Raw genomic sequence first — 43,918 nt, 5'->3', positions numbered from 1 at the left:
GCTCCTGCATCACCTCCACTTCCATGAAGCTCGGTGCAGAAAGCCACAGCCCGGAGCCGTCAGCGTCAACAAGCCCGAACTCGCTGCAATCGGTGGACCGATTCTCTACGAGCAACAAACTCCTAGCGCAGCTGCTGACGCCACTGCCAGTGCTGACGCCACTGCCGCTGCAGTTCCCGCATGAGGCGGCCTGGGTGCTTCCCTGCGAGGGCCCGCTCAGCTGGGAGCTGCTTCAAGAGGTGGAATTGCCCCGGGACGGCAGCGACGGCCAACCGCTCGGCGGTTTTTCGGCCGCCGCCATGGACCCTGACGGCCGCACCCTCTGGCTGTTGAGTGACGCCGAAGCTTCCTTTCTGGTGCCGGTGCATGGCGTGGCGCGGCTGGGCGTGAGCACCGACAAGCCACCGGTGCTGGGGCGCCGCCTGCTGCTCACCGATGCCGATGGCCAGCCGTTTGTCCACCCCCTTGACGGCGAAGGGCTGGTGATCAAGGGTGAGGCGCTTTGGATTGTGAGCGAAGGGCGCCGCACGGCGGAGCAGCCGCCCCGCTTGCTGCGCTTTGACCGCTTCACTGGGCGCCTGCAGCAGGCGTTGGATTTGCCGGAGGCCTGGCAGGCGGCGCCGCAGCGGGGCCTGGGCTCCAACCAAGGGCCGGAATCCTTGACCTTGCTGCCAGGCCCGGCAGCAGCAGGGGGCCGCCCTGCTTCCCCCCCTTCGCTGCTTCTGGCGGCCGAGCGTCCGTTACTGCAGGACGCGGAGGGATCGCTGCGACTCCTGCGCTTCGGCCCAGTGGCCCACAGCCTGCCCGGCCGCGCCCCATCGGCCCCCGCAGCCGGTTTCACCCCGGCGGGCCGGTTGGCGGTGACGCTGGAGGGGCCCAACTGGGGGCTCACCGATCTGCTGGCACCGCCGCGCTCTGGCCTCCTGTTTGGACTGGAGCGGGGCTACGCCGCGCCGAATCAGTGGTGGGCGAGGCTGCTGGCGTTCTCCCTGCCGCCGCCGCCGCCCGCTGACGACACTGCACCACCGCTCACGCCAGTGCGGCAGTGGGATCTACTGGCGGCCGGACTTAGCCCCGACAATTGGGAGGCGCTCGCCGTGGGCCCGTCTCTTGCTGATGGCCGTCCCACCCTGCTGCTGGCAAGCGACGACAACTTCAATCCCCTTCAAGCCAACCGACTCGCCCGGATCGCTCCATTGTGCTTGCCGCGTCAGTGACGAGCGCTCGCAATGCCGGCCGTGCTGGATGTTGTGGCTTAGCTCTGGTCGGCGCCGGAGCCAAGCCGCTCAAGGCTGGGCATCAATGCCACCGCCGCCACCAGCCCTAACGCCACGATCAGCAGCGCCGGGATGAGTGCGGTCGACACCCGCTCGTCGCCGGCGTATTGATACACCCGCACCGCCAGGGTGTCGAAATCAAAGGGCCGCAAGGAGAAGGTGAGCGGCAGCTCCTTGACTGTGTCGACAAACACCAGCAAGGCCCCCACCAGGATTGGACCCTTCAGAAGTGGCAGGTGCACGCGTTTCAGCACCTGAGACCAACTGCAGCCCAGGCCGGTGGCGGCCTCATCCACGCTGGGTGGGATCCGCTCGAGAGCCGCATCCAGGCCGCCTTTGGACACCGCCAGAAAACGATCGCTGTAGCCCCAGAGCAACAGCAGCAGGGGGCTGAGCCCGAGCGGACCGCCGATCAGCATCAAGGCCAGGGCCAACACCGTGCCGGGGATCGCATAGCCCATGCCGGCCACGAAGGTGAGCTGGCGCAGGAAGGGCTGGGGAAGCCAGCGGCGAGCGATGGCCAGCAGCACCGCCGCCACCACGGTGACCACCGCCGCGGCCAGCGCCAGCCCGAGGCTGCGCAACGTGAGCGCCACCAGTTCTTCGAGCGAATCGCTCTGCAGGTGATCGAGGCTCATCACCAGCCAGGTGAGTGGAATCGCCAGACTGACCACCGGGGGCACCACGGTGAGCAGCTGGGCCGTGTAGCAACGCCAGCCACTCAGCTGCCATTGCAGCGAGCTGGTGCCCTCATGGCCCATGTTCCAGCGGCGGCTGCGATGGCGTAACCAGCGCTCGGCCCCCACCAGCAGGCTCACCATCACCAGGGCAATCAAGGCCAGACCCACGGCTCCCTGCAGATCCCCTTCTCCCTGCCAGCGCTGCAGAATCCCGCGCGACAGGGTGGGCACGCCGAGCATTTCGACCGCGCCCAGTTCATTGACCACCTCCATGCCGCTGAGGGCGACACCAGCCCCGATCGAGGGCAGGGCCAGTGGCAGGGCCACCCGCCGAAAACTGCCCCAGGGGCCGACGCCCAGGCTGCGGCAGGCCTCCAGCTGGCGGTGGCCGCTCATCGAGAAGCTCTCGGTGGAGAGCAGAAACACGTAGGTGTACGTGGTGAGGCTGAGCAGCAGCACGGCCCAGCCGATGCCGTGAAAGCGGTAGCCCCAGCGGCTGCCGAGGTCAACGAGCACGGCGGCCAGCACAAAAGCAGGTGCCGCCAGAGGCAGCACCTGCGCTAGACGCAACCAACGCCGCCCGGGGAAATGGCAACAGGCCGTGAGCCAACCGTTTGCCGTTCCCACGACGGCGCCGATCAGGCCGACACCGACAACGAGCACCACAGTGTTGACCACTTGCTCAAGGCCCTCAGCCCCCAGCTGGAGGGTGCTGGAGCCGGGGGCCAGTAGGGCATAGCCCACCAGCATCAGCACCGGCAGCAAGGCCAGGGCTGAGACCACCACGACCGCTCCTGTCAAGGACGCACGCCGCATCGGCGGCGGCCCCTTGAAAGCTGGAGCGCGTTCGGCTGTTGCCAGTGCCGCCATTCGGTGTCCTACTTCCAGCCGTTGGTTTCCATCATCTTGGTGGCAGCCTTGGTACGAGAGCCGATCTGCTCAACCGAGACGCCATCCGCCCTGAACGTACCGAAGCCCTTGAGGTAGGGGTTGTTGCCCACACCCCTGAGCGGGTATTCGTTGTTGGCTTCGGCATAGCCGCGGCCGCCGGTGGGGGAAGCGAGGAATTCGATCAACTTGATCGCTGCCTGGGGATTCTTGGCATAGCGCGTGACGCCGGCACCGCTGATGTTGACGTGGGAGGGATTCACGTAGACGATCTTCACCTGCTCGGCCAGACGCTTGTCTTCTGCGCCGCCAGCGCCTGAAAGCATGCGGGCCACGTAGTAGGAGTTGACCACGCCAACCCCGCATTCACCCCGGGCAACGGCACGGGCCAGGGGGGTGTCGGAGGTGAAGAACGGCTGTTTGACGTTGGCCACCATGCCGCGCACCCAGGCGCGGGTGGTGGCATCGCCACGCAGGATCATCTGGCTGGCCACCAGTGACTGGTTGTAGGGGCTCTTGCGCTCCCGCAGGCAGAGCTTGCCTTTCAAGGCCGGGTTGGCCAGATCGGCGTAGGTGCGAATCGTGGCGGGATTCACCAGTTTCGGGTTGACCACCACAGCGCGCACGCGGCGGGTGAGGCCGAACCAGCGACCCTTGGAATCGCGCAGGTTGGCGGGCACATCGCGCTCCAGCGCGGCGGAGCGGCTGGGCTGGAACAGGCCCTGGTCGGTGGCGATGTCAAGGCGGGCGGCATCCACCAGCACGAGCACATCGGCCGGGCTGTTGCGGCCTTCGGATTTGAGCCGCTCAATGACGGCATCGTCCTTGGACTCCAGCACCTTCACCCTGATGCCCGTGCGGGCGGTGAACTGGCGGTACAGCTCTTTGTCCGTGTTGTAGTGGCGGCCAGAGTAGACACCGATCTCAACGGGTGCCTGCTGAGCCAGCCCGGCTCCGACTGCGGTGCTGATCGAAACAACCATCAGGCCGGCAGAGGCCACCCTCAAGGTGGTGGAAGTGATCCGTTTCATCCAGGAAATTGAGCGCCCTATGGCGCGAATGCAACATGTGGAGCGTAGGAATCGAGGGTGAACAGGACGCGACGAAAGGCTGCGCCTTGATGTAGCAAATGTGACCAGAACATTCTCTGATCAGCCAGTCCTGTGGCTGGTTCAAAAAGCCAGCAACCAGAACAGATCAGGCCGAATTGATGGAATTTGCTGATCGAAACCTGAGCGATTGGCGGCGTTGATCAGAACATGTTGATCGGTGGTTTGCCAGGCTGTTGTTCAGTTGGCTGGCTGGATTGCCTGAGCCTTGAGGCCATAAAAAAAACTAACCAGCGATCAAGCGCTGAGCGGACACTCAAGTGTTGAGCGAACGATCAGTTCATCACTGATCACGTGAATGGAACAACAGGAGCACTGCTGTTCCGTGCGGCGCGGATGGTGTCAGCGAATGGGCCGGGCGGCGGTCAGCGGCTGGGTCTGACCCGGATGGGAACCAGGGCGGGCTGCATCAGGCCGCCGCCGGAATTGTCGTCGTCGGAGTCGGTGGTGAGCCAGAAGGCCAGGCCGAACAGCGCCACGACGCCGGTGAAGAGCAGTAGTTCGACCATGACACCCAACCGGTATCCCACAACGTTAGCCAGATCCGGAGGGCGAACTGTGTCGATGACTGCGATTGGGCCGCTGCTCAGGCAGCGCCGACACCGATACCGGCCAGCAGCCCGATCGGACCCAGCGCCAGCAAGGCTCCAACCACGGTGAGGAGCACAGCGAGTCGCACCGTCCAGGCGGTGCCAAGCCGGCGCAGCAGGAGGAAGGTGACGCCCACGGTGAGGCCCGAGGCCAGCAGGGCTCCTGCCCACCAGCTGCTGGCACCGCTGGCCTCATGGCCGTGCAGCATCGCGTGGATCGCCACCGCCGTGGCCACCAGCGTGCCGGCCGCGGGGATGGAGGGGGGATGGCCAGAACGACGGCTCATCAGGATCAGCAGACCCAGGCCAGAAACCGCCAATGCCGCCAGCAGCTCGGCCACGGGCAGGCCGCCACCGCTGACGCCGAAGAGGGCACCGATCACCGCACCGCCCAGGGCGAACAGCAGCAACTGGGCGCTCACGAACGACGCCGCCGCACCTACACCCACCAGCAGGAAGAGGTGGTCCAGGCCGGTGAGGGGATGGTTGAAGCCGCTGGCCAGGCCGGCGCCGGCCAGCTGGTGGGCGGTGGCGGGCAGCGCGCCCAGCAGGCTGAGACCAAGACCGGCGCAGCCGGCCAGGGCCAGATCACGGCCTGAGGATGATTTGAGCAATGGAAAGGGCATGGTGAACTCCGGTCCGCGCCGGGGATTGAAGGGGGAAGAGCAGGGGCGAGCGTTCTGGCTGAGGGACTGCCATCTGACAGGGCCCATCACAGCTGCGGGACAGCGCCGGACTGACAACCACGCATTCGAACGAGGCGTGATGCTGGCACCGGACTTTCCTCGTTGCCTCACCGGGGTGCACACCGGCAAACCACTGCTGGGCCAGTATGAAGGCAGCCCAGCCGCCTGAGGGTTCAACGGCAACTTTTGGATGCAGGGCCTTTCGATCCAGTGAAGGCCGGTTCGTGGCCTTTGGCGGGCTCCAGCGCGGGCCTGATCAGGAAAAGCCCTTGCCTGTGGCGCCGCTGGCCACGCAGGCGCGCAGCTGACGGCGCAGTTTGTCGTGATCGAGCTCCTTGCCGATCAGCACCAGCTGATTCTTGCGGGGCCCTTTCCAGTCGGTGTCGTCGATCGAGAAGCGCTTGCCGGCGAGGTGGAACACATGGCGCCGCTCGCTTTCGCTGAACCAGAGGATCCCCTTGGCCCGGAACACCCCGGCCGGCATCTGGTTGTCGAGGAAGTTCTGGAACTTGCGCAGTGAAAAGGGCCCTTCGGCGGCGAAGGAGAGCGAGGTGAAGCCTTCGATCGCCAGGTGGTCGGCGGCATGGACGGCATCGCCGTGAGCGTGATGATCGTGGCCATGGTTGTGATCGTGGCCGTGATCGTGTTCAGCGGCGTGGTCGTGCACGCACTGGCCGTGGTCGCAGGCGGTGTGATCGGCAGCGGTGTCTTCGGCGGCGCCGTTGCTGTGGGCATGCCCGTGATCGTGGCTGTGCGCCTTGGCCTCACCGGCCTGCTTCGCCACCACCCTGTCGGATTCGAACAACCCCACGCTCAGCAGCAGCGGCAGCGGCACCTGCCCGCTCACCGAGCGCAGGATGCGGGCATCTTTCTTCAGGTCGCGCAGGCGTGACTCCACCTCCACCAGCCGCTCTTCCGCCACCAGATCGGTTTTATTGAGCAGCAGGATGTCGCCATAGATCACCTGGGCGCGCCCCACTTCGCTCGCCATGGTGGAGTCGTCGAAGTTCTCCGCATCGATCAAGGTGATGATCGAATCGAGCCGGGTGGTGTCGCGCAGCTCGCTGCCGAGGAAGGTCATCGCCACCGGCAGCGGATCGGCCAGGCCGGTGGTTTCCACCACCAGGTAGTCGACCGGATCGGGGCGATCGAGGATGCGCTCCACCGCCTCCAGCAGCTCGCCGTTGATCGAGCAGCAGATGCAGCCGTTGCTGAGCTCCACCATGTCGTCGCCGGTGGCGATGATCAGATCGTTGTCAATGCCGATCTCACCGAACTCATTGACCAGGACGGCGGTCTTGATGCCGTCCTGATTGCTGAGGATGTGGTTGAGCAGGGTGGTTTTGCCGGCGCCGAGAAAGCCGGTGAGGATCGTCACCGGCAGGCTGGTGATGCCTGCCTCCGGCGCGGCGGGGATGGGCACCGTCGCAGGGCCGTCGGCGCGGAGATCGGTGGCGGTGCTGGTCATGGCGATGGCGGCCGGGGCGGAGCTGATGCGCCCAGTTTGACGCCTGAGCGCTGCGAAGCGGCTGGCGCTGCCGCCCAGCAAGCAGCCGGTGCGTTGCCATCACGGGCAGCCGTGGCAGGGTGAGGGGGAGCCCCCTGCGGGTCGCCTGTGCGGGCGGCCACTCTCCAGGCGCAGCTCTGTTCGGAGGCCCGGCGACGATGAAGTTCAAGGACTACTACGCCGCCCTGGAGCTGGAGCGCGACGCCGACGGCGACGCGATCAAGAAGGCCTACCGGCGGCTGGCCCGCCGCACCCACCCGGACGTGGCCAAGGAGCCCGGTGCCGAGGAGCGCTTCAAGGAGATCAGCGAGGCCTACCAGACCCTGTCTGATCCTGAGAAGCGCCAGGCCTACGACGACCTGGGCCGCCACCGCAGCGGCGAGGAGTTCAGCCCACCGCCGGACTGGGAGAGCCGCTTCTGGCGAGAGGGCAACCGGCAAGCAGGCCAGCCGGCAGGCCAGGAGGTGGATCTGGCCGATCTTTTCGAGCAGATGGGTTTCGGTGGCTCTGGTGGCGCGGGTGGTTTTAGCGGCGGCGGCTTCGGCCCACAGGCGGGCGGCTTCCAGGTACGCGGCCAGGACCTGGAGGTGACCGCCGAGCTGACGCTGGAGCAGGCAGCCAAGGGAAGCGAGGTGGCGTTCACCCTCAGCGTTCCCAGCCGCCGCGCCGATGGCGGCATGGCGCGGGAGCCCCGCTCCGGCACGATCCGGGTACCACGCGGTGTTGCCGATGGCGAGCGCCTGCGGGTGCCCGGCCGTGGCGGCCCCGGCCACGGCGGCGGCCCGGCGGGTGATCTGTTCCTGGAGATCCGGCTCAAGCCCCACCCCCGCTTTCGCCCCGTGGGCCACGACCTTTACCTGGAGCTGCCGATCGCCCCCTGGGAGGCGGCCCTCGGCGCCGAGATCGATCTGCCTACGCTCACTGGCACGGCGCGGGTGACCGTGCGGCCGGGCATGCGCAACGGCCAGAAGCTGCGGCTGGCGGGAAAGGGCCTGCCGCGGCGCAAGGAGGGCGCCGGCGATCTTTACGGTGTGATCCAGATCGTGATGCCGGAGCAGATCGGTGATCGCGAACGGGAGCTCTACCGCGAGCTGGCCGAAGCCTCCGCCTTCAACCCCCGTCCATCGTTCGAAGGAGCCGCCATCCATGGCTGACGATCCGCTGATTCCCGCCGCCGACGACAGCCCGCTGGCGCTCGAGGACTTGCTGGCGGCCTCTGGCCTGGCCCATGAAGAGGTGAGCGAACTGATCCAGTTCGGCGTGTTCCAGCTCACCGGCAGTGGCAGCTCCTGGTGCTTCCACGCCCGCACGCTCATGCTGGCCCGCCGCGCCGCCCGCCTGCGCGACGACTTCGGCCTCAACGTGCCCGGCATGGCCCTGGCCCTCACTTACCTCGAACGCATCGAGGCCCTGGAAGCGCGGCTGCGGGAGCTGGAGTGCCAGTTGCCGCGGTGAGGGGGGACGTGAGGGGTGGACGTTGTTCGCACGAAAACCCTGCCACCAACGGCCCAGCAGGCCCACACTGGCCTGAGCCATTGCCGCGTTGAGCTTTCGCCCCGATGCCCGTTCGAGCCGATCTTGTCGATGCGATGGTGCCGCTGCTGCCGGAAGACGGACGCAGGCTGAGCAATGACGAGCTCAAGGCGGCGCTGCTTCAGGAAGCTGATGAACCCTTCACCGCCGAGGAGTTCGATGCCGCCAAGGATCATCTGGTGGCCATGGGGGCTGCGGTGAAGGTGAAGGGGCCCGGCGGTGGACTGCGCCTGGCCGGGGTGGAACCACCGCCCAAAGCTGCTCCGGCATCAAGCAACGGCCGCAGCCGCCGCAACGGCAATGGCAATGGTGCAGTGGCCACCGGCGCCCAGCCCTCGATCGCCCCCGGCACCACCGCCGCCTCGGTGCTCACCGGTGAGCTGCGCAACCAGATCGATGCCATCTGGAATGCCTTCTGGAGCGGCGGCATCGCCAACCCGCTGGAGGTGCTGGAGCAGCTCACCTACCTGCTGTTCTTCCGGCGGCTCGATGAGCTCGAAACCCTGGAGGAGCGCAAGTCCCAGCGCACCGGCCAACCGATGACGCGGCGTCTGTTCCCAGAGGGCGCTGATGTCCACAAGCGCCCCTACGAGCAGCTGCGCTGGAGCCGCTTCAAGCATCTGGCCGCCGCTGAGATGTTTGCGCTGGTGGGCGAAAGCCTGTTCCCGTTCCTGCGCGAACTGGGCGGTGATGGCTCGGCCTATGCCGGCCACATGAAGGATGCACGCTTCACGATTCCCACCCCGGCGCTGCTGGCCAAGGTGGTGGATCTGCTCGACGCGGTGCCGATGGCCGACCGCGACACCAAGGGCGACATCTACGAATACATGCTCGGCAAGTTGGCCACCGCCGGCACCAACGGCCAGTTCCGCACGCCGCGGCACATCATCGAGCTGATGGTGGCGATGACCGAGCCGGTGCCCACCGATGTGATGGCCGATCCGGCCTGCGGCACCTGCGGCTTCCCGGTGGCGGTGGGCGAATACCTCAGGGAGCACAACCCGGATCTCTTCAGTGATTCGCAGCTGCGGGAGCACTTCAACCATGGCCTGTTCCATGGCTTTGATTTCGACAACACGATGCTGCGCATCGGTGCGATGAACATGCTGCTGCACGGGGTGGAGAACCCCGATGTGCGTTACCGCGATTCCCTCTCGGAAGACACCGCCGACGAAGAAAACCGCTACTCGTTGATCCTGGCCAATCCGCCCTTTGCTGGGTCATTGGACATCGAAAGCACCAGCGCCCGATTGCAGCGGGTGGTGAAGACCAAGAAAACCGAGCTGCTGTTCATGGCGCTGTTTCTGCAGCTGCTCAAGCCGGGTGGCCGGGCGGCAGTGATCGTGCCCGATGGGGTGTTGTTTGGCTCCAGCAAGGCCCACAAAGAACTGCGCCGCACCCTGGTGGACGACCACTTTCTGGAGGGTGTGGTGTCGTTGCCGAGTGGGGTGTTCCGCCCCTATGCGGGCGTGAGCACGGCGATCCTGCTGTTCACCAAAACCGGCCGGGGCGGCACCGATCAGGTGTGGTTCTACGACATGACCGCCGACGGCTGGAGCCTCGACGACAAGCGCAATCCACTGCTGACGCTGGAGAAACTCGGGCCCGCTCCGAAAGACCCCCTGGCCGAAGGCGAGCACGGGAAAAACAATCTGCCCGACTGTCTGAACCGCTGGCGCCAACGCAAGGATTCAGAGCGTCAGCGCGAACGCACCGCGCAGAGCTTCTGCGTGCCCAAAGCGGAGATCGCCGCGCAGGGCTACGACCTCAGCATCAACCGCTACAAGGAGCTGGTGCACGAAGAGGTGGAGCACCATCCGCCGCTGGAGATTCTGGCGGAACTGCGGGCGATCGAGCAGGAGATCCTGCAGGGGATTGAGGAGCTGGAGGGGATGCTGCGATGACCCTGGCCGAACTCGAACGCCTGATCGCAGGCGGCGAATCGGAGCAACTGGAGTTCAAGCGCTCCACCGGCCAGCTGCGCAGCGGTTGCGACACCCTCTGTGCCTTTCTCAACGGCCAGGGCGGCACGGTGCTTTTCGGCGTGAAGGATGACGGCCGCATCGTGGGCCAACAGTGCAGCGATGCCAGCCGGCGTGAGCTGGCAGAAGCGCTGCGGAGGATCGAACCTGCCGCCCAGGCCACGATCGAGGAGGTGGCCCTCCCGCCTCACCCCGAGCATCGGGTGATCGCCGTACGGGTGCCGCCAGGCCAGGGGCTGCGGCCGTTCTTCCATGACGGGAGGGCCTATCAGCGCATCACCAGCAGCACGGGCCGCATGCCCCAGCCGGTGCTGGAGGGCCTGCTGCTGGAGCGGGGCCACCCGATCCAGCGCTGGGAAACCCAGAAGGCCGCGGGCATCACGGCGGCAGATCTGGATCAGGAGGAGATCCTGCGAACGCTGCGTGTGGGCGTGCAGGCGGGCCGGCTCCCGGAAGCGGCACTGGCCGATCAGGCCGGAGCCCTGGAGCGGCTGCAGCTGCTGCGCGATGGGGAGCTCACCCTGGCGGCCCAGGTGCTGTTCGGGGCTGGCAAGGCGGTGCTGCCCCAGTGCCAGCTACGGCTGGCCCGATTTCGTGGCACCGACAAGCGGGAGTTCCTCGACCAGCGCCAGCTCAACGGCCATGCCTTTCTGCTGCTGGAGGAGGCGATTCTGTTCTGCCAGCGCCACCTGAGCACCTCAGCGCGGATTCCCCGCGATCGGCTGGAGCGGGAGGAGCAGCTGGCGATCCCGTTGCCGGCCCTGCGGGAGGCGCTGGTGAATGCTCTCTGCCATCGCGACTACAGCCAGCAGGGCGCGGCGATCAGCCTGGCGATCTTCGACAACCGGCTGGAGCTGTGGAACGAAGGCGGCCTGCCCTTCGGCCTGGAACCTGAGGCCCTGAAGGGCGAACACGCCTCCCGCCCGCGCAACCTGCTGATTGCCGATGTGTTTTACCGCCGGGGCCTGATCGAGCGCTGGGGGCGTGGCACCCAGGTGATCGTGGAGGAATGCCAGCGGGCAGGCTGCCCGGAACCGAACTACAGCCTCAAGGGCGGCTGCTTTGTGGTGACCTTCCCGGTGGGGGCAGAGTCAGAGCCAGAGTCGCGGCCAGAGTCAGAGCCAGAGTCGCGGCCAGAGTCAGACCTGGCTCGTGGAGTTCTGCAGGTTCTCCAGAACGGACCCCTGGGCAAGGCGGAAATCGCGAATGCCCTGGGTCATCGCTCCATCTCGGCCAGCCTCAATCGCACCATTCGGCAGCTGCTGGCCGATGAAACGATTGCGTTCACCCTTCCGGAGAAACCGAACAGCCGACTACAGAAATATCAGCTGAGATCAACGCCGCCTGGCAGAGGAGGATCATGAGAGAGACCAACAACCCAGTGCCTTGGGGCTCCCGCGGAGCTGGAGAGGATGCTGCGATGAGGTGTTGCCACCACGGCTCAGCGGGCCAGGCCCAGAAACACCAGCAACGAACGGTTGAGGCGCAGCAGGTCGTCATCGGCCAGCTGTCCGATGCGGTGACCGAGGCGGCTGCGCTGCACGGTCGTGACCTTGTCCACCATCAAGTGGCTGGCGGCTCGGAGGGCGTTCTCCTCTGTGGGCTCCACTGGGATGCGAAACACGGGCAGATCAGCGGGGTCGGTCGTGATGAGACACACCGTCACCGACTCGCGTTCAGCGAAGGCGTCGTCCTGAACGATCAGCACAGGGCGGGGCTTGCCGGCGTAGCCGGATCCCCCGGCCATGGTCCAGATCTCACCCCGCTTCATTGGGTGTATTCGTCATCAGGCCATTCGTACACCGAATCAATGAAGGCCTGGATTTCGGCCTCCTCAGGGCTGGCATTGGCCAACAGACTCTGCCGCCGCGCCTCGGCGGCGAACTCCGGTGAATGCACATCCGGCACCCAGATCTGGATCGGCCGCATCCCCTGGGCCCGCAGACGCTCGCGGTGCTCCCGCACCTTGCGGCGGTTGGCGGCGCGGCGGGCGGCCTGGGGATCGGCACCCGGGGTGACTTCCGCTTCCATGGCGGCTTCGGCTGTGGTTACATGTAATGGTAACTCGCCCTGTCAGGGCCGCTCAGGCCCCGCCCAGGGCTACGAACTCAGCCTCAACCGCACCAAGGAGCTGGTGCACGAAGAGGTAGAGCACCATCCGCCGCTGGAGATCCCGGCGGAACTACGAGCCATCGAGCGGGCAATCCTGCAGGGGATCGAGGTGCTGGAGGGGATGCTGCGATGAATCCAGTACTTCAACTGGGCGAGATAGCAAGCGTCGTAATGGGACAAGCCCCTCCAGGGAAAGATTGCAATAAAGAAGGCAGGGGGGAACCCTTCGTCAAGGCCGGAGAGTTCTCAATGGCTCGTCCTGTGATTCGAGAGTGGACAACAAACCCACTCAAGAAAGCCCAAGATGGCGATGTGCTGGTCTGCGTCGTTGGAGCCACCGCTGGCAAAGTAAATCTGGGGATTGATTGCGCCATTGGTCGGTCTGTTGCAGCCGTTAGGCCTTTACTACAAAGACTAGACACTAACTACCTTTATCACTTCTTATGCACAAAGACACTCCTCCTCCGTCATGGATCTCAGGGGCTCGCTCAAGGAGTAATCACTCGCGAGATGCTGTTAGGCCTTGATATCCCCCTCCCTTCACTGGAGGAGCAGCGGCGCATCGCGGCGATTCTGGATAAAGGGGAAGCAATCAAAGTCTTGCTTTCCAAGCGTGAAAGATCTTTGCTTGCCGTCGAGGCGTCGCTTTTTTCCGATCTTCACCAAGGGGGCAACGGGGATTTAGTCGGACGGGCATACTCATTGAACGATGTCTTCTGGTTTCAGGAAGGGCCTGGAGTCGCAACTGGCAATTCACAAGCTCAGGCGTGAAGCTTCTAAATGTGGGAAACATCACGATTGATGGCAGGATTGATCTCCGTAGATCCGAACGCCATGTTTCTGAGGATGAAGCTTTTGGGAGATATAGCCATTTCTTGGTAGAGGAGGGAGATCTCTTGATGCCATCCTCGGGCATACCCATTGAAGGCGATGGCCTGCTTCGGACGCGCTCAGCATTTGCAACAAGCTCGGATTTGCCTCTTTGCATGAACACCAGCACCATAAGGTTTAAGTCAAAGATGGAAGAAGCGAGCCTGCTGTTCCTTCAAGGATGGCTGCAAAGTCGTGAATTTCGCGTCCAGATCACAAAGCTTGTAACTGGCTCAGCCCAGAAGAACTTTGGCCCTTCTCATTTGAAGCAACTATCCATCACACTTCCGCATCCTGACCTCCAAGGCGATTTCGAAAAGAGGCTAATGAGGATCCGAAAGCTTCGACACTCTTTAAATCCCTCAGAAAGCAACTTTGTGGATCTTATGTCCTCGCTTGGAAATCTCGCTTTCAACAGTGGTGCCGCAGCATGAAGGCAACAGAGGCTAAGCTTCTCGAGATTCTGCGGAATGTCTCCCAGTTCATCATCCCGATCTACCAGCGCACCTATTCCTGGACGGAGAAGGAATGCCAGCAGCTCTGGGCTGATCTCCTCCGCACGGGTTCCACGGACGCCATTGGCGTGCACTTCATCGGCTCGGTGGTGCACATCGATGAGGGCCTCGGCAACCTGGCCGTGCAGGCCCCCAAGCTGGTGATCGATGGCCAGCAGCGGCTCACCACCATCACCTTGCTGCTCACCGCCCTGGCCGAGGTGCTGGAAGCTCTGCCGGAAGACCAGCAGGAGCCGATCGAAGGCTTCGCGCCGGCGATGATCCGCGAGTACTACCTGATCAATCGGCTGCAGAAAGGCGACAAGCGCTTCAAGCTGCTTCTCTCCGATGCCGACCGCGTCACCCTGATGGCGTTGGTGGATCCCACTGCCGCTGCGCCGCCGCCCGAACCCTCGATCCGCATCCAGGCCAATCACCAATTCTTCCTGGAGCAGCTGCGCCTGCCCAGCACCGATCTAGCCATGCTGTGCCGTGGCATCAGCAAGTTGCTGGTTGTGGATGTGGCCCTCGCCCGCGATCAGGACAATCCCCAGCTGATCTTCGAGAGCATGAACTCCACCGGCCGGGAGCTCTCCCAGGCCGATCTGATCCGCAACTTCGTGCTGATGGGCCAGCCTCCCGATCTGCAGGAGCAGCTTTACACCCTGCACTGGCGGCCGATGGAGCTGCTCTTTGGCCAGGAGGCCTACAGCGGCAACGAATTCAGCGCCTTCATGCGCGATTTCCTCACCCTGCAAACCGGGGAAGTGCCCCTGCTCAATCAGGTGTACGACACCTTCAAGGCCTACGCCCGCCGGCCGGAGATCGAGCAGGCCGGCACCGAATCGCTGCTGAAGGACGTGCACGCCGTAGCGAAGCGGTACTGCCGCGTCGTGCTCGGCAAGGAGCCTGACCCCGACCGTCACCAGGCGTTTTTCAACCTGCGGGAGCTCAAGGTCAGCGTGGTGAACCCCCTCCTGCTGGAGCTCTACGCCGACCATGAAGCCAGCTTGCTCAGCCATGGCGAGTTCCTTGAAGCCCTGCAGCTCTTGGAGTCGTATGTGTTCCGGCGGGCCGTCTGCGCGATTCCCTCCAACTCCCAGCAGAAGACCTTCGCCACCTTCAGCCGTTCCCTGCGCAAGGAGAACGGCCACTACCTGCCCAGCTTCAAGGCCCACCTGCTCAGTCTTCCCTCCTACCGCCGGTTTCCCAGCGACGCGGAATTCCGCCGCGAGATCCAGGAGCGCAACCTCTATAAGTTCAACAAGAGCTGCAGCTACTGGCTCAGGCGGCTGGAGAACCACCAGCGCAAGGAGCCGATCGCGGTGGCCAACTACACGATCGAGCACATCCTTCCCCAGAACCCTGAACTGTCCGTTCCCTGGCGCCAGGCCCTGGGCGAGAACTGGAAGGCCCTCCAGGAGGAATGGCTGCATCGCCTCGGCAACCTCACCCTCACCGGCTACAACGCTGAGCTGAGCGATCGCCCCTTTCTTGAGAAGCGGAACCACGAAGGCGGTTTTGCTGGCAGCCCCTTGAAGCTGAACCAGGGACTGGGCCAACTTGAGTCCTGGGGTGTGGAAGAGATTCAGGCGCGGGGGGCACATCTGGCCGAGCGGGCGCTGGCCGTGTGGGCGGCGCCGGAGCTCTCGGAGGCGCAGCTGGCCGAGTACCAGACCGCACGGACCGCATCTCCTGTGTCTTACTCGCTGGCCGACTACCCCCACCTGGCCAATCCCCAGGTCCGCGCCCTGTTCAATGCCCTTGATCTGGGGATCCGGGCTCTGGATCCAAACATCTACCAGGAGGTACTCAAGTACTACATCGCCTACAAGTGCGAGACCAACGTGGTGGACATCATTCCCCAGGCCAAACAGCTCAAGCTTGTCTTGAACATGCCCTTCGCAGAGCTCGATGATCCGATGAACGTGGCCCTGGATGTGGCCAACATCGGCACCTGGGGCAACGGCGACGTGCAGATCATCGTGGCCAGCCATGCCGAGGTGCCCTATGCCATCGGCCTGATTCGCCAGTCGCTGGAGCGGCAGCTGGATGACGCCACCGGATCGCCATGACCGAAAGGCTGCCGTGGAGGCCATCGCCACTAACATGCACAGATAACCTGTACGACTTCTGTGGCCATCGAGACCACCTACACCGCTGCCCGCGACCAGCTCAAGGCCCTGATGGACAAGGTGGTAGACGATCGCGAGGTGGTGCTGGTCCGGCGCCGTCAGGGCGGTGATGTGGCCATGGTGGCGGCCGAGGAGCTTGAGGGGCTTCTCGAAACCGCCCATCTGCTGCGCTCCCCCCGCAATGCCGCCCGCCTGCTCAAGGCCCTGGAGCGCGCCAACAGCGACAACCTTCCGCCGCTGCGCCTCGCGGATCTCGAGGCACAGCTGGAGGCATGAGCCCCCAGCGGGAGGCGGTGTGCCATCCGGAGTTTCTGGAGGACCTGCAGCATTGGATCGAAACCGACCGCCGCACGGCCCGCCGCCTGCTGGAGTTGATGAAAGCTGTGCTGCGCGATCCCTTCAGCGGCATCGGCAAGCCGGAACCCCTCAAATACCTGGGCGCGGGCATCTGGTCGCGTCGGATCACCCAGGAGCACCGCTGTGTCTATCTCGTCAAAGCTGACCGGGTGGAATTCCTCCAGGGTCGGTATCACTATTAGCCCATGCGTTCCCAGTACGCCCTGATCGCCGAGCAATGGCCGGAGCTGCATGAAGAAGCGGCCCGGGTGGAGCGCTATGCCCTCGCGGATCCCCGCACCGCCTGCTTTTACGCCCGCCGCACCGTGGAGCTGCTGGTGGAGTGGGTGTACGCCAATGACAGCCAGCTGCAGCGGCCTTGGGGGGAGCCGTCCCTCTCCCAGCTGATCCACACCGTCGACTTCGGCGAACTTGTGGGCCCCCAGCTGCTGAGCCGCTTCAAGTTGCTCAAGAACCTGGGCAACGATGCCGTGCACCGCAGCGAGGCCATCCGCAGCGGCAGTGCGGTGCTGGCTGCCACCGAGCTGTTTAAGGTGCTGCGCTGGCTGGCCCTCACCTATGGCCGCAACCCCGCTGATGCGCGCGGCCACCGTTTCGACAAGGCCCTGCTGCCCGCCGCCGAGCCGGCAGCACAGCAGCAGCGCCAGAGCCGCGAACAGCTGGAACGTCTCGCCCATCAGCTGGCCGAACGCGACCAGCAGTTGCGGGCCGCCCGCGAGGAAAGCGCCGCGTCGCAGGAAGCCGTGGAACTGCTGCGGCTGGAGATCACGGCCCTGCGCAAGGCGAACCAGGCCGCTGCTCAACCCGAAGCGGATCTCACCGAGTTCGCCACGCGCCGCCTCTACATCGACCACTACCTCGAAGAAGTGGGCTGGCGGCTTGGTGAAGGCCGCTCCGATGAGGTGCCTGTCACCGGCATGCCGAACGCAACCGGCGACGGCTTCGTGGATGTTGTGCTCTGGGGCGATGACGGCAAACCCCTGGCCCTGGTGGAAGCCAAACGCAGCAGCAAGGATCCGATGCTGGGCCAACAGCAAGCGAGGCTCTATGCCGACTGCCTGGAACGTCAATACGGCCAGCGGCCGCTGATCTTTCTCTCCAATGGCTTTCGCCATCGCCTCTGGGACGACAGCCGCTACCCACCCCGAGAGGTGCAGGGCTTCTACCGCAAAAGCGAACTCGAAACCCTGATCCGTCGCCGCAGTCAGCGTCAGAGCCTGGCAGCGGCGGCGGTGAATCCCCAGGTGGTGGAGCGCTACTACCAGCAACGGGCCATTCGCGCGATCAACGAATCGCTGGAACGCGGGCGGCGCAAGGTGCTGCTGGTGATGGCCACCGGCACCGGCAAAACCCGCACCGTGATCGCCCTGGCCGATCTGCTGATCCGCTGCAACTGGGTGAAACGGGTGCTGTTTCTGGCCGATCGCAATGCCCTGGTGCTGCAGGCCGAACGCGCCTTCCGTCGTTTTCAGCCGGATTGTGCACCGGTGAATCTGGTCTCCAACCGTGGCGGCGAAGGGCGTGTGTTCCTCTCCACTTACCCCACGATGATGAACCTCATCGATGAGGAAAACAGCCAGGGCGAAAAGCGTTTCGGGGTGGGGTACTTCGATCTGGTGGTGGTGGACGAAGCCCACCGCAGCGTGTACCAGAAATACGGTGCCATCTTTGCCTACTTCGATTCCCTGCTCTGCGGGCTCACCGCCACACCACGCGATGAGATCGATCGCAACACCTACGACCTCTTCGATCTTGAAGTGGGCCTGCCCACCGATGAATACGGCCTCGATCAGGCCGTCGACGACGGCTATCTCGTTCCCTTTCGGCCCATCTCGGTGCCGCTCAAGTTCCCGCGCGATGGCATCACCTACACCGAGCTCAGTGCCGCAGAGCAAGCCCAATGGGATCTGCTCGAATGGGAGGAAGGGGTGCTCGGTAACGGGCGTGTGGATTCCGGTGCGGTGAACAGCTGGCTGTTCAATGCCGACGCGGTGGACAAGGGCCTGCAGGTGCTGATGACCCAGGGCATGGGTGGATCCAGCGGTGATTCCATCGGTAAGACGATCATCTTTGCCCGTAATCACGACCACGCCGTGTTCATTCAGGACCGCTTCGATCACCACTACCCCCACCTCGCCGGCAAGGCCGCGCGGGTGATCGACAACCGCGCCCCCTACGCCCAGAGCCTGATCGACGAATTCGCCAATCCCGCCAGCGATCTGGCCATTGCCATCTCGGTGGACATGCTGGACACCGGCATTGACATCCCCGAGATCGTCAACCTGGTGTTCTTCAAGCCGGTGCGTTCGCGCACCAAGTTCTGGCAGATGGTGGGACGAGGCACACGCCTCTGCCCGGATCTGTTCGGGCCAGGGCAGCACAAGGAGTGCTTCTGGATCTTCGATTGCTGCCAGAACCTTGAATTCTTCCTCGGCCGTAGCGGCCGCGACCGTGCCACCCCACCCGCTTCGCTCAGCGCCCGCCTGTTTCGAGCTCGGCTCGCGTTAGTGGCAGGCCTTGATGCCTGCGCCCTGCCCACCAGCAACGGCACCGCAGTTCCGCTCCCCGCCGATCAGGCTCTGCACCAGCACCGCAAGGACCTGGCGGAAAGCCTGCGCTGCCATGTGGCCGCCTGCCCCAGCGATAACTTCCTGGTGCGGCCTCACCTGGAGCTGGTGGAACGGTTTCGCCAGCCAGCGGCCTGGGCGGATCTCGATGCCGATGCACACGCGGCACTGGCGACCACCCTGGCCCCTCTGCCATCTGCTCAGGCAGCGCTCGACGGTGACATCGATCCCGATGCCCGCCGGTTCGATCTGCTGCTCTACAAACTGCAGTTGTCAAAGCTGCGCAACGCAGCTGATTTTCCCCGCCTGCAAGCCCAACTCCAGGAGATCGCAGGCCTGCTGGAGGAGCGCCACACCATCCCGATGGTGGCCGCGGAAATGGAGCTGATTCAGGATCTGCTTCAGGCCGACTGGTGGCAGGACGTGACCCTGCCCATGCTCGAAAACGTGCGCCGCCGCTTGCGCAGCCTGATCGGCTTGATCGAGCGTCAAGCACGCGGCCCCGTGTACACCACGTTCACGGATGACCTGGGTGAGCTTGAGGAATTTGATACCGCATGCCTGATCAGCCAGGATGAATTTCGCCAGTTCCGCCTGCGCGCTCGCGAGTTTCTGCGGGTGCATGAGGATCACCTCACCATGCAACGGCTGCGCCGTAACCAGCCCCTCACCGCCACGGATCTACTGGAGCTGGAGCGGTTTCTGGTCAGCCAGGGCATCGGCAATGAGCGCGTCATCGCGCGCGCCCGTGAGGAATCGAACGGCTTCGGCCTCTTCATTCGCTCGCTGGTGGGGCTCGATCGCAATGCCGCCAAGGAACTGTTCGCCGATTTTCTGATTGAAGGCACGCACACCGCTGCGCAGATCCAGTTCATCAACGAGATCATCAACGAACTCACCAGCCGGGGCGTGATGGATCAGGCCCGCCTCTACGCCCCGCCCTACATCGACCTGGCGCCGATGGGGCCGGAAGGCCTCTTCAGCGAAGCGGATGTGATCCGCATCTGCGATCTTCTCAGCGTGATCCGGCAGCGTGCCGAGGTGCCGCAGGCGGCCTGAGTGGGGCCACTGGCGGCTTGCGTTGCCCCCTGCCGAACCAGCCAAGCTCAGCATTTCGCTGATACAAATACTGACAATTGGTGGCAATAGCGAAGGCCCCCAAGCTCAGCCTTTGTGCCCACTGCCACCCTGCTGACGCTGTTCGACGTGGATGCAGCAGAGCAGAGCCACTTCCTCCTGCCGCGCTCCGGCTTGCCGAAGAGCGTCCTCCACTGGCTGGTGCAGGTGTGCGGCGTGAACGATCAGGAGCACCATCGGCAGGCCCGTGAACACACCGAAGTCCTCATCCTCCAGGAAGGTGGCAAGCGGCTGGCGCAGGATTGCTGCCTTTTTGTGGAGGCAGGTGGGTGCCAGCTTGAGGGGGAAACGTGGCGCTGCTTGCTTCGCTATCTGGTCACCTTCCACGCCAGGCGGCGCCGAATTCTGGTGTCAGCCTGGCGTCGCCCAGACACCAGCAGCGCGTGGCAACGGCTGTTGATGGCGCAACAACCACACGACGGCATGCGCTTGGGACCTTGCAGTGGAAACACGTTCAAGGAATGAGCGTTCCATCCTGCGCGACAACTGAGCGATCAGAAAAGGCGCGGCACCATCAGGCTCCTGGCCCAGCAGTGCACGCAGCGATTCAGATCAGAGGCCCAGAACTCCACGGAACCCACTGATGAAGACCACCCCACTCAGAAGCGGAAGGTGGTCTTCACCAGGCCGCCCAGCTGGTTGAAGGTGTCGCCGGAGGGGGTGGCCTGGCCCAGGGGCCGGCTCAGATAGAAGAGGGCGGGGGTCACGGAGATGTTGTCGCTCACCTGGAACTTGTACCACCACTCCCACACGTAATTCCCGTCGTTGGGGGAGTCGCTGCCTTCGAGGGCCGTGGCGAAGATCGGCTGGCCCACCGCCATGCCGAGGGCATTCCCCTTCACGAACACATCGCTCCACTCCAGCCCCACCATCCACGACTGACTCGTTCGCACATCCCCGTCCACCTCCTGGCCGTCGTAGGAGGTGGTGTTGAGGCCCCAGCCGGCGCTGATCGAGGGCACCCAGCTGGAACTGGAGGGTTGCCAGTAGCCGCTGAGGCCCACGGCATTGGTGCGGGCGGCGGCGTTTTCGAAGGCCAGGGCGGCGAGCGGCGTGGTGCCGGAGACCCCCACCCCTGACTGGATGTAGGAGTAGATCGCGGCCACGGCCCACTGCTCCTGGGCATAACCGATCTGCACGGTGCCGGTGCCGGCGCTGGCGTTGGTGCCGATGCCACCCTCGCTCGGGTTGCCGGTGTTGCCATTGGCGGCCACATAGCTGGCGCTCACACTGAAGCCGCCGTTTTGCCACCAGAGGCCGGCGCCAGGGCCGAGGTTCTTGTTGTAAGCCGCCGGCGCACCGTTGAGGGTGAGCACGTTCAGGATCGTGTCGCTGGGGTACACGCTCGGCCAGAGGGCGAGCATGTCCTCCTGGCCGACGCGACCACCAACGGTGGCCGTGACGCCGTTGCCGATGGGGAATTGATAGAAGAGCTTGTCGATGCCCACCACATCCGCACCCGCGTCCTCCTGGAACGCCACTTCCAGGGTGGAAAGGCTGCCGGTGGGTCCGGCACCACCAAAGGCGCTGCTGCCGAAGTTGCCGGCCCGCAGGATCGTGCGCAGCAGATCCTTGCCGGTGAAGCTGGTGTCGAAGCTGAGCTGAAGGTCGTAGGTGAAGATGGTGGCCCCCACCTCCTGGCGTGCCGCATCCCTCAAACTGGTGGCACTGCCGCCGAAGGCATTGGCGCCCACCACAAAAGTGGCCTGGCCGCTGAGCTTGGTGGTGGTGGAGAACTGATTGGCTTCCAGCTCACCCACTTTGGCTTCGAGGCCATCCACCCGGCCCTTGAGCACGGCCAGTTCGGTTTCGAATTCCTTGAGCAGGCGGCGCAGCTCGTCGGTCACCTCGGTGATGCGATCGAGGCAGGCGTTCAGCAAAGCAGCGGCTTCCCAGCGGCTGAGGGCCTGCTTGCCGCGGAACGTGCCATCGGGGTAGCCGGCCACGCAGCCATAACGCTCGATCAGGTTCGAGAGCGCCTGGTAGGCCCACTCGGTGGGCTGTACATCAGAAAACTGGTTGATGCTGGTGACCTGGTCGGCGCTGAGGCCATCGGTGACGTGGCCAGAGGCATAGCGGTGGATGCCCTCAAGGTTGAGCTCCGCAGCGCTGGCGCCCACGGGGGCCAGCGGCGCCAGCAGGCCGAGGGCGGCAGGAGCGATCAGGCGAAGCAGGGGCTGGGCCATCGAGGATGGGGCGCAAGGTGGAAGTCATGAGAAGGATAATCGTTATCAGGCAACGCATCAACGATCCCGGCCGGTTGCCCTGCCGGCCAGTCCAGCCAGGTGGAAGCCGGCGCTGAGCGCGTGACCCAGACCACCTGGCCCGTGATGGAGCCTCTGGGGCAGGGAAATCTGATTGTGCAGGCTGCTGCAGGGGCTGACCCCCTTTTGGCGCCAGCGGCGACACCATGCGCGGCGGCGACCTGAATGGCCGTCAGGGAGCCTCTTGGCGGTCCTGGCAGCTGGGGCAGATGCCGAAGAACTCCAGGGTGTGGAACAGCAGCTGAAAGCCGTCGAGTTGCTGGGGTTGCAGCTGTACGTCGTGCATGGGGCAGACCCGCAGTGGCAGGGTACGGCCGCAATCCACGCAGGTGAGATGGTGCTCGTCGCGTTCGGTGGGGGCGTAGAGCGCTTCGCCGCTGGGCAGATGGCGGCAACGCACCAACCCACGCTGCTGCAGCTGACGCAGATGCCGGTACACCGTGGCCAGACCCATGCCGTGGGGCGTGCCGCGCAGCCGGGCGTGCAGGTCCTGGCCGGAAAGTTCGTGGCCGGCGGCGTGCAGCTGATCGAGCAGATGGCTCTGTTTTGCGTTGAGCGGGCTCTGCTTCAGCGGGCTCTCGGTCTGGGAAAGAGGAACGGCTGCCTTCGAAGCCATGGCCAGGACGACAGCACATCACTGCTGATCCTATGGAGCGGGGTGAACAGGCGCAGCGCGCGCCGGTGCGTTGTGCCCCTGTGCCCAGCACCCCGTGGCGCTGTGTATTGGGCCAGTGACATTTGGGACCCAGCGTCGACGTCCTAATGAGTATCATTCTCATTTCGACCCTTTGACCGTTCCGGTGCCCGGGTCCCCGCCCTTCTTCCCTGCCATGCGTCCCTTTCTGCGCCGTGCGGCGGTGCTGGCCTCTGCCGCCCTGCTGGTCGCCTGCGGCCAAACCGCCCAGGATCCTGTGGCCGACACCGGCCCCGACCTGCAGGTGGTCACCACCTTTTTGCCGATCACCGCATTCACCAAAGCGGTGGCTGGCGACTGCGCCACGGTGCAGGCGCTGATTCCCACCAACGTGGGGCCTCATGATTTCCAGGCCACCCCCTCGGATCTGGTGAAGCTGCAGAAGGCCGATGTGCTGGTGAAGAACGGCCTTGGTCTGGAGTCGTTTCTCGACAAGCTGATCGCCAGCGCTGACAACAGCGCCCTGCGCGTGATTGACACCAGCAGCGGCGTGGCCACCCTCGCCAATGCCGCAGAGAAGGCGGGCGGTGGCCACGACCACGACCACGACCACGGCCATGACCACGGCCATGACCATGGCCATGACCATGGCCCGATCAATCCCCACATCTGGCTCGACCCCCTGCGGGCCGTTCAGCAGGTGGAAACGATCCGGGATGGCTTGATCGCCGCCAAACCTGCCTGCCAGGAGCAGTTCACCTCCAACGCCGCCAGCTTCAGCGCCGAGCTGCGCGCCCTTGATGCCGAGCTCACCACCCAGCTCAAGCCCTTTGCCGGCAAAACGTTCGTGGCCTTCCACGACTTCGCCCCCTACTTCGCCGAGCGCTACAAGCTCAAGACCGCCTTCGTGGTGGAGGCTCCCGAGCAGAACCCCACCCCGGCCGACCTGAAGCGGGTGGCCGAACTGGTGAAGCAATCCGATCTCCAGGCCCTGCTCTCTGAGCCGCAGGAAGGCAGCCGCTCCTTCAACGCCCTCGCCGGCGATCTTGGGGTGCGGGTAAGCGTGTTCGATCCGCTCGAAACGGGCCCGGCCGAGGCTGCCAAGCCCGGCTACTACTCCGCCCAGATGCGGCGCAATGTGGCGGACCTGGTGAGTGCCTTCGGCAAGTGAGCAGGCTCTGTCCAACTGGGCGCCCCCCAGCGGTGCTTCAGCCGCACACTCGGTAGGCTGCAGCCATGGCGGAAATGGTTCTCGAAGTCAGCGACCTCACGGTGCGGCGCGAGGGTGTCCGTGTGGTGGAGAGCGTCAGCTTTGACCTGGCGGCTGAATCCGACACAGCCCTTGTGGGCCCCAACGGGGCCGGCAAGAGCACCTTGGTGCAGGCCATCCTTGGCATCCTTCCGCACCACAGCGGCCAGGTTCGTGTGCTGGGCCGGCCCCTGGGCCCCAAAGGCCAGCTGCCCGGTTCGGTGCGCGCCCAGCTGGCCTACCTGCCCCAGTCGTTCACCGTGCGCAACCGCTGCCCCCTCACTGTGGCCGACTTCGTGGGCCTCGGCTGGGATCCGCCTGGGCTGCAACTGCCCTGGCGTGGCAGTGAGCGGCGGCGGCAGGCGGTGCGCCAGGCCCTGGTCAAAACCGGCTGCAGCGATCTGGCCGACCGGCTGATCAGCGAGCTCTCCGGCGGCCAGACCAAACGCGTGCTGCTGGCCTTCTGCGTGGTGCGGCCCCGGCGCCTGCTGGTGCTCGATGAGGCCCAGGCCGGCCTCGACAGCCAGGCGGCGGAGCAGTTCTACGGCCTGCTGTTCGACCTGCGCCGCAGCGAGGGCTGGACGATCCTGCAGGTGTCGCACGACCTGGAGATGGTGCGGCGCACCTGCGATGGCGTGCTGTGCCTGAACCGCAGCCTGCGCTGCTCAGGCCCCCCCGATCACGCCCTCAGCCCCGCCCAGCTGGAACGGGTCTACGGCCGGGGTTACGTCCCTTACCACCATCACCACCGATGAACGACGGCGTGGCCCTCGGCGAGTTGCTGTCTCTGCCCTTCATGCAGCGTGCCCTGCTCGGCGGTCTCCTCACCGGTGCCCTCGGTGGCCTGCTGGGCAGTTTCGCGGTGCTGCGGCAGCTCTCCTTCTTCAGTGACGCGCTCGGCCACTCGGCCCTGCTCGGCATCACCCTCGGCATCCTGCTGGGCCTCAACCCCACCCTGGTGTTGATCCCCTTCGCGGTGCTGTTCGCCCTGGTGGTGAGCCGCCTGGTGGAGCGCAGCCAGCTGCCCACCGACGCGCTGTTGAACATCGTGTATTCGTCGTCGCTGGCGAGTGCCGTGGTGGCGCTCAGCTTCGTGCGCAGCTACAAGGGCGGCATCCAGCAGCTGCTCTTCGGTGACATCCTCGGCATCTCCTGGCTCGACCTGGGGCTGATCGTGGTGCTGCTGTTCACCGCCGTGGGCTATCTGGGCCTCACCCGCCGCGACCAGATCCTGCTCACGCTCGATGAACCGCTGGCGCTCTCGCGTGGGGTGGCGGTGCCGCTGCACCGGCTGCTGTTCATTGTGTTGCTGGCGGTGGTGGTGGCGATTTCGATCAAGGCGGTGGGGGTGCTGCTGATCAGCGCCTTCGTGGTGATCCCCGCCTGTGCCTCCCGGCTGGTGAGTGTTCAGTTCAATGGCTACGTGGCGCTGGCTGCAGGCCTTGGCGCGATCTGCGCCGTGCTCGGCCTGCTGCTCTCCGGCAGCTTCAACCTGCCGTCCGGTCCGTGCGTGGTGTTGATGCAGCTGGTGGGCTTCCTGCTGGCTTTGGCCCTCGCCCCGCGGCAACGGCTGGCCTGAGCGGGGCGAGCAGCGAGCAGCGAGCAGCGAGTGGGGTGCGCCTCAGCCGGCCGGGAGCCACTGGGCCTGGCGTACCGGTTTGTCGATCAGCGTGAGCTCGAGAGTGAACGGATCGATCAGGGCGGGCTGGGCCTCGCGGCGCCGGGGCGGGCCGCCGCCAATGCGGGTGTTGTCGAGCTCCTGGCGGCGCAGGGTGAGCAGCAGCCGTTCGCCGGTGGGGTCGTAGTGGAGGCCTGTGCCCGGCTCCAGCTCCCAGCCGGTGAGCTCGCGGCGTTGCAGCACCGCGCCGTTGCGATCGAGGGCCAGCAGGATCAGCCGCGGCTCAGCGATGCCCTCGATCAGCAGCGCCCACACCCGTTCGCCGCCGCGGGAACAGGCGCTGGCCACCAGCCCGGCGGTGCCGATCCAGAGCGGCCGCGGGGCCTGCCCCGGCTCCACCAGTTCGAGCGAACGCCGGAAATCGGGCCAGTGCCGCACCAGCAAGGCCCGCCCCGCCACCGGGCAGAAGCTGCTGAGGTCGCGGCTGCCGGGCAGGACCTGACGCCGCGGTTCCCGCGGTGGCAGGGTGCGCAGCGACAACCCCTCCCGCTCCGGCACGATCAGTTCACCGCCACCGGGCAGCATCGCCACCGGGCCGCTGGCCTCAATGTCATGGCGCCGTCGGCCGCCGCTGCGGAACCATTGCACCAGCCTTTCAGGCCCTTGGGTCAGCGGCGTGGATTGCACCAGCAGATCGCCCTGCCGGTTGGTGCTCAGCTGGGCGTACTGGAGCGGTTCGCTGACGAAGCGATCGATGCCCTTCTGCTGCACCCGGCCCAGATCGGGCCGCAGTGGCGTGTTGATGGCGGCCACCCGCTCCAGGTTGCGTTCCTGCAAGTTGAGGCGCCATACCTGGTGCCGCCCCTGGTCATCCCGGCTCACCACCCCCACACCGGAGCCATCGCCCAAGGGCTCGATTTCTGAAATCGAGCTCCATACCGGCGAAAGCGCCGTCCAGGCACCATTGCCTTGCTGCACCTGCACCTGCTCGCCGCTGCCCACCGGCACCACGGCCAGCAGATGGGCGCGCGGATCCCACTGCCAGAGGGCTGGTTCCATCGGCAGGCCGCGCCGGTCATCGCCCTCCAGCTGCAGCCGCAGCGGTGTGACCAGCCGCTGCCCCTGGCCAGGCAGCAACAGCAGCGGGTTGCCACCGCCCTGCAGATCGAAACGCAGCCGCGGCTCCAGGCGGGTGCCTGCCGCCACGCTGGCGGGATCCATCGGCCGACTGAAGCGCAGGTTCAGGGCCGCCGGACCAGAGCTGGCCGCCGCCTGCTCCAGCGTCAGCAAGCGGGGCGGGCGGCGCAGCAGCACCTGTTGCTGGGCAACGGCCAGCAACACCCCAAACAGCAGGGCCAGCCGCAGGGGCCTCATGGTTCGAGCGGCCGCGCCGGCCGGGGAATCACGCGCACCGATTGGGCGCGGATCACGCTGCGGGTCTGGCCATCGAAGCGTTCGGTGTCCATCACACCGCGCAGCTCCAGCCACTGATCCGCCTGCGGCAGCGGCCGCCCTGGCAGCCACAGCACCGGCAGCCCCACCGGTGTGGCATCCACCAGGCAGCAGCGCACCAGCAGGCGGGCCAGCTGGGGGCGATCGCCGGGCACGTGCAGCACGAAGCCGCTGATGCGCACCGGATCACCGGCATGCAGCTTCGGGTCGGGCTGGCTGCGCAACAGGCGCACCCATTCAGTGAGGCTGCGCTGGCCTGGCGGCACCACGAAATTCAGCCCCGGTTCATCAAGCAGTTCCCGGCCACGGTTGGCGGCAAGATCCGCAAATGAGGGCCGCGGTGGCACAAGCAGCACGGCGATCGCCACCACCACGCCCACCAGCAGCACCCTGCGTTGCCGCGGCGTGGGGGCGGCGCCACCCCCTGCCACCAGCTCCAGCACGGCCACCACCACCAGCACCACGCCGCTGATCCACACCAACGGGTGGAACACGGCGCGCAGCAGCAGATCCAGGCGGCCGCTGATGCCGCTCTGGAGCAACACGGCGCCCCATAGACCCAGGCCGAGGGGCCGTAACCAGCGGCCGCCGCGCAGGCGCCTGGGGAGTGTCACAGCCGCCACAGGTTCACCCATTGACCGATCACGAGCACCACCAGCACGGCGCTGACGCCCGTGATCAGGATGGCGCGCGGACGCAGCAACACGCCGAACAATCCCACCAGCTTGATGTCGATCACGGGCCCGAGCAACAGGAAGGCCAGCAGGGCGCCCGGCGTGACCTGGGCCGCGAAACCCAGGGCCAGGAAGGCATCCACGCTGGAGCACACCGACACCACCAGGCTGAGCAACATCAGGGCCAGGATCGAGAGCGTGGGTGCCCCTCCCACCGCCAGCAACCAGGGCCTTGGTACCAAGGTCTGCACCAGGGCGGCGATCACACAGCCGAATACCAGCAGGGACGCCAGCTCAATGAACTCCCGGCTGCCGTGACCCAGGATTTCCGCCAGCGGCGGGCGGGGGGTGCGGCGGGGGGCGGCGGCCAGGGCCTGGGCCGCCAGTGGATCGGCGCCGATCACCCCACTCCGGCGTTCCAGCAGGCTGACGCGGCTGAGCGGCAGCACCAGCCGCCGTTCCTCCAGCAGCGCCGGCTGCAGCAGCTCCGTCTCCGGCAGACGGGCCAGCAGGGTGGCGAGCACGAGTGCGATCAACACTGCCCCCACCGGCCTCGCCACGAGCAGCCAGGGCTGGTTGGGGAAGGCAGCCCAGGTGCTGGCCACCACGATCGGGTTGAGCACCGGCGCTGCGAACAGGAAGCCGAGGGCGGTGGCCAGTGGCGCCCCGGTGGCGAGCAGCTGACGCGCCACCGGCACATTGCCGCATTCACAGGCGGGCAGCGCGAAGCCGAGCGCCGCACCGGTGAGCGGCCCCAGCACCGGATGGGAGGGCAGGCGCCGCACCCACTTCCCTCCGGGGCTGAGCCAGCGGGCCAGGGTGGAGATGGTCACGCCGATCAACAGAAACGGCATCGCCTCGATCAGCAGGGCCTGAAACAGGGCCCAGGCCGTGGCCAGACGTTCAGGGCTCACAGGAGTGGCTGGAACCAGGTGGGCACCGCCTCGTAGCAGGCGGCATTCTTCTCGTTTTCGCGCGCTTCCACCTTCCAGCAACAGGCGCGGCCGCCGTCCCGCGCCAGCAGCAGCTCGTTCGCCCAGTCCCACACCAGGGCCGCGCTGCTTTCCATGCCCACGTTGTCCATCACGCGCAGGTCGAGGGCACCCTGGCTGTGCAGCGCCTGCCATTGGGATAACAAAGGGTCGTCGGCGTTTACCAGAAAGGTGTGATCAAACTGAGCGGCCAGCCTGGCCTCAAGCGGTTGCAGACTGGAGAAATCCACCACGAAGCCGTTGGCATCGAGCTGGGTGGCCCGGAACGACACCGTGAAGCTGCGGCTGTAGCCGTGCACGAAACGGCAGTGGCCGGGGTGGCGCCACTGGCGATGGCAGCAGGGGTAGCCGCTGAACCGTTTGGAGCAGGTGTGGGCCGCGGTCATGGCAAGGGGGAGGGGAGTGCCGCCGCTGGGGGGGTGTCAGTCTTGGGGGATCCATTCGCCCCGCCGCGAGGTCTAGCGCGGACACCACCATGGAGGAACGCGATGCCGCCGCTGTGCCGACCGGCGGGCCTGCTGACGCTGCGCCCACCGGCCGGCCTGCTGCCGCTGCGCAGACAGAGGCGCCGCTGGTGGAGCCGGGCTGGATCGAGCAGTTGCGTTTTGATGCTGCTGGATTGATTCCGGCCGTGGCCCAGGACTGGCTCGATGGGGCGGTGCTGATGGTGGCCTGGATGAACCAGGAATCGATCGCGCGCAGCCTGGCCAGCGGCGAGGTGCACTACTGGAGCCGTTCCCGCCAGGAGCTGTGGCACAAAGGCGCCACCAGCGGCCATTTCCAGAAATTGCGCGGCCTCCGCTACGACTGCGACGCCGACGTGCTGCTGCTCACCATCGAGCAGAAAGGCGGGGTGTCGTGCCACACCGGGGCGCGCAGCTGCTTCTTCGCCGACGGTGAGCTCCAAGCCCCTGCCACCGCTCAGGGCACGGCGCTGCCGCCGCCGGCCGATGCCTGCACCGAGCTGGCGCGGGTGATCGTGGCGCGGCGCGAGCAACCGGAAGCCGGCAGCTACACCAACAAGTTGCTGGATGGAGGCGATAACCGCATCCTCAAGAAGATCGGCGAGGAAAGCGCTGAATTTGTGATGGCCTGCAAGGACGACGATGCCGCTGGCATCGCCGGCGAGGCCGCCGACCTGATCTTTCACATCCAGGTGGCGTTGGCCCATCACGGGGTGGACTGGCGCCGGGTGCTGGAGGTGCTGGCCGAACGCCGGGGGGCGCCGCGGCGTCACAGCTGAGCGGCGGCGGGTGCCGGCAGCGGCTGGCCGAAACGGCTGGGCTGGGCCTGCAACCAGCGCAGGGTGGCCCGGTCACGGGCCGTGAGCGCGATCACCGGTTGGCTGCCGGGCACGGCCGCCAGGGCGTCGGCGGGATCGTCGCTGTGGCCCCAGAGGCCGAAGGCATGGCCCAGCTCGTGCAAGGCGGTGGCCTGAATGGCCAGCTGGCGCTGCCCGGGGCTGATCAGCACCTCCACCCGTGGCTCAAGCCGCCAGCTGCCGGCCCGTTGCACCTCCAGTACCTGCAGCGAGGCGCGGCCGTGGCTGGCACGCAGGCGGCCGCCCAGCTCCCGCAGCGGCGGCCGCTGACGCCGCACCAGCACCTGCGCCCGGGCCGGGTCCGTCACCGGCACGATCACCAGCTCCTCCCCCCAGCTGGCCAGCGCCGCCAGCACCGCCTGCTGCCAACGTGCTTCCACTGGATCAGCGGTGGCAGCAGCCATGGTGGGCTCCACCCACACACACCAGCTCTGCAGCCGCGCCCAGCCGGCGGGTGAGGGCGTCAGCAGGTGGCTGTAGCCCGCGGGATGATCCGATCGCTGGGCGGGTGTGGATGCACTGGGCTGCCATGGCCGCGTGGCTTGCGTGGGCGGGCAGTCGCTGGTGGGAGCGGCGGCAACGCGATCGGCAGGTGCCCCTGAGCAGAGCAGCCAGGCGGCAACGGCCCGAAGCACCACGCGTCGGAGCTGAGGAGTCCGGGGCTTCACAGGTGGTGCTCAGCTCAGGCCGCCAGGCCCACGCCGCGGGCCATCAAGGTGGCCAGCAGTGGAATCAGAGCAAACCCCACCAGCTCGATGTTGAGGATCCAGCGCAGGCGGCTGGCCAGCGCTTCGCTCACCTCGGGCAGCTCTCCCTTGCGCAGGGGCAGGGCCCAGAGGATGTAGGTGATGGTGGGGTAGAGCGAAAGGCCGCCCACAGCGAGGTAGAGCCCCACCTTCCACCAGAACACGGGGTTTTCGGTGTAGAACTCAGCGCCCTGGCCGTAGTGCAGCACCCGAAGGATGCCGCTGAGCAACAGGGTGAGCGCCGCGATGCCATACACGATGTCGGTGATCACCAGGGTGGTTGCCACCTCCTTGCTGGGGCTGGGACGGATCAAGCGGCGCTCCAGCACCAGGGCTCCAAAGCACAGCATCACACTGATGTAGTGCAGGTAGGCCACCCCGGCACTGGGCAGCACGCCGGTGGGAAACACGAAGGCGCCCACGGGGCTGAACAGCGGCGTGACATGCGTCGTGAGGTGCGGAGCGAGGGCAAACACGGTGGGCGGCATCAAGGCTGGGGGGACGGTAGCGGCCTGACGCGGCTGATCGCCCGCAAGGACAGGGCAAGCGGAGGCGCCTTCAACTCATGGTGCCGCAGATCTGCTGCATTGCGCTGCAGTTCGACATCATTTAGAAGCGTCTTGTTGTGGCGATAGCAGCATGGGAGAGCTGCAATGTTGGCCTTGAACGCTGAGGAATTGGAAGTCTTTCTGTAGCTCCTCTTTTCAATTGAAAAGCAACGTAGGGTCGAAGCAGTTAACAGGAAGACATGGCTAGCTCACTCAGTGCCTTCCTTGGCGAGATCGGCAGACATCAGCTGCTCAGCCCGGCACAAGAACTCATGTTGGGTCGAAAGGTGCAGGCGATGGTGGCGATCGAAGAGCGTTGCGGCGCAAGCCAACGCATCGGAGAACCTGTCCATCTCACGCTGATCGAAACACGCACGGTTCGTTATGGGATGCGCGCCAAGGAACAGATGATCATCGCCAACCTGCGCCTGGTGGTGAATCTGGCCAAGCGCTACCAGGGCAAGGGCCTTGAGCTCCTGGATCTGATTCAGGAGGGCACGATCGGCCTGGCACGGGCCGTGGAGAAGTACGACCCCACCCGCGGCCACCGCTTCAGCACCTACGCCTACTGGTGGATCCGCCAAGGCCTCAACCGGGCGCTTTCCACCCAGAGCCGCATGATCCGCATTCCGGTGAATGTGAACGAGAAACTCACGCGTCTGCGGGCCGCCAAGGCCCAGCTGTTACAGCTCAATGGCCTCAGCCCCACGCCACGGGAGCTGGCCGCCTGCATGAATATCCCTATGGTCGATGTGGAAGACCTGCTGGGTTGCGAGCTGCGCAGCGTCACCGTCAGCCTGCAGGGCATCGTGAAATCGAAGGCGGATCCCTCCGAGCTGGTGGATGTGCTGCCGAGCAACGAAGTGCCGCCGATGGAGCGGGCGGAACAGGAGGAGCGGGCGGCAACCGCCTGGAGCCTGCTTGAGGTGGCCCAGCTGACCGAACGGGAGCGCACGGTGGTGATCCTGCGGTTCGGCCTGGACGCGGAACACGAATGGCGCACCCTCGCCGAAGTGGCGCGCCAACTGGGCTGCAGCCGCGAATATTGCCGCCAGGTGGTGCAACGCGCCCTTCGCAAGATGCGCAAAGCCGGCACCCAAGCAGGCCTGGTCGGGGTGGCCTAGGCCGTGATCACCGCCCTCTCCAGCCAGAAGTCCGCCCTGGAGATCGGCAGAAACAGCCGCGATGATGGTCGGTAGCAATGGCTTGGAGTGAGCGATGACGTCAGGAGAGGCCGCCCCAGGCGCCGCTGGTTTTGATTCCTCCGGCTTCAATTCCGATGGCTCCGGCGATGCCGACCGCACCGTCGAGGCCCAGGTGCTCGAAAGCAGCGTGGTGGATGAGGGGGCGCTGCAGCGCCTGTTGCGCCGCGCCGGCCGGGCGATCGCCTTGCCAGCTCTGGAATGCCTGGAATTGTTGCTCGATGGGAAAACCCCGCCCCAGGTGCGGCTCACCATGCTGGCGGCGCTCACCTATCTGCTGCTGCCCCTCGATCTGATCCCCGATTTCGTGCCGGTGGCCGGTTTCAGTGATGATCTGGTGGCGCTCACGGCCCTGTTGGGGCTCACCGGCAGCCACCTCACCCCCGACATCAAGTTGCGGGCACGGCGCAAACTGGATCGCTGGTTCCCGCCCACCCGTTGATGGCCACCTTCACCTCCCCACAACTGGAGGATCTGCAGACCTTCCTTAAGGAATGGCTCCGCCACCACGGCCGCACCCAGTCGGATCTGCGCAGGGCCTTGCGTGCGGGCTCCATTCGCATGCCGGTGCTGCTGGAAGAGCTGCAACGGCTTGAGCACGAGGAGGGACTGGCCCAGCTCGCCGCCCAGCTCTGCGCCATCGAAGAGCAGTGGCTGAGCGAGCAGGTTGATGGGCGCCCGGACGAGCAACTCGATGGGCAGCTGGATCTGTTGCTGCAGGAAATCCTGCAAGACGCCCATAACTGATCCCCGCAGGCAAAGTGGGAGCAATCGCCTGCCCTTGATGTTGTCCCTCAGCCCGCCAACTGCCAGCCATGGCCACTTCCGCACCCTGCTGCTGATCGCCAGCAGCGCAGCGCTGAGCTCCGCCAGCCTTGGTGCAGGCCCTGCCTCCGCCCAGCGCGAGGGTTACCTGCTCGGCCCAGGCAGCAACGTGGGCCCCGCCACCCGGATTGTTCCCACCAATTGCGTCACGGCGCCCGATGGCTCGGTCACCTGTGACACCAAGATCGAGAACCCTCCCGGCGACACCCGCGCCAAGCCCCAGGTCAGCCCGTTCTCTAACTGATGCCCTGGAGACGCGGAAAGGTGGGCGACGAGGCCTTCCTCACCCTGATTGATCGCTTCGAGCGCCAGCTAGCCAAGGTGCTCTCACTGATTCTTTGCATCGTGCTGCTGGCGGCCACCGTCCAGTTCGTCGGCGCGGTGGCCCAGCAGTTCATCAATCCAAACACCGGCTGGCTGGGAGACGACCTGATCCGCCTGCTCGGTGATCTCCTCACCCTGTTGATCGCCCTGGAGGTGCTGCAGAACGTCACCGCCTATCTGCGCCATCACGTGGTGCAGATCGAGCTGGTGCTGATCACGGCGCTCACGGCGGTGGCGCGGAAGGTGATCGTGCTGCCCCCGGGCTCGGAAGACAAACCCATGCTGCTGGTGGGCCTCGGCATCGCCGTGCTGTCGCTCTCCGGGGGGTATTGGCTTGTGCGTCGCGCCGAAGTTACAAACCCGAACGCCAATGCAGCGCAAGCCAGAGCGTTCCCGGAGCAGGATCCGTAGCCTCCACGCGGTGCGCGCGCCCGGGGGCGATGCGAAGCATGTCGCCGGTCACCAGCTCGCGGCTGGTGGGTTCATCGGCGAAAGAGAGGCGGGCACCGCCACGCAGCACCAGGACCCATTCCTCCATATCCTGACTTTGCCATTGTCCGGGCGGGGTGCACCAGGCGCAGGAATGGATCCGCTCCAGCCGGAGCTCGGGGGTTTCGAGCAGCAGATCGAGGCATTCCTCACCCTCCGGCGGGCAGGTGCTCCCCAGCAGGTTGCCGGCACCCGCTGCAGCTGCCAGCAGATTGCCGTTTGGCTCTGCGGCTGTCGGCGCACTTTCGCCCCAGCGGCGACCGATCTCAAAACCGTGCTGGCGCGCCAGTGCCACCACGTCGTGGTGGTGGTTGCAGGCCTTGAGGGCCTGCTCCAGAGCTGGGTCGCCGTCGCTGAGAACGAGAAAGGCCACCAGCTGTCGCACCTTGGCGCGAAACTGCAGCAGATCACTCTCGGCCATGGCGGATTCCCTGATCCCGCCCCATCATCCCGGCGGCGGCGCCGTGAGGGGTTTCTGCATCAGAAAGCGCCGGAAGGACACCCCCGCCAACGCCAGCTCCTCGATTGCCATGACCTGCCAGCCCTGCCGCTCGAACAGGGGGCGGGAGATGAAGCTGGCCTCCGTGCGCAGCGCCTCCACCCCAGCGGTGAGCGCCAGGGCTTCCAGGCCTTGCAACAGGGCACTGGCTCGGCCCTGGCGGCAGGAGCGGCCACGGCAATACAGCAACGCCACACGATCGAGCGGCTCCAGCACAGCGAAGGCTTCAATCGGCGGCCGTGCTGTGCTGCCGGAAGGTTCCCCTTCGCTCACCAGACCGAAACCCTGAGCCAGGGTGAACCGAAACTCCGGGCGGCTGAGCGGCAGCCCGGCCCAAGCCGCCACCTGCTGGGGGCTGTAAAGAGCAGGAGCCTGGGAGTGCACGGCATCGCGATACACATCGGCTGCGGCACCGTGATCCTCATCCGTGAGACGACGGATCAGCACGGGTCCGCACGTCTCTGCCTCGGTAAAACCACTGGCAGGTGAGGGAAGGGGGAACGAAGTGTACATTCGTCTGTGCCAGGGGTTTCGGTATCTTCCCAGTTATTCACTCGTGCGCAGTGTTTGGTGGGAGAAGAGGGCGAGGCTGCCATGTTGGCGCCGCCATCAGCGGTAGATTGCCGTGCGGCAGAGGCCTGTCAGGGCCAACAATGCGGGGCCGCTCACCGCGCAGCGCCCGCACTCTTGCCCCTTGCTTGGCGCACTCACGGGAACCTCTTCGTGGGCCGTCTGTGCGCAGAACATTGCGCAGGTTCGGACCCTCAAGGCGATCCGCCGCGCGGCTGTGAGAATCACACACCATCGATCGATCGTGTAAGTTGTACAGTGTTAGGCACGTTCAACCAAGAAGATCTCATGCTTAAAGGAGCAGATTTGCTGTCCAAGGTCAAGGAACTGGGCGATGTCGGGAAATCCGAAATTGTCCGCTCTTGTGGCTACGTTTCCACCAAAAAGGACGGCTCCGACCGCCTCAATTTCACGGCCTTCTATGAAGCGCTGCTTGAAGCCAAGGGTGTGGATCTCGGTGCCACCAGCAAAATGGGCAAAGGTGGCCGCAAGCTGAGCTACATCGCCACCGTTCAAGGCAACGGCAACCTGCTGATCGGCAAGGCCTACACCGCCATGCTGGATCTCCATCCCGGCGACGAATTCGAAATCAAGCTGGGCCGCAAGCAGATTCGCCTGGTTCCTGCCGGTAGCGAAGATGGCGAGGCCGACGACTGATCCATCCGTTGCTGTTGCCGCCACGCATGCCACTTCCCAGTGTCCACCACACTTTTTACGGCCCAGCCGCGCAGCAGCGGCCCCGGCTGGTGGCCTGCCTGGTGGCTTTCGCCCTGGTCCTGCTGGCCTGGTGGCCCAAGCCCGCCTGGGGTGAATCCATCCCCTCCCTGCAGGTGAGCGGTGCCCAGCTGTTTGAGAACCACTGCGTGGGTTGTCACCTCAATGGCGGCAACATCCTGCGGCGCGGCAAAACCCTCAAGCTGGCCGCCCTGCAACGCCAAGGCATCGATGGCCCTGCGGCCATCGCCAAGATCGCTGCCGCCGGCCAGGGCCAGATGAGCGGATACGCGAAGGTGCTCGGCGATGGCGGCGACCAGCTGGTGGCCGCCTGGGTGTGGGAGCAGGCCCTGAACGAGTGGAAACCAGCCCCGCCCGTGGGCTGAGCCCTCCCTGTGTCAGGCGGCGAATGCCGCCGCCCATTCAGGCGGCAAACGCCCTCACCCAACCTTTGATTGTTACGGCGCTGTCAAATCGCCTGGATCCAGGGGTACACCTGGACCTCACTCCAGATTCCCTCGCGGAAATACACATCTCCCTCCACCAGGGCCTTCACCTGTGCCAGTGCGTCAGCTTCATACAACGCGAACACATGGGTGCTGCCTTCGGTGGGTCCGATTGTGAGCAGCACACCCTCCTTGTGCTGGCGGTGAAGGCCGTCGAGGTGTTCCTGCCGGAAGGGGGTGCGCCGCGTGAGGGCGTCCTCGCAGTAGGTGCCCCAGAGCACGAATTTCGCCATCGCCGTGGTCAGCGGGTTGCAGGGTCCACTGTGCCGCCCCGCCGCCGCCGGCAACGCTCGGAGCAATAACGCACCTCCTCCCACACGGCGCTCCAGCGGCGGCGCCATTGGAACGGCCTGCCGCACACCGGGCAGATCTTGGTGGGGCGGTCACCACGCCGCGGCGGCCGGTTGGCAGGCTGCTGTGTTGCCATCACACCACCTACGGTGAACAACGCTTCCAGTCCACCACCATGACGCTGGCAACCGCGCCGATCGGCCAGGTTGTGGTGCTGGTCACGCTGCCCCAGCTCCCCTCCCTCCACGACCGCCTGCGGGCGATGGGATTGCGGCCGGGCTCCGAAGTGCTGGTGCTGCGCCGTGGCTTTCCCGGCGGCCTGCTGCATGTGCGTTGCGGGCAGCTGGAATTCATGCTGCGGCGCAGCGATGCCGCCGAGATGGCGATCCGGCCCCTGGCAGCGTGATGCGCTTCCCCCAGCTCCAGGCTCCGGGAGCCGCTCAGCTCAGCCCAAGCCGAGCAGCAGTCCGCCCTGATAAGTGAGCAGGGCCATCACCCAGGCCAGCGTGAACGACCAGGCCAGGGACACCAGCACGAAGACACGGCTGCGGGATTCCTGCCACTGCACCGCCACCGTGGACAGGCAGGGGGTGTAGAGGAGGGTGAACATCATGAAGCTCACGGCCTGCAGCGGCGTGATCGCCTGCACCAGCGCTGCGCCCAGGCCCGCCTGGCTGGTGGCATAGATCACCGCCATCGCCCCCAGCAGGATTTCCTTGGCCACGAAGCCGAAGATCAGCGACACCGTGAGGGCTGGGTTCATGCCGATCGGCCCGAGCAACGGCTGAAAAGTGCGGCCGATCATTCCCGATAGCGACAGGCCGGAGAGCGGATCCACGCCCGGCGGCAGGTTGTTGAGCAGCCACACGGCGATCACGCCGATCACGATGAACTGGCGGGTGGTGAAGAAGAAATTCACCATCTGCTGCCAGGCGCGCTGCAGCATGGTGTTGAGGCTGGGGGTGCGGTAAGGGGGCAACTCGAGCACGAAGCCTTCGCGGCCCCGGTACACGTGCTTGAACAGCAGTGCCGTGAGCACCGCCGCCACGAAGCTCATCACGTAGAAGCCGAACACCACCAGCCCCGCCGCCCACCAGGGGCGCACAAAAAAGGCGCCGGCCATGAACACAAACACCGCCAGCCGCGCCTGACAGAGCGAGAACGGGATCACCAGCATCGACAGCAGCCGCCGGGGACGGTCGCGGATCACCCGGGTGCCCATGATCGCCGGCACGTTGCAGCCGAAGCCCATAATCTGCAGCACGAAGCTGCGGCCATCCATGCCGAGCCAGTGCATGAAGCCGTCCATCAGGAAGGCGGAACGGGCCAGATAGCCCGAGTCTTCGATCAGGGAGACCATCAGATAGAAGAGAAAGATGATCGGCATGAAGCTCACCACCGTGGTGAGCCCGAGCCACAGCCCATCGGTGGCCAGCTGCAGGAGGAAAGGCGAAAGGCGCAGGCCCTGCAGCAGCGGCAGCAGCAGCCGGGTTTCCAGTGCATCGGCGGCCCTGCCGACCAGCTCCTGCAGCGGTGTGCCGATCGCGTAGATCGCCTGGAACATGGCCAGCATCACGACCAGGAACGCAAGTATTCCCACCGCCGGATGCAGCAGAAAGCGGTCGATCCGGTGGCTGAGCCGGTCGATCAGGCCGTGCGGTGCCTGCACGCAGGCCGCCGACAGCGCGTGCAGGCGCTGGTCGAGTTCGTCGGGCTCGAGGGCAGCAGGGGCCGGAAAGGCAATCGTCTCCAAGCGGTGAATCTGATACAGGAGCTCCGGCACCCCCCGACCATTCCTGGCGCTGATCGGCACCACCGGCACCTGCAGGTCTTCACTGAGGCGGACCCCGTTTACCTCCACGCCGAAGCGGGCGGCTTCGTCGCTCATGTTGAGCGCCACGATGAATGGCAGACCGGCGGCGCGCAGCTCCAGGGCGAGGTGCAACTGGGTGGCGGCGCGGCTGCTGTTGATCACCAGCACGATCAGATCCGGCGGAGCTGTGGCCAGATAACGGCGCACGATCGCCTCGTCTTCGCTGCTGCCCTTGAGGTCGTGAATGCCGGGCAGATCCACCAGTTGGTAGTCGTTGCCGAAGGCATCGGCGGGCAATTCACCGCGCAGCAGATCCACGGTGAGGCCCGGCCAGTTGGCCACATGGGCGCGGCCGCCGGTGAGCTTGTTGTAGAGGGTGGATTTGCCGGTGTTGGGCATGCCGATCAAGGCCACCTGGCGCACCCCGCCCGGCAGCGGTGCCGCTGAGCCCGGTGGATGGCAACCCTGGGTGATCGCAGGCATGGCTTCAGGTTAGGCAGGGGCAACATTTGCCAGCAATGGGGAGCCAGACAGCGGCCCTTCCAAGCCAGCACTGCTGGCGGCCACCGCCGGCCGCGATTGCCATGCTGGGGTCTGCAACGGCACGCCACGCTCCATGCAGATCACCACCTGGCAGGCAGAAGCTGCCGGCGCTCCGCTGCAGCGCAGCAGCACCGAGTTGCTTCCCCCCGGCCCCGGCGAAGCGCTGCTGGAGGTGCTGCACTGCGGCCTCTGCCACAGCGATCTGTCGATGCTCGACAACCACTGGGGGATCAGCAGCTATCCGCTGGTGGCCGGCCACGAGGCGGTGGGCCGGGTGGTGGCGGTCGGCGACGGGGTGCCGGAAGCGCTGATCGGCCAGCTGCCCGGCCTGGGCTGGATCGCTGGAAGCTGCAGCCACTGCGCCCTGTGCCTCGGCGGTGATCAGAACCTCTGCGCCGATTTGGAGGCGAGTGTGGTGGGCCGCAGCGGCGGCTTCGCCAGCCATGTGAAGGCCCAGCAGGACTGGCTGATCCCCATCCCTGACAGCCTCGACCCAGCCCTGGCTGGACCGTTGTTCTGCGGCGGCATCACCGTGTTCGCGCCCCTGATCGACGAGGCCGTCTCCCCCACCGCCCACGTGGGCGTGATCGGCATCGGCGGGTTGGGCCACATGGCGCTGCAGTTCGCCCGCGCCTGGGGCTGCCAGGTGACCGCCATCACCACCAGCCCCGCCAAGGCGGAGGAGGCGCGCGGCTTCGGTGCCCATGAGATCCAGCTGCTGGGCGATCTGGCCGCCACGCCGAACCGCTACGACCTGATCATCAACACCACCAACCATGCGCTGGAGTGGGACGCGGTGGTGAACGCCCTGGCGCCGAAGGGCCGGCTGCACCAGCTCGGTGTGACGCTGGAGCCCATCCCACTGAGTGTGTTCCCGTTCATCGCCGGGCGGCGCCAGTTCACCGGCAGCCCCACCTCCTCACCCGCCAGCCTGCTGAAGATGATGGAGTTCTGCGCGCGGCACGGCATCCAACCCCAGGTGGAAAGCCTGCCGATGCACGCGATCAACACCGCCATCGCCCGGCTGCGCAGCGGCGATGTGCGCTACCGCTTCGTGCTCGACGGACCAGCCTGAGCCCTGCGCCGGTACGGCCTGAGCCGGACGCCAGCGCCTCAGCCGCCGGCGGGAGAACGGCGGAACACCAGCAGGCGGTTATTGGCCGGCAGCGGAAGATCCGCTTCCGGCACCAGCCCCTGCGCACGGGCGATGGCGATCAGCTCCAGGCTGTCGCGCACCCCCATGGCGGGATCGATGGCGCGCAGGTGGGCATCAAAGGCGGCATTGCTGGCGCTGGTGTGCACACCCCCGTCGTGGAAGGGGCCGTAAAGCAGAAACAGCCCACCTGGAGCCAGCACCCGGGCACTGCCGGCGAACAGGGAGGGCACCGCTGTCGCCGGCATGATGTGGGCGGTGTTGGCGCTGAACACCGCATCAAACGGACCGGCTGGCCAGTCGGGTTGGGTCACATCCAGCTGCAGCGGCGGCAGCAGCTGGCCGGCGGCAGCAGCGTTGGTGGCGCTGGCGTGCGCCTGGCGACGCCGCAGCCCCGGCAGGTGCTCGGACCGGTCGCTGAGTTGCCAGCGCACGGGCAGATGCTGGCTGAAATACAGGCCGTGCTGGCCGGTGCCCGAGCCCACCTCCAGCACCTGTGCCGGCCGGGCATGGGGCTGGGGCAGCCACGCGCGCAGCGCCTCCAGCAGCGGTTGCTTGTTGCGCTCACAGGCTTCAGAAAAGGGCAGATCGAGCGGCTGGGAGGACAAGGGCATAGCGCTCAACTGTCGAGGGCCTGGCGCAGGCCAGCCAGGTAGGTGCCCGCCGCTGCCGCCACCGCTGCCGTTACTGGCGCCTCGGAGGAGGCCGCCGCCGCCATCACCTTCACCAGCGCGCTGCCCACGATCGCGCCGTCGGCGCCCCAATCGCGCACCTGGCGGGCCTGCTCCGGCCCGGAGATGCCGAAGCCCACGGCCACGGGTGTGGGGCCCATCGCCTTGAGCTGTTGCACCAGGCCGCCCACCCGCGATTCCATTGCGACCCGCACGCCGGTGACGCCGGTGACGCTGACCAGATAAGTGAAGCCGCGGCTGGCGGCCGCGATGCGGGCCATCCGCTCAGATGGGGTGGTGGGTGCCACCAGCAGCACCAGATCCAGGCCCACGGCTGCAGCGATCGGCGAGAGCCTCTCCGCTTCCTCCAGCGGCAGATCGGGCACCACCAGGCCGGCGGCGCCGGCAGCGGCGGCCTCACGGCAGAAAGTGTCCATGCCGCGGTTGAGCAGCGGGTTGCTGTAGGTGAACAGCACCAGAGGAGTGGTGAGCTGGCCGCGCAGGCCGGTGAGCATGGCGAGCACCTTGCCCGGCGTGGTGCCGGCGGCCAGGGCGCGGCTGGCGGCCGCCTGGATCACTGGGCCATCGGCCAGCGGATCGCTGTAGGGGATGCCCAGCTCGATCAGGTCGGCGCCGGCCTCCTGCAGGGCGAGCAAGGTGGCGGCGGTGGTGGCCAGATCCGGATCACCGGCCATCAGGAACGGCATCAAGGCGCAACGGCCCTGTGCCTGCAGCTTGCTGAACCGTGCCTGGATGGCCGTGGTGCCGCCGGCGGCGACATTGCTGGACGGGGTGGCGCTCATTCGGAGCCGGATCCTGCACGCTCTGGCCGTGAGCCTATGGGGTCGCTGGCAGGACAGCCCACCAAACCCTTGACCCCAGGCCTCAGCCGCGGTGTCTCCTGGACTCGACGCCTCAGCCGCCGTGGCTCAAAGACTGGCGTCGTCCTTGAGCTGGCCGATCTCACGCAGCAGGCGCTCCTGCTCGGCCGGGCTGAGCGCGTCGAACTCCTTCTGAAGCTGCTCGGCAGTGATGGCGTCGTAGCCGGCGCGGTATTGGCGGCGCTGCTCCATGAAGGTCATCTTGCCGGTCACAACGCGCAGCAGGTAGCTGCCCGTCCAGCCGAGCACGATCAGGATCAGGACCGCCTCAGCGGCGATGCCGGCCGAAAACCCCTCGAAGCCGGCCGCCTTGAAGCCCCAGTAGCCGAGGCCACCAAGGCCGAACACGCCAAGCCCCAGCAGCAGTGCCTGGCCGCGCGTCATTCGCCCTGGCCGGCAAGCCTGAAGTTGAGGAAGGGCGAAAACACGATCATGCCCGGGAAGAACAGGAACACCAGGCCGTAGACGGCCGTGCGCTCGATCTTGCCCATCACCATCCAGCGCTTGTTCATCCAGAAGAACAGCACCAGCGGCACCACCACCAGATAGGCGCCGCCAAGCAGCAGGTAGGCACCGAGCACCAGCAGGGTGTCGAGCGGCAGCGTGCTGAGAAACCCGGGCAACGGCACGGAACTGGGAGCGGGGTGCGCCAAATCTAGGATCAGTGCGCGGGGGCATGGCGGAATCGGTAGACGCAGCGGACTTAAAATCCGCAGGCCGCAAGGCTGTGGGGGTTCAAGTCCCCCTGCCCCCATGGGTGAGAGGGGTACCGCGGGGGCTCTTGCAGGGCCTCCCGGTCCAGGCATCGAAATGTGCGGAAAGGGCATCAAACAGCGTTTTGCAAGCGTCTAGCGGCGCTGGTCGCTGGTGGCTCGGGGGCGAGGGCGGGGAACAGGCCAGGAAAGGCCTTCCTCAAGGATGAGAGCCGAAACGCATTGGAGATCTGTGATTCGGATTTCTACGCGTTGGCAAGTGCTGGGTAGGATTTTAACCACGGAGATCAGACTTCAGGATTGCAATTGCCAATGAAAAGACATCTGCAAGTAATAGGACTTTGCAATTTCCTGTCCCTAGGGATACCAAGAATGTTGAGCCAAAGCCAAGGAATCATCCCGTTCAGGATCAACAGTGAGGCGAACACGCCGGAGGTGGATTGGGAAACTAGCGCAAACATGTGGGTCTTAAAAGTGTGGTCTTAGGCACCTAAAACAATCGAAGCATCTAGTTGCTTCAAGCTCAGCCAACCCTGGGAAAGCTGATGAGCCAGGGCGTATATGCCGGCCTGTTGGCTCATTCTGCCGCTCTGCCCGGAGAGTGAGTTGGCTGTGCAGCAACAAGGGCTGAGTCAAGAACTCCTTGGCCTTGGAGGCATTGCAATCCATCTTTTCAAGTAGATGTCCGACTCAAGCACCACTATTGCCACAGCATAGTTACCACCCCGGCAAGAAATGTGCCCCATCGCAGCCAGGGCATGCTTTTTCATATAAAGGAAGCTATGCATCATGATTCAACAGCGATTACGCGTGCGAAGCATTTTCACGCGTGGTGGCCCAGTATATCCCCGTTGCCAGCTGACAACAATAATTGTAGATATAGCAGATGATGCAGGCAAATCGACCCTCCGACCTCTGCAGGCTGACGACCCGCCATCAGGCCACAACCCAACGCTGCAAGGGCTGCCAAGAGCGAAACAACCAGATCGGTGGCCCCGAGGCAAAGCGATTCTGACGCGCCGATAAATGTAGCTGGGGCTACAAGGTGCTTGCGCCGCCTGCCTTAAACTAAAGGTGAATACAAAACCAATACTAATAATCGAGGACTTTTGAAGGTTTTCTTAAACGGCTCATCCGCATGATCAGCTCATTCCCCGTCCGCGTCTGGCAAACTCCTAGGGAGACTCTGGAAAAGTCAGCCTATTCACGGGACAATGGCCTTGTGATCGCAGGTAAGGATTGGGTTCATGGGTGGAAAGCAGCTTGGATTCGGGGACTACGAGCAGTCCACAGCCAAAAAGC

The 43,918-nt window shown here is 65.7% G+C and carries 50 protein-coding genes, 1 tRNA gene and 1 riboswitch; of the genes, 27 read left to right on the top strand and 24 right to left on the bottom strand.

Annotated elements, in window-relative coordinates; translation table 11 throughout:
* The first annotated feature begins 92 nt into the window (after positions 1–92).
* A complete protein-coding gene (locus KBY97_RS13670; RefSeq protein WP_255147752.1) occupies positions 93–1,217 on the top strand; it encodes an esterase-like activity of phytase family protein in 1,125 nt (374 codons plus the stop codon).
* Positions 1,218–1,255: 38 nt separating this feature from the next.
* Here the strand turns inward: KBY97_RS13670 and KBY97_RS13665 are convergent, their stop codons facing one another.
* The 5 genes from KBY97_RS13665 to KBY97_RS13645 all read right to left on the bottom strand — a co-directional run bounded on the left by KBY97_RS13665 (position 1,256) and on the right by KBY97_RS13645 (position 6,698).
* Positions 1,256–2,773 carry an iron ABC transporter permease gene (locus tag KBY97_RS13665; RefSeq protein WP_255147750.1) on the bottom strand — a complete coding sequence of 506 codons (1,518 nt, stop codon included), beginning with the start codon at positions 2,771–2,773 and terminating at the stop codon, positions 1,256–1,258.
* A 62-nt stretch (positions 2,774–2,835) separates the two neighbouring features.
* Entirely contained in the window at positions 2,836–3,876 is a 1,041-nt protein-coding gene (locus tag KBY97_RS13660; RefSeq protein ID WP_399217870.1) for an extracellular solute-binding protein, read from the bottom strand.
* A 443-nt stretch (positions 3,877–4,319) separates the two neighbouring features.
* Positions 4,320–4,463, bottom strand: coding sequence for a hypothetical protein (locus KBY97_RS13655; protein WP_255147748.1), 144 nt, complete (start codon positions 4,461–4,463; stop codon positions 4,320–4,322).
* Positions 4,464–4,540: 77 nt separating this feature from the next.
* The gene (locus KBY97_RS13650) at positions 4,541–5,170 is read right to left on the bottom strand and encodes a HupE/UreJ family protein (protein ID WP_255147746.1); all 630 of its coding nucleotides are present in this window, start codon (positions 5,168–5,170) and stop codon (positions 4,541–4,543) included.
* 26 nt (positions 5,171–5,196) lie between these two features.
* Positions 5,197–5,380, bottom strand: a riboswitch (cobalamin riboswitch).
* 106 nt (positions 5,381–5,486) lie between these two features.
* Positions 5,487–6,698: a GTP-binding protein gene (locus tag KBY97_RS13645; protein ID WP_255147744.1), complete on the bottom strand. Its 1,212-nt coding sequence runs from the start codon at positions 6,696–6,698 to the stop codon at positions 5,487–5,489.
* Between the two features lie 197 nt (positions 6,699–6,895).
* Between KBY97_RS13645 and KBY97_RS13640 the strand changes: the two genes are divergently transcribed.
* From KBY97_RS13640 to KBY97_RS13625, 4 genes are all read left to right on the top strand, one after another.
* Positions 6,896–7,891: a DnaJ C-terminal domain-containing protein gene (locus KBY97_RS13640; protein ID WP_255147742.1), complete on the top strand. Its 996-nt coding sequence runs from the start codon at positions 6,896–6,898 to the stop codon at positions 7,889–7,891.
* Complete coding sequence (locus KBY97_RS13635) at positions 7,884–8,192, top strand: chaperone modulator CbpM (RefSeq protein WP_255147741.1); 309 nt, start codon at positions 7,884–7,886, stop codon at positions 8,190–8,192. The genes KBY97_RS13640 and KBY97_RS13635 overlap by 8 nt, the downstream gene beginning before the upstream one ends.
* A 104-nt stretch (positions 8,193–8,296) precedes the next feature.
* A complete protein-coding gene (locus KBY97_RS13630) occupies positions 8,297–10,174 on the top strand; it encodes a class I SAM-dependent DNA methyltransferase (RefSeq protein ID WP_255147739.1) in 1,878 nt (625 codons plus the stop codon).
* A complete protein-coding gene (locus KBY97_RS13625) occupies positions 10,171–11,616 on the top strand; it encodes an ATP-binding protein (RefSeq protein WP_255147737.1) in 1,446 nt (481 codons plus the stop codon). Before KBY97_RS13630 ends, KBY97_RS13625 begins: the two co-directional genes overlap by 4 nt.
* 77 nt (positions 11,617–11,693) lie before the next feature.
* Here the strand turns inward: KBY97_RS13625 and KBY97_RS13620 are convergent, their stop codons facing one another.
* The gene (locus KBY97_RS13620) at positions 11,694–12,023 is read right to left on the bottom strand and encodes a type II toxin-antitoxin system PemK/MazF family toxin (protein WP_255147734.1); all 330 of its coding nucleotides are present in this window, start codon (positions 12,021–12,023) and stop codon (positions 11,694–11,696) included.
* Positions 12,020–12,283: an antitoxin MazE family protein gene (locus KBY97_RS13615; protein ID WP_255147731.1), complete on the bottom strand. Its 264-nt coding sequence runs from the start codon at positions 12,281–12,283 to the stop codon at positions 12,020–12,022. Before KBY97_RS13615 ends, KBY97_RS13620 begins: the two co-directional genes overlap by 4 nt.
* Here KBY97_RS13615 and KBY97_RS13610 point away from each other — a divergent pair.
* The 8 genes from KBY97_RS13610 (at position 12,282) to KBY97_RS13575 (ending at position 20,389) form a co-directional block, all read left to right on the top strand.
* A complete protein-coding gene (locus KBY97_RS13610) occupies positions 12,282–12,497 on the top strand; it encodes a hypothetical protein (RefSeq protein WP_255147729.1) in 216 nt (71 codons plus the stop codon). The two genes, KBY97_RS13615 and KBY97_RS13610, sit on opposite strands and share 2 nt — an antisense overlap.
* Positions 12,494–13,135: a restriction endonuclease subunit S gene (locus tag KBY97_RS13605; protein ID WP_255147726.1), complete on the top strand. Its 642-nt coding sequence runs from the start codon at positions 12,494–12,496 to the stop codon at positions 13,133–13,135. The genes KBY97_RS13610 and KBY97_RS13605 overlap by 4 nt, the downstream gene beginning before the upstream one ends.
* A 215-nt stretch (positions 13,136–13,350) precedes the next feature.
* Positions 13,351–13,668 carry a hypothetical protein gene (locus KBY97_RS13600; protein WP_255147724.1) on the top strand — a complete coding sequence of 106 codons (318 nt, stop codon included), beginning with the start codon at positions 13,351–13,353 and terminating at the stop codon, positions 13,666–13,668.
* Positions 13,665–15,803, top strand: a complete 2,139-nt coding sequence (locus KBY97_RS13595; protein WP_255147723.1) for a DUF262 and DUF1524 domain-containing protein — start codon at positions 13,665–13,667, stop codon at positions 15,801–15,803. The genes KBY97_RS13600 and KBY97_RS13595 overlap by 4 nt, the downstream gene beginning before the upstream one ends.
* A gap of 60 nt (positions 15,804–15,863) precedes the next feature.
* Positions 15,864–16,139, top strand: coding sequence for a type II toxin-antitoxin system Phd/YefM family antitoxin (locus KBY97_RS13590; protein ID WP_255147722.1), 276 nt, complete (start codon positions 15,864–15,866; stop codon positions 16,137–16,139).
* Positions 16,136–16,402 carry a Txe/YoeB family addiction module toxin gene (locus KBY97_RS13585; protein ID WP_255147720.1) on the top strand — a complete coding sequence of 89 codons (267 nt, stop codon included), beginning with the start codon at positions 16,136–16,138 and terminating at the stop codon, positions 16,400–16,402. Before KBY97_RS13590 ends, KBY97_RS13585 begins: the two co-directional genes overlap by 4 nt.
* A 3-nt stretch (positions 16,403–16,405) precedes the next feature.
* Complete coding sequence (locus KBY97_RS13580; protein ID WP_255147717.1) at positions 16,406–19,846, top strand: DEAD/DEAH box helicase family protein; 3,441 nt, start codon at positions 16,406–16,408, stop codon at positions 19,844–19,846.
* 114 nt (positions 19,847–19,960) lie between these two features.
* Positions 19,961–20,389, top strand: a complete 429-nt coding sequence (locus KBY97_RS13575) for a hypothetical protein (protein ID WP_255147716.1) — start codon at positions 19,961–19,963, stop codon at positions 20,387–20,389.
* Positions 20,390–20,523: 134 nt separating this feature from the next.
* Here KBY97_RS13575 and KBY97_RS13570 read toward each other — a convergent pair whose 3' ends face one another.
* Complete coding sequence (locus tag KBY97_RS13570) at positions 20,524–22,110, bottom strand: iron uptake porin (RefSeq protein ID WP_255147714.1); 1,587 nt, start codon at positions 22,108–22,110, stop codon at positions 20,524–20,526.
* 250 nt (positions 22,111–22,360) lie between these two features.
* Entirely contained in the window at positions 22,361–22,804 is a 444-nt protein-coding gene (locus KBY97_RS13565) for a Fur family transcriptional regulator (RefSeq protein ID WP_255147713.1), read from the bottom strand.
* 214 nt (positions 22,805–23,018) lie between these two features.
* On the opposite strand from KBY97_RS13565, the gene KBY97_RS13560 reads away from it, so the two are divergent.
* From KBY97_RS13560 to KBY97_RS13550, 3 genes are all read left to right on the top strand, one after another.
* Positions 23,019–23,993, top strand: coding sequence for a metal ABC transporter solute-binding protein, Zn/Mn family (locus tag KBY97_RS13560; protein ID WP_255147712.1), 975 nt, complete (start codon positions 23,019–23,021; stop codon positions 23,991–23,993).
* A gap of 65 nt (positions 23,994–24,058) precedes the next feature.
* Positions 24,059–24,826, top strand: coding sequence for a metal ABC transporter ATP-binding protein (locus KBY97_RS13555; RefSeq protein ID WP_255147710.1), 768 nt, complete (start codon positions 24,059–24,061; stop codon positions 24,824–24,826).
* Positions 24,823–25,650, top strand: a complete 828-nt coding sequence (locus tag KBY97_RS13550; protein WP_255147708.1) for a metal ABC transporter permease — start codon at positions 24,823–24,825, stop codon at positions 25,648–25,650. Before KBY97_RS13555 ends, KBY97_RS13550 begins: the two co-directional genes overlap by 4 nt.
* A gap of 42 nt (positions 25,651–25,692) precedes the next feature.
* On the opposite strand, the gene KBY97_RS13545 is transcribed toward KBY97_RS13550, so the two are convergent.
* From KBY97_RS13545 to KBY97_RS13530, 4 genes are read right to left on the bottom strand one after another with little or no spacing between them, the layout of a single operon-like run.
* On the bottom strand, positions 25,693–27,063 hold the full coding sequence (locus tag KBY97_RS13545; RefSeq protein WP_255147707.1) for a hypothetical protein: 1,371 nt from the start codon (positions 27,061–27,063) through the stop codon (positions 25,693–25,695).
* Entirely contained in the window at positions 27,060–27,776 is a 717-nt protein-coding gene (locus KBY97_RS13540; RefSeq protein ID WP_255147705.1) for a TIGR03943 family putative permease subunit, read from the bottom strand. The genes KBY97_RS13545 and KBY97_RS13540 overlap by 4 nt, the downstream gene beginning before the upstream one ends.
* A complete protein-coding gene (locus KBY97_RS13535; protein WP_399217872.1) occupies positions 27,752–28,669 on the bottom strand; it encodes a permease in 918 nt (305 codons plus the stop codon). The genes KBY97_RS13540 and KBY97_RS13535 overlap by 25 nt, the downstream gene beginning before the upstream one ends.
* A 56-nt stretch (positions 28,670–28,725) precedes the next feature.
* Positions 28,726–29,193: a 6-carboxytetrahydropterin synthase gene (locus tag KBY97_RS13530; protein WP_255147699.1), complete on the bottom strand. Its 468-nt coding sequence runs from the start codon at positions 29,191–29,193 to the stop codon at positions 28,726–28,728.
* Positions 29,194–29,282: 89 nt separating this feature from the next.
* Between KBY97_RS13530 and hisIE the strand changes: the two genes are divergently transcribed.
* Complete coding sequence (hisIE, locus tag KBY97_RS13525; protein ID WP_255147698.1) at positions 29,283–30,050, top strand: bifunctional phosphoribosyl-AMP cyclohydrolase/phosphoribosyl-ATP diphosphatase HisIE; 768 nt, start codon at positions 29,283–29,285, stop codon at positions 30,048–30,050.
* Here the strand turns inward: hisIE and KBY97_RS13520 are convergent.
* Complete coding sequence (locus tag KBY97_RS13520; RefSeq protein ID WP_255147696.1) at positions 30,041–30,763, bottom strand: peptidase; 723 nt, start codon at positions 30,761–30,763, stop codon at positions 30,041–30,043. The genes hisIE and KBY97_RS13520 overlap by 10 nt on opposite strands.
* A 47-nt stretch (positions 30,764–30,810) precedes the next feature.
* The gene (locus KBY97_RS13515; protein ID WP_255147695.1) at positions 30,811–31,362 is read right to left on the bottom strand and encodes a DUF2214 family protein; all 552 of its coding nucleotides are present in this window, start codon (positions 31,360–31,362) and stop codon (positions 30,811–30,813) included.
* Positions 31,363–31,622: 260 nt separating this feature from the next.
* Between KBY97_RS13515 and KBY97_RS13510 the strand changes: the two genes are divergently transcribed.
* From KBY97_RS13510 to KBY97_RS13490, 5 genes are all read left to right on the top strand, one after another.
* On the top strand, positions 31,623–32,546 hold the full coding sequence (locus tag KBY97_RS13510; RefSeq protein ID WP_255147694.1) for an RNA polymerase sigma factor RpoD/SigA: 924 nt from the start codon (positions 31,623–31,625) through the stop codon (positions 32,544–32,546).
* Between the two features lie 94 nt (positions 32,547–32,640).
* A complete protein-coding gene (locus tag KBY97_RS13505; RefSeq protein ID WP_255147693.1) occupies positions 32,641–33,066 on the top strand; it encodes a DUF1232 domain-containing protein in 426 nt (141 codons plus the stop codon).
* The gene (locus tag KBY97_RS13500; protein WP_255147692.1) at positions 33,066–33,371 is read left to right on the top strand and encodes a hypothetical protein; all 306 of its coding nucleotides are present in this window, start codon (positions 33,066–33,068) and stop codon (positions 33,369–33,371) included. Before KBY97_RS13505 ends, KBY97_RS13500 begins: the two co-directional genes overlap by 1 nt.
* Before the next feature lie 37 nt (positions 33,372–33,408).
* A complete protein-coding gene (locus KBY97_RS13495; RefSeq protein WP_255147691.1) occupies positions 33,409–33,693 on the top strand; it encodes a hypothetical protein in 285 nt (94 codons plus the stop codon).
* Positions 33,693–34,184, top strand: a complete 492-nt coding sequence (locus tag KBY97_RS13490) for a phosphate-starvation-inducible PsiE family protein (protein WP_255147689.1) — start codon at positions 33,693–33,695, stop codon at positions 34,182–34,184. Before KBY97_RS13495 ends, KBY97_RS13490 begins: the two co-directional genes overlap by 1 nt.
* Here KBY97_RS13490 and KBY97_RS13485 read toward each other — a convergent pair.
* Both KBY97_RS13485 and KBY97_RS13480 read right to left on the bottom strand, forming a co-directional pair.
* Positions 34,126–34,683, bottom strand: a complete 558-nt coding sequence (locus tag KBY97_RS13485; protein ID WP_255147687.1) for a Nif11 domain/cupin domain-containing protein — start codon at positions 34,681–34,683, stop codon at positions 34,126–34,128. The genes KBY97_RS13490 and KBY97_RS13485 overlap by 59 nt on opposite strands.
* Positions 34,684–34,707: 24 nt before the next feature.
* Positions 34,708–35,208 carry a GNAT family N-acetyltransferase gene (locus KBY97_RS13480; RefSeq protein ID WP_255147684.1) on the bottom strand — a complete coding sequence of 167 codons (501 nt, stop codon included), beginning with the start codon at positions 35,206–35,208 and terminating at the stop codon, positions 34,708–34,710.
* A 411-nt stretch (positions 35,209–35,619) separates the two neighbouring features.
* On the opposite strand from KBY97_RS13480, the gene KBY97_RS13475 reads away from it, so the two are divergent.
* Together KBY97_RS13475 and KBY97_RS13470 are read left to right on the top strand one after the other, a co-directional pair.
* Positions 35,620–35,988 (top strand): AbrB family transcriptional regulator, encoded by a 369-nt coding sequence (locus KBY97_RS13475; RefSeq protein WP_255147754.1) that lies wholly within the window; start codon positions 35,620–35,622, stop codon positions 35,986–35,988.
* A 26-nt stretch (positions 35,989–36,014) separates the two neighbouring features.
* Positions 36,015–36,431 carry a c-type cytochrome gene (locus KBY97_RS13470; RefSeq protein WP_255147682.1) on the top strand — a complete coding sequence of 139 codons (417 nt, stop codon included), beginning with the start codon at positions 36,015–36,017 and terminating at the stop codon, positions 36,429–36,431.
* 83 nt (positions 36,432–36,514) lie between these two features.
* On the opposite strand, the gene KBY97_RS13465 is transcribed toward KBY97_RS13470, so the two are convergent.
* Complete coding sequence (locus tag KBY97_RS13465; RefSeq protein ID WP_255147680.1) at positions 36,515–36,784, bottom strand: YciI family protein; 270 nt, start codon at positions 36,782–36,784, stop codon at positions 36,515–36,517.
* 8 nt (positions 36,785–36,792) lie between these two features.
* The gene (locus KBY97_RS13460) at positions 36,793–36,978 is read right to left on the bottom strand and encodes a DUF2256 domain-containing protein (protein ID WP_255147677.1); all 186 of its coding nucleotides are present in this window, start codon (positions 36,976–36,978) and stop codon (positions 36,793–36,795) included.
* Between the two features lie 39 nt (positions 36,979–37,017).
* On the opposite strand from KBY97_RS13460, the gene KBY97_RS13455 reads away from it, so the two are divergent.
* The gene (locus tag KBY97_RS13455; protein WP_255147675.1) at positions 37,018–37,248 is read left to right on the top strand and encodes a FeoA family protein; all 231 of its coding nucleotides are present in this window, start codon (positions 37,018–37,020) and stop codon (positions 37,246–37,248) included.
* Between the two features lie 39 nt (positions 37,249–37,287).
* Here KBY97_RS13455 and feoB read toward each other — a convergent pair whose 3' ends face one another.
* Positions 37,288–39,138, bottom strand: a complete 1,851-nt coding sequence (gene feoB / locus KBY97_RS13450; protein ID WP_255147673.1) for a ferrous iron transport protein B — start codon at positions 39,136–39,138, stop codon at positions 37,288–37,290.
* Between the two features lie 133 nt (positions 39,139–39,271).
* Between feoB and KBY97_RS13445 the strand changes: the two genes are divergently transcribed.
* Positions 39,272–40,273, top strand: a complete 1,002-nt coding sequence (locus KBY97_RS13445) for an NAD(P)-dependent alcohol dehydrogenase (RefSeq protein WP_255147672.1) — start codon at positions 39,272–39,274, stop codon at positions 40,271–40,273.
* A gap of 38 nt (positions 40,274–40,311) precedes the next feature.
* On the opposite strand, the gene KBY97_RS13440 is transcribed toward KBY97_RS13445, so the two are convergent.
* The 4 genes from KBY97_RS13440 to ndhL all read right to left on the bottom strand — a co-directional run bounded on the left by KBY97_RS13440 (position 40,312) and on the right by ndhL (position 42,526).
* On the bottom strand, positions 40,312–40,965 hold the full coding sequence (locus tag KBY97_RS13440; protein ID WP_255147670.1) for a DUF938 domain-containing protein: 654 nt from the start codon (positions 40,963–40,965) through the stop codon (positions 40,312–40,314).
* A gap of 5 nt (positions 40,966–40,970) precedes the next feature.
* The gene (gene trpA, locus KBY97_RS13435) at positions 40,971–41,825 is read right to left on the bottom strand and encodes a tryptophan synthase subunit alpha (RefSeq protein ID WP_255147668.1); all 855 of its coding nucleotides are present in this window, start codon (positions 41,823–41,825) and stop codon (positions 40,971–40,973) included.
* A gap of 126 nt (positions 41,826–41,951) precedes the next feature.
* The gene (locus KBY97_RS13430) at positions 41,952–42,287 is read right to left on the bottom strand and encodes a DUF3007 family protein (RefSeq protein ID WP_094510934.1); all 336 of its coding nucleotides are present in this window, start codon (positions 42,285–42,287) and stop codon (positions 41,952–41,954) included.
* Positions 42,284–42,526: an NAD(P)H-quinone oxidoreductase subunit L gene (gene ndhL, locus KBY97_RS13425; RefSeq protein ID WP_255140029.1), complete on the bottom strand. Its 243-nt coding sequence runs from the start codon at positions 42,524–42,526 to the stop codon at positions 42,284–42,286. The genes KBY97_RS13430 and ndhL overlap by 4 nt, the downstream gene beginning before the upstream one ends.
* Before the next feature lie 47 nt (positions 42,527–42,573).
* On the opposite strand from ndhL, the gene KBY97_RS13420 reads away from it, so the two are divergent.
* A tRNA-Leu gene (locus KBY97_RS13420) sits at positions 42,574–42,657 on the top strand.
* Positions 42,658–43,918: the final 1,261 nt, after the last annotated feature.

The organism is Synechococcus sp. ATX 2A4 (genome assembly GCF_024346375.1).
Lineage (GTDB): Bacteria > Cyanobacteriota > Cyanobacteriia > PCC-6307 > Cyanobiaceae > MW101C3.
This window is presented reverse-complemented; position numbering and strand designations above follow the sequence as displayed.

What these genes read in the sequence shown, in the direction of transcription:
- KBY97_RS13460 (WP_255147677.1), bottom strand. Translation starts at nt 36,978, where the DNA reads ATGGCAACACAGCAGCCTGCCAACCGGCCGCCGCGGCGTGGTGACCGC.
- KBY97_RS13585 (WP_255147720.1), top strand. Translation starts at nt 16,136, where the DNA reads ATGAGCCCCCAGCGGGAGGCGGTGTGCCATCCGGAGTTTCTGGAGGAC.
- KBY97_RS13505 (WP_255147693.1), top strand. Translation starts at nt 32,641, where the DNA reads ATGACGTCAGGAGAGGCCGCCCCAGGCGCCGCTGGTTTTGATTCCTCC.
- KBY97_RS13475 (WP_255147754.1), top strand. Translation starts at nt 35,620, where the DNA reads ATGCTTAAAGGAGCAGATTTGCTGTCCAAGGTCAAGGAACTGGGCGAT.
- KBY97_RS13545 (WP_255147707.1), bottom strand. Translation starts at nt 27,063, where the DNA reads ATGAGGCCCCTGCGGCTGGCCCTGCTGTTTGGGGTGTTGCTGGCCGTT.
- KBY97_RS13500 (WP_255147692.1), top strand. Translation starts at nt 33,066, where the DNA reads ATGGCCACCTTCACCTCCCCACAACTGGAGGATCTGCAGACCTTCCTT.
- KBY97_RS13560 (WP_255147712.1), top strand. Translation starts at nt 23,019, where the DNA reads ATGCGTCCCTTTCTGCGCCGTGCGGCGGTGCTGGCCTCTGCCGCCCTG.
- KBY97_RS13600 (WP_255147724.1), top strand. Translation starts at nt 13,351, where the DNA reads ATGAACACCAGCACCATAAGGTTTAAGTCAAAGATGGAAGAAGCGAGC.
- KBY97_RS13655 (WP_255147748.1), bottom strand. Translation starts at nt 4,463, where the DNA reads ATGGTCGAACTACTGCTCTTCACCGGCGTCGTGGCGCTGTTCGGCCTG.
- KBY97_RS13535 (WP_399217872.1), bottom strand. Translation starts at nt 28,669, where the DNA reads ATGCCGTTTCTGTTGATCGGCGTGACCATCTCCACCCTGGCCCGCTGG.
- KBY97_RS13445 (WP_255147672.1), top strand. Translation starts at nt 39,272, where the DNA reads ATGCAGATCACCACCTGGCAGGCAGAAGCTGCCGGCGCTCCGCTGCAG.
- KBY97_RS13660 (WP_399217870.1), bottom strand. Translation starts at nt 3,876, where the DNA reads ATGAAACGGATCACTTCCACCACCTTGAGGGTGGCCTCTGCCGGCCTG.
- KBY97_RS13580 (WP_255147717.1), top strand. Translation starts at nt 16,406, where the DNA reads ATGCGTTCCCAGTACGCCCTGATCGCCGAGCAATGGCCGGAGCTGCAT.
- feoB (WP_255147673.1), bottom strand. Translation starts at nt 39,138, where the DNA reads ATGCCTGCGATCACCCAGGGTTGCCATCCACCGGGCTCAGCGGCACCG.
- KBY97_RS13635 (WP_255147741.1), top strand. Translation starts at nt 7,884, where the DNA reads ATGGCTGACGATCCGCTGATTCCCGCCGCCGACGACAGCCCGCTGGCG.
- KBY97_RS13540 (WP_255147705.1), bottom strand. Translation starts at nt 27,776, where the DNA reads ATGGGTGAACCTGTGGCGGCTGTGACACTCCCCAGGCGCCTGCGCGGC.
- KBY97_RS13620 (WP_255147734.1), bottom strand. Translation starts at nt 12,023, where the DNA reads ATGAAGCGGGGTGAGATCTGGACCATGGCCGGGGGATCCGGCTACGCC.
- KBY97_RS13430 (WP_094510934.1), bottom strand. Translation starts at nt 42,287, where the DNA reads ATGACGCGCGGCCAGGCACTGCTGCTGGGGCTTGGCGTGTTCGGCCTT.
- KBY97_RS13465 (WP_255147680.1), bottom strand. Translation starts at nt 36,784, where the DNA reads ATGGCGAAATTCGTGCTCTGGGGCACCTACTGCGAGGACGCCCTCACG.
- KBY97_RS13610 (WP_255147729.1), top strand. Translation starts at nt 12,282, where the DNA reads ATGGCGGCTTCGGCTGTGGTTACATGTAATGGTAACTCGCCCTGTCAG.
- KBY97_RS13470 (WP_255147682.1), top strand. Translation starts at nt 36,015, where the DNA reads ATGCCACTTCCCAGTGTCCACCACACTTTTTACGGCCCAGCCGCGCAG.
- KBY97_RS13490 (WP_255147689.1), top strand. Translation starts at nt 33,693, where the DNA reads ATGCCCTGGAGACGCGGAAAGGTGGGCGACGAGGCCTTCCTCACCCTG.
- KBY97_RS13495 (WP_255147691.1), top strand. Translation starts at nt 33,409, where the DNA reads ATGTTGTCCCTCAGCCCGCCAACTGCCAGCCATGGCCACTTCCGCACC.
- KBY97_RS13455 (WP_255147675.1), top strand. Translation starts at nt 37,018, where the DNA reads ATGACGCTGGCAACCGCGCCGATCGGCCAGGTTGTGGTGCTGGTCACG.
- KBY97_RS13510 (WP_255147694.1), top strand. Translation starts at nt 31,623, where the DNA reads ATGGCTAGCTCACTCAGTGCCTTCCTTGGCGAGATCGGCAGACATCAG.
- KBY97_RS13615 (WP_255147731.1), bottom strand. Translation starts at nt 12,283, where the DNA reads ATGGAAGCGGAAGTCACCCCGGGTGCCGATCCCCAGGCCGCCCGCCGC.
- KBY97_RS13625 (WP_255147737.1), top strand. Translation starts at nt 10,171, where the DNA reads ATGACCCTGGCCGAACTCGAACGCCTGATCGCAGGCGGCGAATCGGAG.
- KBY97_RS13530 (WP_255147699.1), bottom strand. Translation starts at nt 29,193, where the DNA reads ATGACCGCGGCCCACACCTGCTCCAAACGGTTCAGCGGCTACCCCTGC.
- KBY97_RS13440 (WP_255147670.1), bottom strand. Translation starts at nt 40,965, where the DNA reads ATGCCCTTGTCCTCCCAGCCGCTCGATCTGCCCTTTTCTGAAGCCTGT.
- KBY97_RS13640 (WP_255147742.1), top strand. Translation starts at nt 6,896, where the DNA reads ATGAAGTTCAAGGACTACTACGCCGCCCTGGAGCTGGAGCGCGACGCC.
- KBY97_RS13550 (WP_255147708.1), top strand. Translation starts at nt 24,823, where the DNA reads ATGAACGACGGCGTGGCCCTCGGCGAGTTGCTGTCTCTGCCCTTCATG.
- KBY97_RS13595 (WP_255147723.1), top strand. Translation starts at nt 13,665, where the DNA reads ATGAAGGCAACAGAGGCTAAGCTTCTCGAGATTCTGCGGAATGTCTCC.
- KBY97_RS13605 (WP_255147726.1), top strand. Translation starts at nt 12,494, where the DNA reads ATGAATCCAGTACTTCAACTGGGCGAGATAGCAAGCGTCGTAATGGGA.
- KBY97_RS13665 (WP_255147750.1), bottom strand. Translation starts at nt 2,773, where the DNA reads ATGCGGCGTGCGTCCTTGACAGGAGCGGTCGTGGTGGTCTCAGCCCTG.
- KBY97_RS13645 (WP_255147744.1), bottom strand. Translation starts at nt 6,698, where the DNA reads ATGACCAGCACCGCCACCGATCTCCGCGCCGACGGCCCTGCGACGGTG.
- KBY97_RS13570 (WP_255147714.1), bottom strand. Translation starts at nt 22,110, where the DNA reads ATGGCCCAGCCCCTGCTTCGCCTGATCGCTCCTGCCGCCCTCGGCCTG.
- KBY97_RS13555 (WP_255147710.1), top strand. Translation starts at nt 24,059, where the DNA reads ATGGCGGAAATGGTTCTCGAAGTCAGCGACCTCACGGTGCGGCGCGAG.
- KBY97_RS13565 (WP_255147713.1), bottom strand. Translation starts at nt 22,804, where the DNA reads ATGGCTTCGAAGGCAGCCGTTCCTCTTTCCCAGACCGAGAGCCCGCTG.
- hisIE (WP_255147698.1), top strand. Translation starts at nt 29,283, where the DNA reads ATGGAGGAACGCGATGCCGCCGCTGTGCCGACCGGCGGGCCTGCTGAC.
- trpA (WP_255147668.1), bottom strand. Translation starts at nt 41,825, where the DNA reads ATGAGCGCCACCCCGTCCAGCAATGTCGCCGCCGGCGGCACCACGGCC.
- KBY97_RS13485 (WP_255147687.1), bottom strand. Translation starts at nt 34,683, where the DNA reads ATGGCCGAGAGTGATCTGCTGCAGTTTCGCGCCAAGGTGCGACAGCTG.
- KBY97_RS13650 (WP_255147746.1), bottom strand. Translation starts at nt 5,170, where the DNA reads ATGCCCTTTCCATTGCTCAAATCATCCTCAGGCCGTGATCTGGCCCTG.
- KBY97_RS13630 (WP_255147739.1), top strand. Translation starts at nt 8,297, where the DNA reads ATGCCCGTTCGAGCCGATCTTGTCGATGCGATGGTGCCGCTGCTGCCG.
- KBY97_RS13515 (WP_255147695.1), bottom strand. Translation starts at nt 31,362, where the DNA reads ATGCCGCCCACCGTGTTTGCCCTCGCTCCGCACCTCACGACGCATGTC.